This is a genomic window from Kouleothrix sp., assembly GCF_046328425.1.
GTDB lineage: Bacteria > Chloroflexota > Chloroflexia > Chloroflexales > Roseiflexaceae > Kouleothrix.
This window is the reverse complement of record NZ_JAXLWP010000040.1, coordinates 1-56,155: the sequence shown is the minus strand read 5'-3', so window position 1 is coordinate 56,155 and position 56,155 is coordinate 1. Positions and strand designations below refer to the sequence as shown.

General features: G+C 66.5%; 54 protein-coding genes and 1 pseudogene (1 of these 55 cut by a window edge). 18 read left to right on the top strand and 37 right to left on the bottom strand.

Features of this window, described 5'->3' with window-relative positions; genetic code table 11:
• The 4 genes from U0177_RS26755 to U0177_RS26740 form a co-directional block, all read right to left on the bottom strand.
• Window positions 1-722 carry the 5' portion of a DNA topoisomerase IB gene (locus tag U0177_RS26755; RefSeq protein WP_409573738.1) on the bottom strand. The gene continues 367 nt to the left of window position 1, outside the view, so only the first 722 of its 1,089 coding nucleotides appear in the window; it begins with the start codon at window positions 720-722; its stop codon lies off the left edge, out of view.
• A gap of 233 nt (window positions 723-955) precedes the next feature.
• Window positions 956-2,692, bottom strand: coding sequence for an ABC transporter ATP-binding protein (locus U0177_RS26750; protein WP_409573737.1), 1,737 nt, complete (start codon window positions 2,690-2,692; stop codon window positions 956-958).
• A gap of 725 nt (window positions 2,693-3,417) precedes the next feature.
• A complete protein-coding gene (locus U0177_RS26745; protein WP_409573736.1) occupies window positions 3,418-3,828 on the bottom strand; it encodes a thioredoxin family protein in 411 nt (136 codons plus the stop codon).
• 79 nt (window positions 3,829-3,907) lie between these two features.
• On the bottom strand, window positions 3,908-4,360 hold the full coding sequence (locus U0177_RS26740; RefSeq protein ID WP_409573735.1) for a DUF4395 domain-containing protein: 453 nt from the start codon (window positions 4,358-4,360) through the stop codon (window positions 3,908-3,910).
• An 85-nt stretch (window positions 4,361-4,445) separates the two neighbouring features.
• Between U0177_RS26740 and U0177_RS26735 the strand changes: the two genes are divergently transcribed.
• The gene (locus U0177_RS26735) at window positions 4,446-5,417 is read left to right on the top strand and encodes a phosphotransferase family protein (protein ID WP_409573734.1); all 972 of its coding nucleotides are present in this window, start codon (window positions 4,446-4,448) and stop codon (window positions 5,415-5,417) included.
• A gap of 342 nt (window positions 5,418-5,759) precedes the next feature.
• Window positions 5,760-6,845 (top strand): 3-phosphoserine/phosphohydroxythreonine transaminase, encoded by a 1,086-nt coding sequence (serC, locus tag U0177_RS26730; protein WP_409573741.1) that lies wholly within the window; start codon window positions 5,760-5,762, stop codon window positions 6,843-6,845.
• A 5-nt stretch (window positions 6,846-6,850) separates the two neighbouring features.
• On the opposite strand, the pseudogene U0177_RS26725 reads toward serC, so the two are convergent.
• The 3 genes and pseudogenes from U0177_RS26725 to U0177_RS26715 all read right to left on the bottom strand — a co-directional run.
• Window positions 6,851-7,066, bottom strand: a pseudogene (locus U0177_RS26725) (helix-turn-helix domain-containing protein); the annotation flags it as partial.
• 40 nt (window positions 7,067-7,106) lie between these two features.
• Window positions 7,107-9,401 (bottom strand): antitoxin AF2212-like protein, encoded by a 2,295-nt coding sequence (locus U0177_RS26720; RefSeq protein WP_409573733.1) that lies wholly within the window; start codon window positions 9,399-9,401, stop codon window positions 7,107-7,109.
• Between the two features lie 72 nt (window positions 9,402-9,473).
• Entirely contained in the window at window positions 9,474-10,331 is an 858-nt protein-coding gene (locus U0177_RS26715; protein ID WP_409573732.1) for a metallophosphoesterase, read from the bottom strand.
• Between the two features lie 239 nt (window positions 10,332-10,570).
• Here U0177_RS26715 and U0177_RS26710 point away from each other — a divergent pair, with 239 nt between their 5' ends.
• From U0177_RS26710 to U0177_RS26675, 8 genes are all read left to right on the top strand, one after another.
• Complete coding sequence (locus U0177_RS26710; protein ID WP_409573731.1) at window positions 10,571-10,891, top strand: FmdB family zinc ribbon protein; 321 nt, start codon at window positions 10,571-10,573, stop codon at window positions 10,889-10,891.
• 169 nt (window positions 10,892-11,060) lie between these two features.
• Window positions 11,061-11,828, top strand: a complete 768-nt coding sequence (gene epsC / locus U0177_RS26705; RefSeq protein ID WP_409573730.1) for a serine O-acetyltransferase EpsC — start codon at window positions 11,061-11,063, stop codon at window positions 11,826-11,828.
• A gap of 54 nt (window positions 11,829-11,882) precedes the next feature.
• Window positions 11,883-13,307 (top strand): cysteine--tRNA ligase, encoded by a 1,425-nt coding sequence (gene cysS, locus U0177_RS26700; RefSeq protein ID WP_409573729.1) that lies wholly within the window; start codon window positions 11,883-11,885, stop codon window positions 13,305-13,307.
• Window positions 13,308-13,544: 237 nt separating this feature from the next.
• Entirely contained in the window at window positions 13,545-14,522 is a 978-nt protein-coding gene (locus U0177_RS26695) for a 50S ribosomal protein L11 methyltransferase (protein ID WP_409573728.1), read from the top strand.
• Window positions 14,519-15,478: a hypothetical protein gene (locus U0177_RS26690; RefSeq protein WP_409573727.1), complete on the top strand. Its 960-nt coding sequence runs from the start codon at window positions 14,519-14,521 to the stop codon at window positions 15,476-15,478. Before U0177_RS26695 ends, U0177_RS26690 begins: the two co-directional genes overlap by 4 nt.
• 9 nt (window positions 15,479-15,487) lie before the next feature.
• The gene (locus U0177_RS26685) at window positions 15,488-16,339 is read left to right on the top strand and encodes an RsmE family RNA methyltransferase (RefSeq protein WP_409573726.1); all 852 of its coding nucleotides are present in this window, start codon (window positions 15,488-15,490) and stop codon (window positions 16,337-16,339) included.
• Between the two features lie 87 nt (window positions 16,340-16,426).
• Window positions 16,427-17,779 carry a S41 family peptidase gene (locus U0177_RS26680; RefSeq protein ID WP_409573725.1) on the top strand — a complete coding sequence of 451 codons (1,353 nt, stop codon included), beginning with the start codon at window positions 16,427-16,429 and terminating at the stop codon, window positions 17,777-17,779.
• A 33-nt stretch (window positions 17,780-17,812) separates the two neighbouring features.
• Window positions 17,813-19,288, top strand: a complete 1,476-nt coding sequence (locus U0177_RS26675; protein WP_409573724.1) for a phytoene desaturase family protein — start codon at window positions 17,813-17,815, stop codon at window positions 19,286-19,288.
• Window positions 19,289-19,895: 607 nt separating this feature from the next.
• Here the strand turns inward: U0177_RS26675 and U0177_RS26670 are convergent.
• The 11 genes from U0177_RS26670 to U0177_RS26620 form a co-directional block, all read right to left on the bottom strand.
• Window positions 19,896-20,651, bottom strand: a complete 756-nt coding sequence (locus U0177_RS26670; protein ID WP_409573723.1) for an SDR family oxidoreductase — start codon at window positions 20,649-20,651, stop codon at window positions 19,896-19,898.
• A 227-nt stretch (window positions 20,652-20,878) separates the two neighbouring features.
• Window positions 20,879-21,808, bottom strand: a complete 930-nt coding sequence (gene fabD, locus U0177_RS26665; protein ID WP_409573722.1) for an ACP S-malonyltransferase — start codon at window positions 21,806-21,808, stop codon at window positions 20,879-20,881.
• An 84-nt stretch (window positions 21,809-21,892) separates the two neighbouring features.
• Window positions 21,893-22,885: a beta-ketoacyl-ACP synthase III gene (locus tag U0177_RS26660; protein ID WP_409573721.1), complete on the bottom strand. Its 993-nt coding sequence runs from the start codon at window positions 22,883-22,885 to the stop codon at window positions 21,893-21,895.
• A gap of 89 nt (window positions 22,886-22,974) precedes the next feature.
• On the bottom strand, window positions 22,975-23,172 hold the full coding sequence (gene rpmF, locus U0177_RS26655) for a 50S ribosomal protein L32 (protein ID WP_409573720.1): 198 nt from the start codon (window positions 23,170-23,172) through the stop codon (window positions 22,975-22,977).
• 93 nt (window positions 23,173-23,265) lie between these two features.
• Complete coding sequence (locus U0177_RS26650) at window positions 23,266-23,811, bottom strand: YceD family protein (protein ID WP_409573719.1); 546 nt, start codon at window positions 23,809-23,811, stop codon at window positions 23,266-23,268.
• 110 nt (window positions 23,812-23,921) lie between these two features.
• Complete coding sequence (locus tag U0177_RS26645) at window positions 23,922-24,335, bottom strand: hypothetical protein (RefSeq protein WP_409573718.1); 414 nt, start codon at window positions 24,333-24,335, stop codon at window positions 23,922-23,924.
• A gap of 61 nt (window positions 24,336-24,396) precedes the next feature.
• The gene (coaD, locus tag U0177_RS26640) at window positions 24,397-24,882 is read right to left on the bottom strand and encodes a pantetheine-phosphate adenylyltransferase (protein ID WP_409573717.1); all 486 of its coding nucleotides are present in this window, start codon (window positions 24,880-24,882) and stop codon (window positions 24,397-24,399) included.
• Window positions 24,883-24,915: 33 nt separating this feature from the next.
• A complete protein-coding gene (gene rsmD, locus U0177_RS26635) occupies window positions 24,916-25,509 on the bottom strand; it encodes a 16S rRNA (guanine(966)-N(2))-methyltransferase RsmD (protein ID WP_409573716.1) in 594 nt (197 codons plus the stop codon).
• Between the two features lie 2 nt (window positions 25,510-25,511).
• Window positions 25,512-26,360: an arginase family protein gene (locus U0177_RS26630; protein ID WP_409573715.1), complete on the bottom strand. Its 849-nt coding sequence runs from the start codon at window positions 26,358-26,360 to the stop codon at window positions 25,512-25,514.
• Window positions 26,361-26,363: 3 nt separating this feature from the next.
• Window positions 26,364-27,686, bottom strand: a complete 1,323-nt coding sequence (locus U0177_RS26625) for an aspartate aminotransferase family protein (protein WP_409573714.1) — start codon at window positions 27,684-27,686, stop codon at window positions 26,364-26,366.
• Between the two features lie 105 nt (window positions 27,687-27,791).
• Window positions 27,792-28,526: a metallophosphoesterase family protein gene (locus U0177_RS26620; RefSeq protein WP_409573713.1), complete on the bottom strand. Its 735-nt coding sequence runs from the start codon at window positions 28,524-28,526 to the stop codon at window positions 27,792-27,794.
• Between the two features lie 104 nt (window positions 28,527-28,630).
• On the opposite strand from U0177_RS26620, the gene U0177_RS26615 reads away from it, so the two are divergent.
• The gene (locus U0177_RS26615; RefSeq protein WP_409573712.1) at window positions 28,631-30,103 is read left to right on the top strand and encodes a GerMN domain-containing protein; all 1,473 of its coding nucleotides are present in this window, start codon (window positions 28,631-28,633) and stop codon (window positions 30,101-30,103) included.
• 111 nt (window positions 30,104-30,214) lie between these two features.
• On the opposite strand, the gene U0177_RS26610 is transcribed toward U0177_RS26615, so the two are convergent.
• From U0177_RS26610 to U0177_RS26590, 5 genes are read right to left on the bottom strand one after another with little or no spacing between them, the layout of a single operon-like run.
• A complete protein-coding gene (locus U0177_RS26610) occupies window positions 30,215-30,550 on the bottom strand; it encodes a hypothetical protein (RefSeq protein WP_409573711.1) in 336 nt (111 codons plus the stop codon).
• Complete coding sequence (locus U0177_RS26605; RefSeq protein WP_409573710.1) at window positions 30,547-30,825, bottom strand: hypothetical protein; 279 nt, start codon at window positions 30,823-30,825, stop codon at window positions 30,547-30,549. Before U0177_RS26605 ends, U0177_RS26610 begins: the two co-directional genes overlap by 4 nt.
• Window positions 30,826-30,838: 13 nt before the next feature.
• On the bottom strand, window positions 30,839-31,363 hold the full coding sequence (gene cas4 / locus U0177_RS26600; RefSeq protein WP_409573709.1) for a CRISPR-associated protein Cas4: 525 nt from the start codon (window positions 31,361-31,363) through the stop codon (window positions 30,839-30,841).
• Window positions 31,363-31,602 carry a hypothetical protein gene (locus U0177_RS26595; protein WP_409573708.1) on the bottom strand — a complete coding sequence of 80 codons (240 nt, stop codon included), beginning with the start codon at window positions 31,600-31,602 and terminating at the stop codon, window positions 31,363-31,365. The genes cas4 and U0177_RS26595 overlap by 1 nt, the downstream gene beginning before the upstream one ends.
• A 50-nt stretch (window positions 31,603-31,652) precedes the next feature.
• Window positions 31,653-32,714 carry a M50 family metallopeptidase gene (locus tag U0177_RS26590; protein ID WP_409573707.1) on the bottom strand — a complete coding sequence of 354 codons (1,062 nt, stop codon included), beginning with the start codon at window positions 32,712-32,714 and terminating at the stop codon, window positions 31,653-31,655.
• A 442-nt stretch (window positions 32,715-33,156) separates the two neighbouring features.
• Here U0177_RS26590 and U0177_RS26585 point away from each other — a divergent pair, with 442 nt between their 5' ends.
• The gene (locus U0177_RS26585) at window positions 33,157-34,287 is read left to right on the top strand and encodes an FAD-dependent monooxygenase (RefSeq protein ID WP_409573706.1); all 1,131 of its coding nucleotides are present in this window, start codon (window positions 33,157-33,159) and stop codon (window positions 34,285-34,287) included.
• 267 nt (window positions 34,288-34,554) lie between these two features.
• Here the strand turns inward: U0177_RS26585 and U0177_RS26580 are convergent, their stop codons facing one another.
• The 3 genes from U0177_RS26580 to U0177_RS26570 form a co-directional block, all read right to left on the bottom strand.
• Window positions 34,555-36,186 (bottom strand): nickel/cobalt transporter, encoded by a 1,632-nt coding sequence (locus U0177_RS26580; RefSeq protein WP_409573705.1) that lies wholly within the window; start codon window positions 36,184-36,186, stop codon window positions 34,555-34,557.
• 237 nt (window positions 36,187-36,423) lie between these two features.
• Window positions 36,424-37,761: a tetratricopeptide repeat protein gene (locus tag U0177_RS26575; protein WP_409573704.1), complete on the bottom strand. Its 1,338-nt coding sequence runs from the start codon at window positions 37,759-37,761 to the stop codon at window positions 36,424-36,426.
• A gap of 268 nt (window positions 37,762-38,029) precedes the next feature.
• Entirely contained in the window at window positions 38,030-39,529 is a 1,500-nt protein-coding gene (locus U0177_RS26570) for a DUF4331 domain-containing protein (protein ID WP_409573703.1), read from the bottom strand.
• Window positions 39,530-40,140: 611 nt separating this feature from the next.
• Here U0177_RS26570 and U0177_RS26565 point away from each other — a divergent pair.
• On the top strand, window positions 40,141-40,731 hold the full coding sequence (locus tag U0177_RS26565; protein ID WP_409573702.1) for an RNA polymerase sigma factor: 591 nt from the start codon (window positions 40,141-40,143) through the stop codon (window positions 40,729-40,731).
• Between the two features lie 96 nt (window positions 40,732-40,827).
• On the opposite strand, the gene U0177_RS26560 is transcribed toward U0177_RS26565, so the two are convergent.
• From U0177_RS26560 to U0177_RS26535, 6 genes are all read right to left on the bottom strand, one after another.
• The gene (locus tag U0177_RS26560; RefSeq protein ID WP_409573701.1) at window positions 40,828-41,352 is read right to left on the bottom strand and encodes a complex I 24 kDa subunit family protein; all 525 of its coding nucleotides are present in this window, start codon (window positions 41,350-41,352) and stop codon (window positions 40,828-40,830) included.
• A gap of 111 nt (window positions 41,353-41,463) precedes the next feature.
• On the bottom strand, window positions 41,464-42,648 hold the full coding sequence (gene nuoD, locus U0177_RS26555; protein WP_409573740.1) for an NADH dehydrogenase (quinone) subunit D: 1,185 nt from the start codon (window positions 42,646-42,648) through the stop codon (window positions 41,464-41,466).
• Between the two features lie 161 nt (window positions 42,649-42,809).
• Window positions 42,810-43,325 (bottom strand): NADH-quinone oxidoreductase subunit C, encoded by a 516-nt coding sequence (locus U0177_RS26550; protein WP_409573700.1) that lies wholly within the window; start codon window positions 43,323-43,325, stop codon window positions 42,810-42,812.
• Window positions 43,326-43,489: 164 nt separating this feature from the next.
• Complete coding sequence (locus U0177_RS26545) at window positions 43,490-44,005, bottom strand: NADH-quinone oxidoreductase subunit B (protein ID WP_409573699.1); 516 nt, start codon at window positions 44,003-44,005, stop codon at window positions 43,490-43,492.
• Complete coding sequence (locus U0177_RS26540) at window positions 43,996-44,352, bottom strand: NADH-quinone oxidoreductase subunit A (protein WP_409573698.1); 357 nt, start codon at window positions 44,350-44,352, stop codon at window positions 43,996-43,998. The genes U0177_RS26545 and U0177_RS26540 overlap by 10 nt, the downstream gene beginning before the upstream one ends.
• A 262-nt stretch (window positions 44,353-44,614) precedes the next feature.
• Window positions 44,615-45,769, bottom strand: coding sequence for a 30S ribosomal protein S1 (locus tag U0177_RS26535; RefSeq protein ID WP_409573697.1), 1,155 nt, complete (start codon window positions 45,767-45,769; stop codon window positions 44,615-44,617).
• Between the two features lie 413 nt (window positions 45,770-46,182).
• On the opposite strand from U0177_RS26535, the gene U0177_RS26530 reads away from it, so the two are divergent.
• Window positions 46,183-47,151, top strand: a complete 969-nt coding sequence (locus U0177_RS26530; protein WP_409573696.1) for a metalloenzyme — start codon at window positions 46,183-46,185, stop codon at window positions 47,149-47,151.
• 9 nt (window positions 47,152-47,160) lie between these two features.
• Window positions 47,161-47,994: an NAD(+)/NADH kinase gene (locus tag U0177_RS26525; protein ID WP_409573695.1), complete on the top strand. Its 834-nt coding sequence runs from the start codon at window positions 47,161-47,163 to the stop codon at window positions 47,992-47,994.
• Here the strand turns inward: U0177_RS26525 and U0177_RS26520 are convergent, their stop codons facing one another.
• Complete coding sequence (locus U0177_RS26520) at window positions 47,995-48,876, bottom strand: LysR family transcriptional regulator (RefSeq protein ID WP_409573694.1); 882 nt, start codon at window positions 48,874-48,876, stop codon at window positions 47,995-47,997.
• A 174-nt stretch (window positions 48,877-49,050) separates the two neighbouring features.
• Between U0177_RS26520 and U0177_RS26515 the strand changes: the two genes are divergently transcribed.
• Complete coding sequence (locus tag U0177_RS26515) at window positions 49,051-49,833, top strand: class I SAM-dependent methyltransferase (RefSeq protein WP_409573693.1); 783 nt, start codon at window positions 49,051-49,053, stop codon at window positions 49,831-49,833.
• 83 nt (window positions 49,834-49,916) lie between these two features.
• On the opposite strand, the gene U0177_RS26510 is transcribed toward U0177_RS26515, so the two are convergent.
• From U0177_RS26510 to U0177_RS26495, 4 genes are all read right to left on the bottom strand, one after another.
• Window positions 49,917-50,489, bottom strand: a complete 573-nt coding sequence (locus U0177_RS26510) for a hypothetical protein (protein ID WP_409573692.1) — start codon at window positions 50,487-50,489, stop codon at window positions 49,917-49,919.
• A gap of 102 nt (window positions 50,490-50,591) precedes the next feature.
• Window positions 50,592-53,168 carry an endopeptidase La gene (lon, locus tag U0177_RS26505; protein ID WP_409573691.1) on the bottom strand — a complete coding sequence of 859 codons (2,577 nt, stop codon included), beginning with the start codon at window positions 53,166-53,168 and terminating at the stop codon, window positions 50,592-50,594.
• Complete coding sequence (locus U0177_RS26500; protein WP_409573690.1) at window positions 53,165-53,614, bottom strand: Hsp20/alpha crystallin family protein; 450 nt, start codon at window positions 53,612-53,614, stop codon at window positions 53,165-53,167. The genes lon and U0177_RS26500 overlap by 4 nt, the downstream gene beginning before the upstream one ends.
• A 73-nt stretch (window positions 53,615-53,687) precedes the next feature.
• On the bottom strand, window positions 53,688-54,095 hold the full coding sequence (locus U0177_RS26495) for a response regulator (protein ID WP_409573689.1): 408 nt from the start codon (window positions 54,093-54,095) through the stop codon (window positions 53,688-53,690).
• A gap of 132 nt (window positions 54,096-54,227) precedes the next feature.
• Between U0177_RS26495 and U0177_RS26490 the strand changes: the two genes are divergently transcribed.
• Entirely contained in the window at window positions 54,228-55,271 is a 1,044-nt protein-coding gene (locus U0177_RS26490) for a proline racemase family protein (protein WP_409573688.1), read from the top strand.
• Between the two features lie 68 nt (window positions 55,272-55,339).
• On the top strand, window positions 55,340-56,155 hold an 816-nt coding region (locus U0177_RS26485), incomplete at its 3' end, for a carotenoid biosynthesis protein (protein ID WP_409573687.1).

Sequence of the window (56,155 nt, the reverse complement as noted above, 5' to 3'; positions counted from 1 at the left end):
TCGTTCACGTCGGCCGAGTCGATCGTCTGGCGCTGGCCTTCCTCGTCGATGTACTGGAACAGCTCGTAGCCCGGCAGGTCGCGGCAGCGCTTGACGATCCGCGCCAGCCGCCGGTCGGTCAGCGCGACGCTGTGGCTCTTGCCGCTCTTGCCGCGAAACTGAAATCGCACCGTCGCGCCCTCGATACGCACATGCCGGTCGCGCATCGTCGTAAGGCCGAACGACCTGTTGGTTTTGGCGTACTCCTCGTTGCCGACGCGGATGAGCGTGGTTTCGAGCAGGCGCACCACCCCGGCCAGCACTTTGTCGCGCGGCAGCCCCGGCAGCCCCAGGTCGCGCTCGACGTGCGCGCGGATGCCCGGCAGCGCCTGGCCAAACGCGACCATGCGGCCGTACTTTGTGTCGTCGCGCAGGGCGCGCCAGCGCGGGTGGTAGCGGTACTGCTTGCGCCCGCGCGCGTCGCGGCCGGTGGCCTGCAGGTGGCCGCTCGGGTCGGCGCAGATCCACACGTCCTCGTAGGCCGGCGGGATGCCGAGCTTCCTGATGCGCTCGAGCGTGGCCGCGTCGCGGATGGGCTTGCCGTCGAGCCCAATGTAGCTGAAGTGCTTGCCGGCGCGCTTGCGGCGGATGCCCGGCTGCGTGTCGGCGACATAGCGCAGCCCGGCGGCCTTGGCCGAAGCGGCCGGGTCCGGGCGGGTGGCTTCTGGTGCTGGTGTGGTCATGGCTAGTGTTACTCATACCAAATTCGCTTGATTACGTACATTTTGGTGGGGGTTTGGGGCGGCTTCGCCGCCCCTTTCCTTTTGTGTGGCACGACGTGGCAAAGCCACGTCGTGCCACACAATCGATACATGATCAAGCGAACAGCGTATCATATGCTCGCAGGCGACTGTGCGAAGACTCAAGCAAACGCCATACCACCAGAGCACGGCGCGGCTCAGGCCGGCGCGTTACGCTAGATCGTCAGCTGCACGGCGTATAAGCTGGCGTATACGCCATCGGCCTCCAGCAGCTCCGCGTGCGTCCCCTGCTCCTCGATGCCGCTGTCGGTCAGCACCACAATGCGCTGCGCCTTGCGCACCGTCGAGAGCCGGTGGGCGATCACGATCGTCGTGCGGCCGTGCGCCAGCTGCTCCATCGAGCTTTGAACCGCGCGCTCGCTCTCGTTATCCAGCGCGCTGGTGGCCTCGTCGAAAATAATAATCGGCGGGTTCTTCAAAAACGCGCGCGCGATGCTCAAGCGCTGCTTCTGCCCACCCGAAAGCCTGACGCCGCGCTGGCCGATGTCGGTATCGTAGCCATGCGGCAGCGCCGCAATAAACTCGTGGGCATTCGCCTGCTTCGCCGCCGCGATGATCTCGGCGCGGGTCGCGCCGGCTTTGCCATAGCCAATATTGTCGGCGACCGTTCCGGCAAACAGGTACACGTCCTGCTGCACAACCCCGATGCTCGCGCGCAGCGAGCGCAGGCTGATCTGCCTGATATCGATGCCATCGAGCAGTATCGCCCCGCCGCCAACCTCGTAGAAGCGCGGGATCAGCGAGCACAGCGTTGTTTTGCCGGCGCCGGAAGGCCCGACCAGCGCGATATACTCGCCGGCCTGAATATCCAGCGAGATATTCCTGAGCACGTGATCGTACTCTTCGTTGTACCTGAAGCTTACGCCGCGAAACTCAATATGCCCGCGCACATGCGCCAGCTCGATCGCGCCAGGCGACTCACGGATCTCCGGCTCCACCTCCATGATCTCCATGAATCGCGCGAACCCGGTGATACCTTCTTGATACAGGCGCGCGAAGTTCACGAATCGCTGGATCGGCTCGACCAGCGCGCCAATATACAGCAGATACGTTGTCAGGTCGGCCAGGTCGAGTGAAGCGTGCACGATCGCGCGGCTGCCGAAGATGATCACGGCGATCGTGATCAGCTGGGTAAATACCGACATTCCCTGATAAAAGAATGTCTCACTGCGGTAGCCGTCGCGCCGGCTGGCGACAAAGCGCCCATTCGCGCTGGCGAACTTGGCCTGCTCGGCATCCTCGTTGGTAAACGACTGCACCACGCGGATGCCCGCGAGCGTATCTTCTACCTGCGCATTAATATCGCCGACGCGGTTCTTGCTCACCCACAGCGCGCGATTCATTGTTTTGTTGAAATACATGGCATACACGATCATCACCGGGAAAAACAGAAATACGATCAGCGTCAGCCCGGGGTTGATCGTGCTTAGGATCGCGAACACGCCAACAAACTTCAGCACGCCGATCAGCATATCTTCCGGCCCATGGTGGCACAGCTCGCTGATTGCCTCAAGATCATTCGTGACGCGCGTCATGAGCTGGCCGGTCTGCTGCTGATCGTAAAAGCGAAACGATAGCTTCTGAAAGTGCGCGAAGATATCGCGGCGCATGTCGCTCTCCATCAGCGTGCCCATCATATGCCCGCGGTAGTCGACAAACGTGTTGCACACGAGGTAAACGGCCACCAGGGCGAGCATAAGCGCGCCAACCGTATAGATCTGGCCTAGCACATTCGGCGCGTTGCCTTCGAGTATATTTTTCGTGATATAGCGCGCGCACAGCGGCAGAATCAGCGTCACCGCCGAAACAACGCACGCGCACACCAGGTCGGCCACCAGCAGGCCAAGGTAGGGTCGGTAATACGATAGAAAGCGCTTGCTACGAGCACTCATGCATATCTCCCATAAAGCTCGGGGGAACAACAACGCGGCCACGGGGAACTCCCGTGGCCGCGAATCGATCGGTTGGTTATGAATCAGACGGCCACGGTGTGGCGTACACCCGTGGCCGTTGTTGTTTCTTGCGATTAGACAAACAGGGCTGTATCAGGCGGCCAGGCGCGGCACGAGGCCACGCTGCGGCAGCATACTCCTACAGCATCGTTGCCGCCACCGGCGCGCCCCACGCACGGGCGCCGCGCCGATCGGCGGATGTTCTCACGCAGACACTTGGTTAAAGGGCGCGCTCCACAAACAAGCAGGCCACGCCGCGCGAGGCGGCGCCGGCACGCTCGGGCAGGTTGTGGAAAAAGTAAGCCATTGTCGCGCCTCCTGAACAGCTCGGCAAAGAGGCCAAAGCATACCACGCACACCCCGAGGAGTCAAGGCGCTCGGCAGGCCCGAGCAGCGCTCGCGCAACGTCTTTCGACCCCTCACCTGTCAGGGGAGGGGGAAACACATCTGGCTTTGTGGTGCGGCGCCGCCGCGACCGCACCACAAAGCCAACAATATCCCCTCTCCGCGCGCGGGAGAGGGGGTAAGGGGGTGAGGGCCCCCCCCCCCCCCCCCCCCCCCCCCCCCCGACGTTGCACGAGCCCTGGCAGGCCCGAGCAGCGCTCGCGCAGGGCCAAACCCTCGCTCCCTTCCCCTGCTCCCAGGCGCGAGAGGAGCAGAGCGCGCTAGCCCACCGTGGTGACCTGCTCGCGCAGCTTTTGGTCGCTGGCATAGCCCAAGTTGAGGTGCCGCACCACGCCGCGCCGATCGAGCACCACCGTGGCCGGAACCGTCAGGATGCCGATCCGGTCGACTAGCTCGGGGTGTTCGAGCGCCGAGAGCGTGCGGATCGTCACGGCGTCGCCAAGCGCGCCGGCCAGCCGCGCGAGTGCGGGCGACTGGCGCGTGCGGCACTCGGCGCAGCTTGGCGTCGAGAACGAGACAATCGCCGGGCGGCCAAGCGGCGCGAAGCTCGCCAGCGGCGCGTTGTCGCGCAGGCCGCGCAGCTTCCAGGCGCGCCATAGCCGCAGCAACCACCAGCCCGCCGCAACCGCCAGCGCCAGGCCAGCCAGAATGGCAAATCGTTCGATGATCATCACTACTCACCAAACACAAGAACGCAAGGCTAAGCAAACAGGCGAAGCAATAGCTCGCGCCTTTGCCTTCCGGGCTCGGCTAGCCGCGCAGGCGCGCGAGCTGGAAGTAGACAAAGCAGCCGGCGCAGAAGCCGAAGAACAGGTTCACCGCCGCCAGCACGATCACCACAAACGCCAGCGCCCAGCCCAGCGTCGTCGCGCCCGCGAACAGCGCCAGGCTCGCAGCCAGCAGCACCGCCGCGCCCATGCCCTGGGCAAACCGGTGCGGCGCCGGATCCTCGGCGCGCAGATCGGGCCGCAGCAGCCCCGCCGGCCGCAGTATGTCGCGGTAGACCCGCTGGAACAGCGCCGCCTGCGGAATGGCCGTGCCCAGCGCCATCACCGCGCATACAAACGCCACAAGCCACGGCTGGTCGGCGAGAAACGCCAGCGCCAGAAGCGCTATAATAAACGCCTGGTTCGTTCGTAGCGCCGTGTGATCGACCTGCCCGCGCGCCCCCGCCGGGCGGCTGGAAACCGCCTCGCTGTGCATACACCACTCCAATCGTTACATGCGCCTATAAGTGTATAAATATGATATGGTAACTAAACAACCTTGTCAAGCGTGAAGGGCAACCATGCAGAGCATCTCGAAAACGCGGATCGCGCCAGCCACCGCCGCCGCGATCGTCGAGCGGGCATTCGGCGCCGACGCGGCGCTCGCCGAGCTTCAGGAGCTAACCGAAGGGTTTTTCAACGCGGCCTACCTGCTTAGGCTGGCAGGCGGGCGCCGCTGCGTGCTGAAGATCGCACCGCCGGCCAACGTGCCGGTGCTGCGCTACGAGCGCAACATCATCTACGCCGAGGTCGCCACCATCGAGCTGGTGCGGGCGGGCACCAGCGTGCCGGCGCCGGCCGTGCTCCACTTCGACGACACGTGCCAGCTGGTTGGCAGCCCATACTTCCTGATGGAGTACCTACCGGGCGTGCCGCTGCACCACCTGCGCCAGCGGCTCAGCGCCGCCGAGCAGCAGCCAATCGACAGGGCGATTGGCGAGTACCTGCGCGAGATCAACGCGATCGGCGGCGCGGCGTTTGGCTACGCGGCCCCCGGCGCGCCGCGCTATGCCTGCTGGAAGGATGCGTTTCTGGCCATGCTCGACGGCGTGCTGGCCGACGGCCAGGCGCTTGGCATCGCGCTGCCGCGGCCCTACGCCACATTGCGCGAGCAGGTGGCCCGGCAGGCGCACGCCCTCGCGCCGATCGGCACGCCGCAGCTGGTGCACTGGGATCTATGGGACGGGAACATCTTCGTCGACCCCGAAACCCGCCAGATCAGCGGCGTGATCGACTTCGAGCGCGCGCTGTGGGGCGACCCGCTGATCGAAGTGCAGTTTCGCACCGCCGAGCTTCCAGCCGGGTTCGCCGCAGGTTACGGCGCCAGCCCGCTCGAGCAGCCCGGCGCACCAGCGCGGCGCGTGCTCTACAATATCTACCTCTACCTGATCATGATTATCGAGTGCACCTACCGCCAGTTCCCCACCAACGACCAGGAGCTATGGGCGCGCGAGCAGCTCGGCCAGGAGCTGGCCCGGCTCGACGCGCTGTAGGCCAGCCGGCGTTCTGTGATATACTTCTCAATCTCACAGGCCTTACGCGGTGCGCGTTTTGCCTTCGGCAGAGCGGTACTTTTTCATGGATGGTGCTGAGATGTTGGCGCTTTGCGCCAACATCTGAGAGCCTGTTTGAAAAGGTGCGCGAGGGGCTATGCCCCTCGCACTTCCCTTCTGGCGGGTGGCGGCCACGAATGTGGCCGCCACCCGCCAGAACAAGTGGATACTTGGAGGGACTTCGTCCTCCAAACCACCCTTTTCAAACAACTTCTGAGCACAAAAGAAGGGGTAGGGGCGCGACCTATCGCGCCCATATAGTGTCAAGAGGAGGTTATGTCGATGAGCCAGGTGTACAATTTCAACGCCGGCCCAGCCATTCTGCCGCAGCCAGTGCTCGAGCAGGCCCAGCGTGAGCTGCTCGACTACCAGGGCCGCGGCATGTCGATTATGGAGATGAGCCATCGCTCCAAAGAGTACGAGGCGATCAACAGCGCCGCCGAGGCCACCTTCAAGCGCCTGCTCGGCCTGGGCGACGACTACCGCGTGCTGTTTGTGCAGGGCGGCGCCAGCACGCAGTTCGCCATGCTGCCGCTCAACTTTCTGCCGCCCGGCTCCAGCGCCGACTATATCATCACCGGCGCGTGGGGCGAAAAGGCCCACGAAGAAGCCGCCAAGCTCGGCCAGGCCAACATCGCCGCCAGCACCAAAGACAGCAACTACTCGCGCACCGCGCGCGCCGACGAGATCAGCCTGACCGACGGCGCGGCGTATGTGCACATCACCTCGAACGAAACCATCCAGGGCGTGCAGTTCGCCAGCTTCCCCGACACAGGCGACCGCCCGCTGGTAGCCGACATGAGCAGCGACATCCTCTCGCGCCCATTCGACGCCAGCAAGTTCGCGCTGATCTACGCCGGCGCGCAGAAGAACCTCGGCCCCTCGGGCGTGACGGTGGTGCTGGTGCGCCAGAGCTGGCTGAAAGACGCAGCCAGAACCGCGCCGACGATGCTACGCTACGAGACGCACGCCAAAAACAATTCGCTCTATAACACGCCGCCGGTGTTTGGCGTATACGTGCTGAACCTGGTGCTCGACTGGATCGAGGAGCACGGCGGGCTCGCAGGCATGGCCGCGCGCAACGAGCAGAAGGCGCGCCTGATCTACGACGCGATCGACGGCAGCGGCGGCTTCTATCGTGGCCACGCCGCCCCGGCCGACCGCTCGCGCATGAATGTCACCTTCCGCCTCCCCAGCGAAGCGCTCGAAAAGCAGTTCGTCGCCGAATCAGTCGCCGCCGGAATGGTCGGGCTGGCCGGGCACCGCTCGGTTGGCGGCATTCGCGCGTCGATCTACAACGCCATGACGCCCGAGGGATGCCAGGCGCTGGCCGGCTTCATGGAGGAGTTTGCGCGGAAGCATGGGTAGGCGCGCTACTCGCCGCCGTGGCCCAGGCCGGCGCGGCAGGCGCGGGCGCTCGCCTCGGCACGATCGGCAGCCTCGAGCTTGCCGAAAATATTCGACACGTGGTTGCGCACAGTTTTGAGGCTCACCACCAGGCGCGCGGCGATCTCGGCGCTGCTCCAGCCCTGCGCGATCAGGCCCAGGATCTCGCGCTCACGCTCGGTCAGCTCGGGGAAGGGCGGCGCCGGATCGGGCGCTGGAGGGCGAAGAACTGCACCTGGGAATTCACTCAAACGAGATCTCGCGCACGTGGATATGCACATCTTCGGGAGGAGTGGTGTCGGTGAGCTCGAGCCGCAGCTGGTGCACCGTCTGCGGGCCATCGGCGAACGTGTAGTCGATCTGCAGATCCTCGTTCGCGTCACGGTACTCGCTGGTATACACATGCGGCGCGCCGCCGTCGGCCGGGGTAAGCACGATCTTCAGCGCCAGGTTCATGCGCGCCACCAGCAGCTTCACCGCCTTGAGGGTTTTGGGTGTGGGGAAAGTAAATTCGAGCACTAGCGGGTTGGCCTCCTGCCCGCGGATCAGCGTTTCCGGCCGGCTATCGAACAGATCAGCGAGCTGGCCAATATCGAGCTGCGAGTAGCGCACCGCCACCTGCTGGCCGTCGAGCGCGATCGTCGCTTCCTGCAGCTGCTGGCGCGCGGCAGCTTCGGCTGCGAATACCGCCGCCGCATCAGGCACATAGCGCATACGCACAAACTCGAAACCTGGGCGGCCGTCGGGGTAGTTCAGTACGCGCTCGGGCGCGTCGATCGCCAGCTTGCCACTCTCCATGGCTTGCTGCAGGTCGTCGGGCGAAAATACAAACAGCTCGGCCGGATCGATCGAGCGCTGCTTGGCGAGGTAGTAGTTCATGCCCTGCGTTCTCACGCGCGGCAGCTGCGCTGGGGTCAGAAAGAACGCGACCAGCGCATTGGTGTTGTTGGCCCAGTCGGGCGACATCACAACCCGCGTGTTTGGGTCGCTCTCCAGCTCTTCGCCGATCGCGTCGAACAGCTGCTGCCCGCCATACTGCATGCCATACAGCCCATAGTCGCTATACCACGTCGGCCCGCTGGTCAGCGCCGCGCGCAGCATCCCGAAGCTCAGCACGCAGAGCAGCGCGCCGCTGGCTAGGCCCAGCGCCTGGCGCGCTCGCGGCTGGCGCACCCAGGCTAGCAGCTGGTTCAAGCCGAGGCAGATCAGCAGCGTGGCCGGCACAACCATCGCCAGCGCGCGCGTGATTGCAATCGCCGCCAGCGCCGAGGAAAACGGCGCCGCCAGCAGCGCCACCAGCACCGCACGGTGCGCCGCCGATCGCCAGCGCCACAGGCATACCCCTAGCCCTACCAGCACAAACGGCAGCGCCAGCGGCGAGAGGTGGCCCATGCCCTTCATCTGGTGGCGCACCAGGTCGGTATCATTAGGGAAAAACCAGTACACGGGGCTCAGGCCGAACAGGTAGGTCTTCGCAAACAGGGCCAGCTTTTCGCTTACCGGGATCGGCCGTATCAGGTATGAGTCGAGCGTCCGCAAATGGTATGTGAGCGCCTCGGGGTGCAGCACGCGAAAGCGCAGGTACTGCGACGCCAGCAGCGCGGCCAGCAGCGCCGCGCCGAGCAGCACCTTCCGGGGCTGGCGCAGGTGAAAGCGCAGATCCGAGATCAGCAGCAGCACGCCGCTGGCCAGCATCAGGCCCTGGCCATTCGCATAGCTGTAGAAGGTCGCGGCGCCAAAAATCAGCGCCACAAACAGGTAGCGCGGCGAGCGGTAGCGGTACAGCAGGTAGGCGCACAGGAAGCACGCGTAGAACGACACCGCCAGCACTACCTCGAAGGCCGTGCGCGAGTGCAGGAACCAGGCCGGCAGCGCCGCCAGCACCAGCGGGCCGGCCCACCACAGCCGGATCTGAAACACTAGCTTGAGCGTCAGCGCCAGCGCCAGCGCCGCCAGAACACTCACCAGCGCCGAGATACCCCGCGTCACCAGCACCGATTTGCCGAAAAGCGCCACGCCCACAAGGTGAATATATACGCTCAGGCTCAGGTTCCAGCGATCGTCGTTCTGAAAGTATGGCGGCAGAAACACGCCGGTGCTGTCGCGCAGGCCATTGCGTAGCAGCTGCTCGGCCTGCAGGGGATGTATCGCCTCGTCGCTGAAGAAGTAGATCGGGAAGCGCGTCAGCCCGATCGCACGCGTCAGCGCGTACACCAGCACGCCCAGCAGCAGCAGCAGCACGTCGCGCCGCGTGAGCGCGGCCAGCAGCCCTGCGCCTAGCGGGCGATCGAGCGCCTCGCCCAAGCGCGCGCGCCAGCTGGACGGCGAGGCGGGCACGGGCACGGCAATGGCGGGGGCGGGGTGATCAGGCGGGACAATATCGAGCAGCTGTAGGCGTACGCGCGCGCCAGACGGCAGATCAAGCGGCGCGAGAGGGCGCAGCACGCCGCCAGCATACACTGTATCGATGACACGCGCGGCGGTTGTTTCGGCCGCGCTTGGCGGCTCAAGCGGTTCGCTTGCTGCGTTGGATGTCAAGATTGCACACTCTGGGTCGGCGGGCACTGGCTATCGTAGATACCCTCAGTATAGCAAGCGCGTCAAGTCGCTCTAGAGCAGCTCGTCGTCGGCGCTGGTCACAGTGTCTGGGGCAACAACGACACCGTGCAGCACCCAGCCGTCGGCCGGGCGATAGATAAACCCCGGCCCGTCGAGGTACATACCACCATCGACATTCACGCACAGGCCGCCAGCATACACCAGCGGCTCGATCACCTCTTCGGGGAAGCAGTGGCGAACATAGCTGATTGGCGTGTGGCCGTGAACGATCCGGCGCCCGCCGAAATCGGCCAGCATCTGGGCCGCGCGCGCGGTGCCGTCGGGGTCGCTATCGTCAAATGCCTTGCGCTCGCCAAACTGGTCGAGCAGCCGATCCCACGCCGCCGCGTCGTCGGTGTGCAACAGCGCGCGGAAGCCGCGGTTCACCTGCTCGATCGTCGCGCCGTAGCTGCTGTAGAACGTCGCGTCGGCATGAATGAGCAGCATATCGTCCACCAGCGCCATAGCCGGCAGGCTGCTGATCCACTCGACGTGCCTGGCCGTCAGGCGCGCCAGGTCGTCGTCGTTGCCGCCATTACGCCGCCACGACCACAGAAACGTGCCGCTGTGCTCGGTGCGCGTCTCGCCAAAGCGCAGCGCCGAGAGGATCAGCGGCTCGTGGTTGCCAATCAGCGCCTCGACCTGCCCGCCGGCGTCGAAGGCCTCGGCTTGCAGCCGCATCACCAGATCGATCGTCTCGATCGCGGCTGGGCCGCGGTCAAAGAAATCGCCCATGAACCACAGCCGCGCCGCGCCGCCCATCCAGGCAAGCTCGTCGTCTACCAGGCCAGACGCGCGCAACAGCCAGGCGAGCTTGTCGTACTGGCCATGAATATCCCCAACGATATAGAGCGGTCCGGAGCTGATCATAGCGCACGTTCTCCTCGCACGGCGTCGCTGTGCAGCGTCGGCACAACATCACGTACGGGCCAGTCGGCTGGCCGCACCCCTATTGTACACACGAAAGATGATCGCCAGGTAAAGGGAAGTGATCCAATAGCTATCGAGAATCTAACAAAACTCCAACTCGCGCCGGTTTGATCAGGCCGCGCGGATCGTGTAAAATAGCAGCATACTTCAGAACCTACTCTTAGGAGGATAGCGCGGTTATGCCTACCTATGTCTACGCATGTGACTCGTGCGGCTCCCAGTTCGAGCAATTTCAGTCGTTCAAGGACGACCCGCTGCGAACCTGCCCGTCGTGCGCTGGCGCAGTGCGGCGCGTATTTCAGCCGGTGGGCATCGTATTCAAGGGCTCGGGGTGGTATATCACCGATAGCCGCAAATCCAGCAGCGCCACAGTCGGCGCCGAGGAGGCGGCGGCCAAGCCCGAATCCAAGAGCGAGTCGTCGAGCGGCGACACCGCCGCCAAGCCCGCGCCAGCGAGCACAACCAAGAGCAGCAGTGAAACGACGACCGCGAAAGCATAAGCTCGTTACCCGCTCTGGCCTGGCTCAAACCTCCCTGCCACCTCGGCGCAGCGGGGGCAAAAGGTTTGCGTGCATCTGTCGTTAGGGGCGTCGTCATTCCCGATGACGTCCCTGATTGCTGCACGGCCCTTTGCGTTCGCTCTCTCCGGATGTCACGGGAGGTTTTCTCATGGCCCTACGAGCCCAGCTGCTGGCCCTGCGCGACGACGTGCGCGCGATCTTTCGCAACGACCCGGCCGCGCGTAGCCTGGCCGAGGTGCTGCTCTACCCCGGCCTGCACGCGATCACCCTCCACCGCTTCGCCCACGCCCTGTGGCTGCGGCGCGTGCCGTTTCTGCCACGCCTGATCTCGCAGCTCGGCCGGTTTACTACCGGCATCGAGATCCACCCCGGCGCAACGATCGGCCACGGCTTCTTCATCGACCACGGCATGGGCGTGGTGATTGGCGAGACGGCCGAGATCGGCAACTGGGTGACGCTCTACCAGGGCGTGACGCTCGGCGGCACTGGCAAGCAGCGCGGCAAGCGCCACCCTACCCTCGAAGATCACGTCACCGTCGGCGTCGGCGCGATTGTCCTCGGCGCAATCACCCTCGGCGAAGGCGCCAAGATCGGCGGCGGCGCGGTGGTGGTGAAAGATGTGCCGCCGCACTCCACCGCCGTCGGCGTGCCCGCGCGCATTGTGATCACCCGCGACCCGGCCACCGGCGCCGAGCGGCGCGTTGAGTCGCTGCCCGACCCCGAGGGCCAGATGCTGCGCGGCCTGCGCCTCAAGGTGCTCGAGCTCGAAGAGCGCCTCACCGATGTCGAGGTCGCCAATAATCAACATCACATGGAGCATCACCTGAGCTTCGACGCGCTGCCCGACCAGCTGTGGGCCTCGCTCGGCGACAACAGCGCGCGCGATGAAGAGTATATGCTTGGGGCGGGCATTTAGCCGTCGGCCGCTGGCCTGGCTCCCCGATCCCCGATTCCGTACAAGGACACCAGCATGACCATCCAGATCTACAACACGCTCACCCGTAAAAAAGAGCCGCTCGAAACCGTCGAGCCTGGCGTCGTGCGCATGTATGTCTGCGGCGTCACCGTCTACGACCAGGCTCACATCGGCCACGCCATGTCGGCGCTGGTATTTGACGTGATCCGGCGCTACCTCGAGTTCCGCGGCTTCGAGGTGCGCCACGTCGTCAATTTCACCGACGTCGACGACAAGATCATCAACCGCGCCAATACGCTTGGCCGCGACCCGAAGGAGCTGGCCGAGGGCTACGTCACCGAGTTCCTGCGCGAGCTCAAGGCGCTGAATGTGCTGCCGGCCAGCGAGTACCCGCGCGCCACCGCGACGATGGACGAGATCCGCCAGTTCATCGCCCACCTGATCGACAGCGGCCACGCCTACGAGGCCGGCGGCGACGTGTACTTCAGCGTGCCCTCCGACCCCGACTACGGCAAGCTTTCCGGCCGCAACCTGGCCGATATGCTCGCCGGCACGCGCTTCGACGTCGACGAGCGCAAAAAGCACCCTGCCGACTTCGCGCTGTGGAAGGCCGCTAAGCCCGGCGAGCCGTTCTGGCCGAGCCCCTGGAGCGATGGCCGGCCCGGCTGGCATATCGAGTGCTCGGCCATGAACCTCAAGCACCTCGGCAGCCAGATCGACATCCACGGCGGCGGCAACGATCTGGTGTTTCCGCACCACGAAAACGAGATCGCCCAGACCGAAAGCCTCACCGGCGAGCCGTTCGCGCGCTTCTGGGTGCACAACGGCATGCTCCAGATCCACACCCGCGCCGACGACGGCAGCATCAAGATCGAGAAAATGTCGAAGTCGCTCGGCAATGTCGTCACGATCGGCCAGTTCCTTGGCCAGCACGAGGCCGATGTGCTGCGCCTGATCGTGCTTTCGAGCTACTACCGCAGCCCGCTGCTCTACGGCGACGAGATCGCCGCCGACCAGGAGCGCAAGCTGGCGCGCCTGCGCGGCGCGCTGGCGCCGGCCCACGGTGGCGCCGACGCTGGCACGGCCGCCGACCAGCTTGCCGCCGTAGTAGGCGGCACGCGCGCGCACTTCGTCGCGGCCATGGACGACGACTTCAACACCGCCGGGGCGCTGGCCGCGCTGTTCGAGCTGGTGCGCGCGATCAACACCGCCCGCGACGCCGGCGTGGGCGGCGCGCCGTTCGAGGCTGCCCAGGCCGCGCTGCGCGAGCTTGCTGGCGTGCTCGGCCTGACGCTCGCCGCGCCAGAAGCCACCGCCCAGCAGGCCGCGCCATTCATCGAGCTGCTGATCGAGCTGCGCGCCGAGCTGCGCAAAGCCAAGCAGTACGCGCTCGCCGATATGGTGCGCCAGCGCCTGGCTGGCCTCGACATCACGCTTGAAGACGGCCCGCAGGGCACACGCTGGAAAGCGACGAAGTAGCTGTCGGCTGTCATCAGCGAACAGCTTTTTTTACCTGCCAACGGCCGGCTGCTTACTGGCACAAGCTACGCGGTGGGTGTTTTTGCCCTCAGCAGAGCGCTCCTTTTTCGTTTCTCGTGCTCAGAAGATGGTGCTCCGCGCCACCTTCTGAGCACAGAAGATCGGCAGTTCCTTGCTGCCGCAGGCAGAATTGACGAACAACGCGGACCACCGCGTAATTCGCGTTACTGAGGCACTATGACCTGGCTAGAACTATCTGTCGATGTCGAGCCCGAGGCGGTCGAATCGATCAGCGAGCTGCTGGCGCAGTACGGCTACAACGGCGGCGTGGTGATCGACCAGCCAATCATTACCGGCGCCGACGGGCCTGAGTATACCTTCGACACCACGCGCCCGGTAACGATGCGCACCTACATCCCGCTCGACGAGCGCGCCGAAGAAGCGCGCCAGCGCCTCGAGCAGGCGCTGTGGCACTTCGGCCAGATGCGCGCGATCGGGCCGCTGGCGGTACGCCCGCTCGAAGAGGAAGATTGGGCCAACGCCTGGAAGCAGCACTATGCCATCCAGCGCATCGGCCAGCGCACGGTGATCGTGCCGTCGTGGCTCGAGTACCAGCCTGCCGACGACGATATCGTGCTGCGGCTCGACCCGGGCATGGCCTTTGGCACCGGCCTGCACCCAACTACCCAGCTGTGCATTGGCTACCTCGAGCAGTACGCCCGCGCTGGCCAGCGCGCGCTCGATCTGGGCTGCGGCTCGGGCATCCTGGCGATCGCCGCCGCTAAGCTTGGCGCGCACGTTCTGGCGCTCGACACCGACCCGATCGCCGTCGACGCGACGCGCGAAAACGTCGCGCGCAACGACGTGGCCGGGCAGGTAGCGGTGGACGAGGGCAGCCTTGGCGCCGGCAACCGCATGGGCCACTGGCTGGGCTGGGGCCAGGAACCAAGAACCGAAACCCAAGCGCCTGCCGATCCTGATCAGCTCTCAGGGTTCGACCTGATCGTCGCCAATATCATCGCGCGCGTGCTGGCCGCACTGGCCGCCGATCTGGCCGGCGCGCTCGCCCCCGGCGGAATTCTGATCAGCTCCGGCATCATCGCCGAGCGCGAACACGAAGTCGCCGAAGCTTTCGCCGCCGCTGGCCTCCTGCAGCACGAGCGCCGCCAAGAGGGCGACTGGGTCGCGCTTGTTCATCAAAAGGAGCGCTCATGACCGACATTGACGATCTGTCGCACCTGAATGACTACAGCTGGGGCGGCGACGGCAGCGACCTCAACCAGCCCGTGCGCGCCCACGTCGAGGCCGCGCTGCTGACCACCGACGGCAGCTACTCGCCGCCGCTCGACCGGCTGCTCACGCTGGGCAGCGTTCACGACCTGCCCGACCCCGAGGCTGCGCTCGGCGCGCTCGGGCTCGCCGAGGCGCACATCCCCGACCTGATCCGCATGGCCCGCGACCGCGCGCTGAACACGGTCGAAGACGATGTGCCCGAGGGCTGGGCGCCGATCTATGCGCTGCTGGCGCTGAAGCACCTGGATGTAAGCCAGCACGTCGCCGATCTGGTGCCGCTGTTCGACCTCGACAGCGAGTGGTTTGGCGAAGAGCTGCCGACCGTGCTTGGCAGAGCCGGTGCGCCCGCGCTTGGGCCGCTGCGCCAGTACCTCTACGACGCGTCGCGCTGGCACTATGGCCGCTGGAACGCCGCGTCGGCGCTGGCGGAGATCGGCAAGCAGCACCCCGAGCTGCGCGACCAGGCGATTGCGATCCTCGCCGAGACCATGGCCAATCAGGCCAACGATCCCGAAACAAACGGCTTTCTGCTCAGCTCGCTGCTCGCGCTCCATGCCACCGAAGCGCTGCCGGTCATCCGCGCGGTGTTCGAGCGCGACGCCGTCGACGTTTCGATCGCCGGCAGCTGGGGCGAGGTGCTCGAGGCGCTCGGCCAGCCGGTCGACCGCGACGACCCGCTGATCCAGCGCTCGAAGGCCCAGCGCCAGCAGCAGAGAGCGGCAAACCACTCGCAGTTTGGCACCTTCGGCAACCAGCGCGCCCAAACCGGCAGCTTCCCAAAGGCCACCGCCAATAAAGCTGCCAAACCCAGCAAGCGTAAGAGCAAGCGCAAGATCGCCTCTGCGTCGCGCAAAGCCAACAAGAAAAAGCGCCGGTAGGTGCCTGCTATGCCGAAACGCTCGCGCGCGCCCCAGCGCCAGACGACCACAAGCAATACCTACCGTTTCTTCGTCGAGGCCGGCGTGCTGCACGCCGGCACCGTGCGCATCGACGACCCCGATCTGGCGCATCAGGTCGGCACGGTGCTGCGGCTGCGCCCCGGCGAGCGCCTGATACTGCTCGACAACAGCGGCTGGCAGTATACCGTGGCGCTCAGCGCCGTCGAGCGCGGCTGCGTGGCCGGCGAGGTCGAGCGCAAAGAGCTGGCCGGCGGCGAGCCGCGCACGAAAGTCACGCTTTACGCCGCGCTGATGCGCCCCGAGCGCTTTGAGTGGGTGCTGCAGAAAGGCACCGAGCTAGGCGTTTCGGCGTTCGTGCCGCTGATCTGCGAGCGCAGCACCATCGGCGACGCCGACGCGCTGAGCGAGCACAAGCACGAGCGCTGGCGCCGGATCATCCGCGAGGCTGCCGAGCAGTCGCGCCGCGGCAAGCTGCCGCGCCTTGCCCCGGCCGTGATGTTCCCGGCCGCGTGCGATCAGGCCGCCAAGCGCGGCGCCGCCCTGCTGCTCTGGGAGGGCGCGGGCGTTGCTTCGCTGCGGCACGTGCTGCACCAGGGAAACAAAGACGCGAGCAAAGAGGTGCAGGGCGCCCTCGCTCTGCCGATCTCCCACTCTGCCGATCTCCCGTTCTCCGTCGCGCTGTTTAGCGGCCCCGAGGGCGGCTTCAGCCAGCACGAGCTCGAAACCGCCACCCGCTATGGTATCATTCCTGTAACACTTGGCCCGCGCACACTGCGTGCCGAAACCGCGCCGCTCGCCGCGACATCGGCAATTCTCTACGAAATGGGCGACCTTGAGTGAAGGCGCGGTGTCTGGCTTCGGATGCTGCCTCAACGCTGGGCCAACACCACACCCACAGGCCAAAACCAACGCTCACAAAGGCGGCGTATGACGACGACATTGCTGATCCTCAAGCGCGGCATTATCGCCGGGATCCTGCTCTGCTGCGGCTTTCTGGCCGGCTGGTTCAGCGCGATCGTGCTGGGCGGGCGCATCCCCTACGATGGCGATATCGCGGCCCTGCTCGGGCCGGGCCGCGCCGCGAACCAGGCCACCCCCGCTGAGCTGCGCACCCAGTTCGGCGTGTTCTGGGAGGTCTGGAACCTGGTCGAGGGCGAGTTCTACCACCACAGCCCGCTCGACCGCCAGAAGATGATCCAGGGCGCCATCCGCGGCATGCTCGACTCGCTTGGCGACCGCTATACTGTCTACCAGGAGCCCGACCTCGCCACCCAGACGCGCGACGATATGCAGGGCAAGATGGCGGGCATCGGCACCTACCTGCGCATCACCGACGGCCACGCGTTTATCTACAAGCCGATCAAAAATTCGCCGGCGCTGCAGGCCGGCCTCCGCCAGGACGACGAGATCGTCAGCATTGACGGCGACGCGGTGGTGCCCATGATCGCCGGGCTCGACACCACCCAGGCCGCCGTCAAGATCGCCGGGCGGCTGCGTGGCCCCGCCGGCACTATCGTGAAGCTCACGCTGCGCCGCGGCGACACCGGCCCATTCGAGGCGACGATCACCCGCGCCGACATCGTGGTTCCCAGCGTCGACAGCCAGCTGCTCAGCCAGGGGCTGGCCTACATCCGCATCAGCGAGTTCAAGGCCAACACCACCAGCGAGTTCGACACCGCCCTGCGCGGCCTGCTGCCGCGCAAGCCTCGCGGCATTATCCTCGATCTGCGCAACAACCCAGGCGGCTTTCTGCAAAACGCCCAGGACGTGCTCGGCCGCTTCTACAGCGGCGTGGCGCTCTACGAAGATAAAAACGGCCAGTCACTCGAACAGCTCGATACCCGGCCCGGCGGCAGCGACACGCGCGCCTACGAAATTCCGCTGGCAGTGCTGGTGAACAATGGCTCGGCCAGCGCCAGCGAGATCGTGGCCGGCGCGCTGCGCGACGCCCGCGCCAATACCTTCCTGATCGGCGACAAAACCTATGGCAAAGGTTCGGTTCAGAACATCCATACCCTGAGCGACGGCGGCAGCGCGCGCATTACCATCGCCCACTGGCTCACGCCCAACAAAAGCGAAATTCATAAGCTCGGCATCCTGCCTCAGTATTTCGTGCCCTACGCCGAAAGCCCCAGCGATGCCGTACCCTGCGTGGCCGACCGCCAGCCGCCGCCCGGCAGCAGCGCCTGCGCCGACTCGCAGCTCGCCAGCGCGATCCGCCTGCTCGACACCGGCCAGCCGCCGCCCGCGATTACGCCAACGCCCGCGCCGGCGCCGTGAAGCCGCCCGGCCCGCGCCTAGTGCAACCTGAGAATGTCTGTGGAACAACCAACGATCATCGTCGGCGGTGGGCTCGGCGGCCTGGCCGCAGCCATCCACCTTGCCGCCGCCGGCCGCCGCGTGCTGCTGCTCGAAAAGAACGAGCGCGTCGGCGGCAAGCTCAATATCGTCGCCGAGGCCGGCTATACCTTTGATACCGGCCCTTCGCTGCTGACCATGCCGTGGGTGCTGCGCAATCTGTTCGCCGCCGCAGGGGCGCGCCTCGAAGATGAGCTTAGCCTGGCCCAGATCGAGCCGACTTGCCGCTACACCTGGCCCGACGGCACGCGCTTCGATGCATTCCAATCGCTGCCGCTGCTGATCGACCAGATCAGCCGGCTCGAGCCGCGCGACGTCGACCGGTTTTTGCGCTTTCTGGCCCATACCTCGCGCATCTACGACGCGGTGTCGCGGCCGTTCCTGCTACAGCCCTTCGACGGCCTGCGCGACCTGATCACCCCGGCGCTGCTGCGCGATGCCTGGAAGATCGACTCGCTGCGCACCGTCGACCGCGCGGTCTCGTCGTTCTTCCACAGCCCGTACCTGCGCCAGGTGTTCAATCGCTACGCCACCTACAATGGCTCGTCGCCTTACCGCGCGCCGGCGACCTTTAACCTGATCGCTTATGTCGAGCTAGTCGAGGGGGGCTGGTATATCCGTGGCGGCATGTATATGCTGGCGCGCGCGCTCGAGCGCCTGGCCCGCCGCATGGGCGTCGAGGTCCGCACTTCCGCCCCGGTCGAGCAGATCGTCGTGCGCGACGGCGTGGCGCGCGGCGTGCTGGTGGCGGGCACGCCGATTGAGGCCGCCAATGTGATCGTCAACGCCGACCCGCGCTACGCCTACGAGCAGCTGCTGCCCACCGAAACCCGCACCGCCGCGCGGCTGGCGCGCCTCGAGCCATCGTGCAGCGGCTTTATTCTGCTGCTGGGCATCGCGCGCGAGTACCCGCAGCTGGCGCACCACAACATCTTCTTCTCTTCCGATTACCCGCGCGAGTTTGCGGCGATCTTCGATCGCGGCGTCGTCGCGCCCGACCCAACTGTGTATGTCTGTGCTTCGTCGATCACCGACCCGCAGCATGCGCCGCCCGGCCACACCAACATGTTTGTTCTGGTGAATGCGCCAGCGCTTGGCTCGCGCGTCGGCTGGGAGCGCGAGGCCCTCGGCTACCGCGACCTGGTGGTGCGCAAGCTCGAGCGAATGGGCCTGGCCGATCTCGACCGCCACGTCGCCTACGAGCGCATCATTACCCCTGCCGATCTGCAAACGCGCTACAACGCCGTCGGCGGCGCGATCTATGGGCCAGCCTCGAACCACCCGTTCAGCGCGTTTCTGCGCCCGCCGCTCCGTGCCCGCGGGCTGCGGCGGCTGTTTTTCGTTGGCGGCGGCACCCACCCTGGCGGCGGCATTCCGCTGGTGCTGCTTTCCGGCCGCGCCGTGGCCCAGCGCGTCCTGGCTGTGCGCTAAACACTTTTCACTACTGCAGGTAGTAGGCCGGAAATTCATGCCGCTGCGGCGGGCCACAGCACCCCACAGTTGACATATCGGCCTGGTTAATCGTTAATTTTCGATAAAAGAGTGCTTGACGCAGCCGGCCGGCCGGCGTATCATGCCCGCGAAGCCTCAAGAGAACATCGCAGCACAGCCGGAACCTTGAAAGCCGAACGACGGCCCAGGATTAGACCAGCGGCGCACTCCCACAGGTGTCACGATGACGGGGGCCGACCGTGTGTCAGAGGAAATGGCGATAGCTCAAGGGAGCGCGCCAGGGAGGCTGACAAGCAAGCGCCGGGCTGCTGATGAGTAGACGGATGCTGTGTGAGTCGAAACTAGGTTCTTCGCAGCAAGCTCTCACTGTGGAAGCTGTATGCTTGAAGCCACAGAAGCAACGAGGGCATTGCCTGAGCGTAAAAGCTGGCCAGCTGATGCAGCTGAGAGCCGAGCGACGCGCAGACCGCTGAGGAGTAGAACGGCGAACAAGGAGCGGGAAGCGGTGTTCTCTTGGGCATCACCGTACGAAGAAATTGAAACATAGGCAGGCGAGCGGCACGGCTCGCCTGTTTGTGTGTTGGCGTCAGGTCATCCGCCAGCCGCCATCCACCGCCAAAGTCTGCCCGGTGATATACGAGGCGCCAGGCGAAGCCAAAAACACCACCGCCGCCGCCACTTCTCCGGGCCGCCCAGGCCGCCGCAGCGCGATCACCCGCTCGCCCCACGCGCGATCCTCGGCAGGCACGCGCTCAAGCATCGGCGTGTCGATCAGGCCCGGCGTGATCGCGTTGACGGTAATATCCCAGGCGGCAGCCTCGCGCGCGAGTGCGCGCGTCAGCCCTAGCACCCCGCCGGTCGCCGCTGAGTAGTCGGCCTGGTTGGCGCCGCCGCCAATCCCGTGCAGCGCCGACACATTCACAATCCGGCCGTAGCGCTGGCGCATCATCGGGCGCATCACCGCGCGGCAGGTGTGGTACACGCCGTCGAGGTTCGTGGCCAGCGCATCGCGCCACTGTTCGGCGCTTATTGCGCCAAACCCGGCATAGCTCGCCGCGCCGGCGCAGTTCACCAGAATATCGAGCCGGCCCCAGCGGGCGACTGTATCGGCCACCAGCGCGTCGACCTCGTCGCGCGCGCGCACGTCGCAGCGGGCCGTTGCCACCGCGCCAGGCAGCCCGGCGCAGGTATCCGCCAGCGCAGTGGCGGCGGCGGCGTGCTCGAAATAGCCGGCAACCACATTCGCGCCGCGCTCGGCCAGCATGCGCACGACCGCCCGGCCAATACCGCCCGAGCCGCCAGTGACGATCGCAACTTGCTCGGCAAACTCCAAACCGCTCATGGCTGTATCACATCGAATAGTTGCGTGGGCCGGCAAGCCGAACCGTGCCCTTCAAATTGCACTGTTCTTTCAGAATCTGTCTGAAAAGGGTGGTTTGGAGACACGAAGTCCCTCCAAATATCACTCGTTCGGCGGGGGCGGCCACATTCGTGGCCGCCACCCGCCAGAAGGGTGCGAGGGGCATAGCCCCTCGCGCACCGCCTTTTCAAACAGGCTCCAGACAGGCTCTAAACTTCGCTTGCCAGTAGTGCGTGAATATCGGCCAGGTCGCTGATATTCACCAGCTGTACGCCCGGCGCGATCCGCTTAATCAGGCCCGTCAGCACGACGCCAGCGCCAATCTCGACGAACGTGTCGACGCCAGCGGCCACCATGGCGCGCACCGAGGCGATCCAGCGCACCGGCGAAGTCACTTGCGTCACCAGCTCATCGCGGATCTCGGCCGCCGTCGCGATCGGCCGGGCCGTCACATTCGACACCACCGGCACGCTCGCGTCGGCCATTCTGGCCTCGCCAATCGCCACGGCCAGGCCTTCGGCTGCGGCGCGCATCAGCGGCGAATGAAACGCTGCGCTCACCTTGAGCGGCAGCGCACGCTTGGCGCCTTGCGCTTTCGCCAGCGCGCACGCGCGCTCGACAGCCGCACTGGCTCCACTGATCACCAGCTGGCCCGGCGAGTTATAGTTTGCAATCACTACCGGTGCGCCCTCGGCCGACGCCTCGCGGCACAGCGCTTCGAGCGGCTCTTCGTCGAGCCCGATGATCGCGGCCATGGCGCCCTGGTGCGTTGCGGCCATAAGCTCGCCGCGCCGGCGCACCAGCCGCAGCGCAGTGGGCACGCTCAGCGTTCCGGCCGCCACCAGCGCCGAATACTCGCCCAGGCTGTGGCCAGCCACCAGCGCCGGCGTCGGGCTATACCCCGCCTCGTCCATCGCCGCGAGCAGCGCCGCGCTGGTGGCCAGCAGTGCGGGCTGCGCGTTTTCGGTCGCCGTCAGCTCTGCCTCTGGCCCATCAAAACACAGTTTCGACAAAGCAAAGCCGAGCGTTTCGTCGGCCTGATCGAACACCGCGCGCGCCGCCGCCGAGCTCGCGTACAGGTCGCGGCCCATTCCCACCGACTGCGAGCCCTGGCCGGGAAAGACGAATGCCAGCGTCATACGTTACCCTTCACCACAAACAAAGAGATAAGGAGACAAAGAAGCGGCGCTGCCTCCTTGCCTCCTTATCTCTCTGTCGACCCGTCACGGCCGGCCCCAGCGCACCACCGACGACGCCCAGGTGAGCCCGCCGCCGAATGCCGTCACCAGCACATAGTCGCCGGGGTTCAGGCGGCCCTGGTCGGCCGCCTCGGCCAGCGCGATCGGTATGGTCGCGGCCGACGTGTTGCCATAGCGGTCGAGGTTGATAAACACCCGTTCCATCGGCACGCCAAGCCGCTTTGCGGTAGCATCAATGATCCGCAAATTCGCCTGGTGCGGCACCACCAGCGCAATATCGTCCTTCGACACGCCGGCATCTTCGAGCGCCTGCGCCGACGAGTCGCTCATGCCGCGCACCGCCAGCTTGAAGATCTCGCGGCCGTTCATGTACACGTACTGGCGGCCTTGCTCGAGCAGCTCGGGGGTAGCGGGCATGCGCGTGCCGCCCGCGTCCACCGCCATCAAGTCTTCGTCCTTGCCCGAGGCGCCCAGTACGCTCGAAAGCTGGCCGTAGGGTTCGTCGCTAGGCTGCAGTACCACCGCGCCCGCGCCATCGCCAAACAGCACGCAGGTGTTGCGATCGTTCCAGTTAATATAATGGGTAAACACATCGGCCGAGATGAACAGCACGTTGCGCGCCGCGCCGCTGCGGATCATGCTGGTGGCCACGCTCAGGCCATACACAAAGCCGCTGCACGCCGCCGCAATATCGAAGGCCGCCGCGCGCGCGATGCCGAGGTTCGCCTGCACGGTACAGGCGGTGGCAGGGAAAGGCCGGTCGGGCGTGCATGTCGCCAGGACGATCAGGTCGATCGCGTCGGCGGGCAGCCCAGCCTGCGCCAGCGCGCGGCGCCCAGCCTCACTCGCCAGCGTCGAGGTGCTCTCGCCTGGGCCAACTACCCGGCGCTCGCGTATGCCGGTGCGCTCGATGATCCACTCGTCGGAGGTATTGACTATCCGCTCGAGCTCGGCATTCGTCATTACGCGCTCGGGCACAGCGAAGCCCCACCCTGTAATCGCGGCATACCTGGCCATAGCAATCCCTTACAACGACAAAGGATGAAGGATGCGCCGCATAATCACGCTGCATCCTTCATCCTTTGCCCGAGGCGCCCAACCGCATGCTATTCGCTCTCCGCGGCGCTGCTCTGCTCGATCACCTGGCGCCCGCGGTAGCTGCCGCAGTTCTTGCACATGTAGTGCGAGCGCATCAGCTTATTGCACTGCGGGCACGTCACCAGCGACGGCGCGTCGAGCCGCTGATGCTGGCGGCGATTGCCACGGCGGTGGCGCGAAACTTTCGTCTTCGGTACGGCACCCATGTTCTAGCCTTGAATCCTTTCCTACGCTGTGTATCTCACGTATTATCGATGGTATAGCGCCGGCTGGTGCTCGCCGCCCGGCGACCCCAGCACCTAGTCATTTAGCAGCCGCTTCAGCACCGCAAAGCGGTCGTCATTGCCATCGCTGCTGCACCCGCAGTCGCCCAGGTTCCGGTCGGCGCCACAGGTCGGGCACAGGCCCTTGCAGTCGGGCCGGCATAGCGGCTGCATTGGCAGCTCGATCACCGCATACTCGCGCAGCGCTTCGCCCAAGTCTACCAGATGGCTCTCGTCAATGTAGAATGGATCTTCTTCGTCGGGCTTGGGCAGCGGCATGCCGGTGTTGACTTCGATGCGCGAGTGGAATTCATCACGGAAGTGCAGGTCGATCCGCTGCTGCGAGGGGGCCAGGCAGCGGATGCACGGCATCTCGACCACGCCTTGCGCGTCGACATCGGCCAGCACCCCGGTGGCCGTGCGGGTGAACCGCACTTTGCCCTCTAGCTGCCTGAGCGTCGTTTCGTCGTCCAGCGGGAGCGCGTCTTCGGCGAAGGTGTAGTTTCGCCGCCCGCCCACTTCCTCGCGGAGCAACTGCGCAACGTTGAACTTCAGGTCGGTCAATGGTTTGTGTATGTGCATGGTAGGGTACGCTCCTGCGTACTCACAGAAGCTGCATTATAGGCGAGCTGCGCCGCGCTGTCAAGCCACAAACGCCGCTTCTGGCTATTTCGAATTCTGCCGCGCGGGCCTCACCGCGCCTCGGCCTCGCCGGGGCGGCCCAGCTCGCGCAGCCCGTTCTGAACGCTCGCGCTTAGCCGCACAAGCCGCTGCTCGAGCTCTTCGAGCACCTGCCGCGCGTACTCGTCGGCGCCCTTGCGCGTCGCCTCGGCATCGCGCTCGGCCAGATCGAGCAGCCGTTGTCGCTCCGCTTCCACCGCTGCCAGCAGCCCCTGCTCTTCCATGGCCTGGCGCACGTGCGCCTGGGCCTCGCCAATCAGGCGCTCCTGCTCGGCAATCACCCGGCGGGCCTGTTTCAGCTCCTCGGGCACCGCCACGCGCATTCGATCAATAATATCCAGAATGCGCTCCTCGTCGACAAGCAGCCGATTGCCGAAAAACATCCGGCGGCCTTCGGCCAGCGTGTCTTCGAGTTCGTCGATCAACTGATCTAGCTCGATAGCCGATCACCCCCTTCGTAGAGCTCTGCTTGAATATGCCTCGGGCCTACTCCCTGCCGCGGTAGGCCCGCTGCAGCGCCATCACCACATGCGGCGGCACCAGCCACGATACATCGCCACCCAATGAGGCGATCTCGCGCACCGTGCTTGAGCTGAAGAATGTATACTGGTGGCCAGCCATGAACAGCACCACGTCGATCTCGGGCGCCAGCTTGTTGTTGATCTGCGCCATCTGAAACTCGTGGTCGAAATCGCGCGGGTCGCGCAGCCCACGCACAATCACCGATGCGTTCGCCTGCCGCACATACTCGACGGTCAGCTCCGAGTATGTACCGACTTTCACACGTGGCAGGTCGCGGATGGCCTCTTTCACCATCGCGATCCGCTCGCTGGTGCTGAACAACAGGTTCTTATTCGGCCGGTCGAACACCGCCATGATCACGGTGTCGAACAGGCGCGACGCGCGCGTCACTATATCGAGGTGCCCATTGGTGATCGGGTCGAAGCTGCCCGGGTACACGGCGATCGTCACGACTCGCTCCTTGGCCGAGTCGCAAGTGGCGGCCTACGCTTCGCTGGCCGCTTGCTCTTCGCGCTCGGCGGTCTCTGTGGCTATTTCATAGATTGAGAAGCAGGAATCGCCCAGACGGCGGAATTTGCGGCGGCGGATGCGCTCATATCGCTCGGCGAGCGCCACCCGCGGCGAGTGCCCAACGATCAGCAGCCCTTCGTCGGCCATGAGCCCCGAGGCGCTTACAATGCCGATTGTCGCTTCAATTGCGGGGTCGGCGTATGGCGGATCCATCAGAATTATATCAAATTTCTCCATTGGATGAGCCGTGGCCAGGTAGCGCCCCACCTGCATCTGGTGCACACGCGAGCGCTCGAGAAAGCGCGTGTGCGCCAGGTTCTCGCGAATAATCGCGCATACGTGCGCGCGCATCTCCACAAAATCGGCCCACGCCGCCCCGCGCGACAAACACTCAATGCCCAGCGAGCCAGTGCCGGCGTACAGATCCAGCACGCGCCCGCGGATCGGGCCATAGCCCTCTAGCACCGAGAACACCGCTTCTTTGACCCGGTCGAGCATTGGCCGCGTTGTCATGCCTTTGGGGGCTTTTAGCCGGTGCCCTTTGGCCGAGCCGGTAATCACACGCATGGCTAGGCACCCCGCTCGAGCGCGGCTTCGATCACCCGCAGCGCCGCGCCAACAGTGCGGCCCTCGCTGTCTTTCTCGGGGTTCACGGCCGTCAGCGCCAGCGCGGCCATGTTCCCCAGGCCAGCCACCTGCTGCGCCAGGCGCTCGAGCTGCGCCACGCTCAGGCCCGGCGTCGTCGGGAAATCGACGCCGGGCGCAATCGCCGAGTCGAGCACGTCGATGTCGATGTGCAGGTACAGCTGCGGCAGCGAGCCAAGCGCGTGCAGCGCCCGGTCGAGCGCGGTGGTGTCGCCGCCAATCTCGCTGCTGCGCACAAGCATCACCGACGACGCTGCCAGCGCGCGCTCTTCGAGCGGGTCGAGGTCGCGCGCGCCCACCAGCGCCACATTGCGCTCGGCCAGCGGCTCCAGCCCGATCTGCTGGCGTAGCGCGCCCAGCCCACGCCCAACTGCGCACGCCAGTGGCATGCCGCCCAAGTAGCCGCTGATGCTGATCTCGGGGGTGTTAAAATCGCCGTGCGCATCGATCCACACTACTGCCGTATCGGATGGCCGGCCCAACCCCGCCAGCGCGCCAAGCGACACCAGGCAGTCGCCACCGTTAATCAGTGGAAAGCGCCCGGCCGCGCGCGCGCGCGCCACTGCAGCAGCCAGCTGCGCCTGCACCGCGCCAATATGCGCTTCACGCGGCTCGGGCGCCTCGGCCACGCTGATCGTTTCGCTCGCCACGTCGTGGCCCTGGCCGGCGAGCCGCTCGGCCAAGCCGGCACGCGTCAGCGCGGCAGGCGCGCGGCCCATGCCAACCTCAAGCTGGTCGAGGTTATAGGGAACGCCAAGTAGTGCGATGTTCATTGCTTACAGCTCATCAAGCGTGGCCGCGAACGCCGCCACAGTCGCCGCAATATCCGCCTCGGTGTGCGCCGCCGACAGAAACCCGCTCCTGCCGCGCATGAGGTCGACGCCATGGTTGTTCAAGCCCAGCCGCACCTGCCGCAGCAGGCGCGGGTCGCCGCCGCTCTTCAGCTCGGCCACTGGCGTCTCGCGCGGCAGCTCGCCTGGCGCGAACTCAAGGGTGCTGCCGGCCAGCAGGTGAAAGATCGACGCATCGCCATACACCGCCCAGCCAGCCAGCTCGCGCTCGCGCAGGGCCGCGTTCATACGCGCGATCAAGCTTTGGCAAGCCGCGGCTGCGTGTGCGCCTGGCTCGCCGCTAGCCACGCGCTCGAGCATCGCCACCCCCGCCGCCGCCGAGAGCGGGTTGGCATTAAACGTGCCGTTATGGCGGATCTTGTGGTCGCGGTTCCAGCTGGCATCGGCGAACTCCAGGTGGTGCATAATCTCGGCACGGCCGCCAACCGCGCCGCCTGGCAGGCCGCCTGCCAGCACCTTGGCCAGCGTCGTCAGGTCGGCGCGCACGCCAGAGCGCTGCTGCACGCCGCCGGGTAGCACCCGAAAGCCCGTCACCACCTCGTCGAAGATCAGCACCGCATCGCGCGCGCTGGCCAGCGCGCGCAGCTCGCGCAGAAACGCGTCGGGCAGCGGCACCGCGCCATACGACGCGCCGGTTGGCTCGAGGATCAGCGCGGCCACGTCGCCGCGCGCCAGCGCTTGCTCGATCTGGCCAAGATCGGCCGGCAGCACCTGCGTGGCGCCCAGCAGGCTCTCGGGCACGCCAGCCGGGCTCGGATCGGCCGGCGCGTCGCGCGTGAGCAGGTCGTGCCAGCCGTGGTAGTGCCCAGACAAGCGGATCACGGTTGTGCGGCCGGTGTAGGCGCGCGCCAGCCGGAGCGCGAGCAGCGTCGCTTCGGTGCCCGAGGCGGTGAAGCGCAGGCGCTCGATGCTTGGAAACAGGCGCATCACCAGCTCGGCCCAGCGCAGCTCGATATCGTGCTCGGCGCCGTAGTGGGTGCCGCGAGCCATCTGCTCAGCTACAGCCGCCACGATGGCAGGGTGCGCGTGGCCCAGCAGCAGCGCGCCGTGGCCGGTCACATAATCGACCAGCCGGTTGCCGTCGACATCCCACTTATGCGCGCCAGCGCTACGCTCGACATACAGCGGGAATGGGTCGACAAAGCGGCCGTCGTGCGTTACGCCGTTCGGAAACACGCTCATGGCTCGGGCATAGCGCTCGGCCGAGCCGCCGTGCAGGCGCCGGTACTCGGTTTCAATTCCCGTCATTGCTCTCACCTATCAGCCGCGTATCAGCGTGCGCGCCGCGCGCGGCGTGCCAATTCTGGCGCCAGATTCGTTGTATGATTCAGGGTGAAGCTGATATCGGGGCAGCTACATGCCGTATTCCAGCCGGCGCACAAGCGCTGGCGGCAGGCGCGCCTCGCGCATCTGGCGCTGTGTCTGCGCGATATCGTACTCGACGCGCTTGAACATTATCGTGCCGGCTTCAGTATCCAGCAGCGCGTAGGCCGCGCGCGGATCTTGGTTGCGCGGCTGGCCAACGCTGCCGGGGTTGAAAAAGTAGCGATAGCCCGGCTCGAATTCAACAAGCAGCTCGGCGTCGGCCAGCATCGGATCTTCAACCTGGCCGTCGGGCAGCTGCCGCACGAGCAGTGGAATATGCGAGTGGCCAATCAGGCACACCTGCTGGCTAAACAGCTCGAAGTTACTCTCGGCCTGCGGGCGCGAGAGCAGATACTCCCATACTGGCTCGCGCGGGCTGCCGTGCGCCAGCAGAAAGCGCTCGCTCAGATCGATCCGCGGCGACAGCTCATCCAGCAGCGCGCGGTTCTCGTCGGTAAGCTGGTGGCCATTCCAGATATTCGCGGTGCGCGCGTCGGGGTTAAAATCAGTCAGATCAAGCTTGCCCAAGCAGGCCAGATCGTGGTTGCCGCTCAGCATCACGTCGGCATGATCGCGCATCGCCTGCACGCACTCGTTTGGGCGCGGGCCATAGCCGATCGTGTCGCCCAGGTTCCAAAGCTGATCAAACGAGCCCGCCACCGCGAGCACGGTTTCGAGCGCGATAAAGTTCGAATGAATATCTGAAACGATCAAAACGCGCATAGCTGTTAACCTTCAGTAATCGGCGGACTTTGCGATAGCCGAACCGCGCGGCGTATAATTATGCCAGTGCATCGTACCACACTCGATGGAGGCCCAGCACTCCTATGGCCGAACCAACCGGGCACTGCCCATACCTGGGGCTGAAGCAGAACCGCGCGATCCGCTTTGCTTCGCCAACCGCCGAGCATCGCTGCTATATCAGCGGCGAGCCGCGCGAAATCCCAGTGGATCAGGCAGGCTTCTGCCTGTCGCAGGGCCATGTCCAATGCCCATTATACATGGGTTTAACAGTCCCTTCAACGAACGACCCAACGCTGGTGCTGGCCCCCACTCGCACGCCCGGCCTGCGCGGCTGGTTCGCCGCGCTCTCGCCACGCGATCGGCTGATCTACTCGCTGATGCTGGGGATGCTGGCGGTGATCATCGGGATCTACCTGCTGGTTGGCGTGCAGACGCTGCTCCGCCGCAGTGGGCTCCCGCAGATCGGCCAGGCGCCCACCGCCTCGCCGGTCGAGCAGCCCAGCGCAGCGCCCACCGCCGCCGAGGCTACAGCGGCAGCCACCAGCGCCCCGCCCTCGCCAACCGAGGTAGCAACCGCGACCCCGCCACCCGCGCCTACGGCCAAGCCAACCGACGCGCCGCTGATCCTACCGCCAACGCCGCTGCCGACCCAGGCACCCACCAGCACGCCCGGCCCTACCAGTACGCCCGGCGCTGCCAGCGCGCCCATGCCTACTGCAATACCCAGGCCTAAGCCAAGCAGCACGCCCAGGCCCGCGGCGACGCAGCCGCCTACGCCAACCCAGCAGCCAGCCAATGTCAGCGTCAAGCTAGTGACGCTATACTTCGCCGATCCCAGCGGCAAGCTGCTCGTGCCAGCACAGCGCAACACCCGCGTCGAAGACAACCGCATTGCCGAGGCCGCGATCAACGAGCTGATTGCCGGGCCGCGCAATGGCCTAGGCCGGCTGGTAAGCTCCGATGCCAGCCTACTCGATATTCATATAGAAGGCGGGCGCGCAACGGCCAACTTCGATCGCGACCCCGGCGGGATCGACTCGCTTGTCTTCACGCTCACCGAGTTCCCCAGCATCAGCAGCGTGCAGATCCAGGTGAATGGCGCCGACCAGGGCGGGCCGCGCGCCCGGCCCGTGCTCAACCCGATCAACCCGCAGAATCTGGCGGTCGACTACGGCAGCACCGAATTTCTGCCGCTCTACTTCCCATCGGCGGGTAGCAGCTACGACGTTCGCGTCATCCGCATGGTGCCGAAAACCAAGCAGGTTGCCGAGGCGACGGTGCGCGCGCTGCTCGAAGGCCCCGGCCCGTACGAAGGATCGCTGCGCCGCGCTATTCCAGCAAATACCGAGCTACGCGGAATCAAGCTGCAGAATGGCGTCGTACTGGTCGATTTCACACAGCCCTTCGCCGATGCGCCCGAGCTGGACGCGGCAATGCGCACGGTTGTCGAGTCGCTCACAACACTGAAAACCGTCAGCGGCGTACAATTTCTGGTAGAAGGCCGCGCCTTTGCCGACGGCAAGGTTTTCCGCCGCCCATCGATCAACCAAGAGTAGCGCGCCAGCAGCGGCAGAATCGCGCCACTCAGATGCTAGCATCTGAGTGGCCGCGATTACTTTGCCGCCGGCTATTCGCCCAGGCTCGCTGGCGCGCGTATGCTCTCAGCCTCACCACCACAAGCCAAGCTCGTGCACCTCGCTCTCGGGCGGCACGACGCAGCAGCGCTCGCACACCCGTAGCGGAATACCTGTGTGGTTTTGCTCGACAAGCTTCTCGCGCTCGCCGCAGTAGCGGCATACGCTCAGGTTCGCGATCTCGTCGGCGCGCCACAGCTGTGGCGATACCAGCATCTCGACGCGCTGCTTGAAAGTGAGCAGCGCCACTTTGACGCATACAGCCGCCGGAAATACTTCCTCAACCCGCGCAAACAGCTGGTATTTGTACGAATATACTTCGTCGCCGATCGCAATATCGCGCATTCGCGGATGCTGAACAATTTTCATACGCTTCCCAGGCGCGCGAGCAAGCCGCGCAAATCGTCGTCGCCAAGCCGAAAGCCTGGCTCATCGCCAAACATGAGATCGTCCAGCGCGCCGCTGATTGCCGCCTCGAACCCCGCTTCAGCTTGCTCGGCGCCTAGTTCAAGCGCATAGAACCGATCGAGAGCCCACGCGGCCAGCGCCACATCGTCGACGCGGCCAGCCAGCCGGGCTTCGATCTGCTGTGCAACCGCCGTGCGAGTAATAATCGTATCGCCGGGCGCGGGCTGCTGAGCCATTGGCGCTGTACCTTTACTCCTCAGAGGCTTCGAGCGCCTGGTCGCACTGCTCGTAGAAGCCGCATCCCCAGCAACGACGCGCGTCGTCGTGGCTGCGCTCGCAGTCGACATCGGCCAGCGCGTCGCGCATCTCGTCCAGAATGGCAAGAATGTCTTCGCGCAGCTGCTCGCTATAGTTCAGCCGGAATGTATGCTCGGCGTAGCGCAGCAGCCCGTAGGGCGGGGCCACGCCGCTTGTCTCTTCAACCAGCACGCAATACGCGGCCAGCTGCATCAGGTCGGATTCGTAGGGCCGCCCCGCACGGCGCCCAGGCTTTACCTCGACCGGAATCGTGGAGCCGCGCACGCTGAGCAAATAGTCGGGCCGGCCGACCAGCCCAATGCGCTTAGCCATCAGCGGCTTCTCCGGCGCATGGCCGCCAGTATCCCTGTACACCACCGGCGCCCAGGGCAGCCCAGTAGCGCGCCGCAGCCGGGTAGCCCATATGCCAAGCAGCAGCGCCAGCAGCAGCAGCGCCAGCCCGAGCGTCACGCCCATCAGCGCCCTGCCACAATCAGCGCCAGCGCAGCCACAAGCAGCAGCACAGCCACGAGCAGCAGCGCGCGGCTACCCACCACGGCGCGCCCATGGCGGCGGTGCAGCACCGAGCCAAACTCGCGCCGCTCACGGCCCGACGGCTCCCAGCCGAGCGCGCGACGCAGCCACCAGGCCCGCGCGCAATACACATACTCGCCGATCTCGCTGGCACGGATGATCGCGAGCCGCTCTTTAGACAAAAGATTTACTCGTCAGGATACTATCTGCCGCGCAGCGCGGCGGCCCGGCGCTACTGGCCGCCCAGCACCGGCGCGCCGCCGATCCAGTTTGCCACGTCCGAAACGGTGATAATCACCATCAGGCCCATCAGCATCATAAAGCCGACGGCGTGCACCATGGCTTCTTTCTCGGGTGGGATCTTCTTGCCGCGCCGCGCCAGCTCGATCAACGAAAACATGATATGGCTGCCATCGAGCGCCGGGATGGGCAGCAGGTTCACCAGAAACAAGTTCAGGCTAATCAGCGCCGTCCACTGCAAGAAGCCAACCAGGCCATCGCGCTGGATCACCTCGCCGGTGCCACGCGCTATGCCGACAACGCCGGTCACTCCGCCGGGCGGCGCCGGGTTCAGCCCGAACCAGCCGCCGATCATCTGCCCAAGCCCACCAACAAAGCGGCCAAGCACTTCCCATGTGTAGCTGAACCCAGTGGCCATAGCTGTGGGCAGGCTGGCTTGCACAATCTGCGGATTAGCGCCATACGAGAAGCCAAAGCCCACTTCGTAGGCCTTGCCCTGCTCGTCGACCCATGGCCCTGGTGTAACCGAGAGGCGTAGCTGCTGCTCGCCGCGCTGCACCAGCACCGGCAGCGCCACGCCTGGGTTGCGCCGCCCGATCTGGCCGATCAGCGAGAGATTGCGCCCGATCGCGCGGTTGCCCAGCTCGAGCATAATATCGCCAGACTGAAAGCCAGCCGCGGCGGCCGGCGTGTTGGGGTACACCTTGTCGATGCGCGCGCCGTCGGCGGGGATGCCCTTAAAAGCGAACAGTGCGCCAAAGATCAGAAATGCCAGCACGAGGTTCATGAGCGGGCCGGCCACCAGCACCAGGATCTTTTTCCAGGGCGCAGCCTGCGAGAGGCTACCAACGCCATAGAGCGTCTCGCCTTCGCCGCCAAAGCGCACAAAGCCGCCGATCGGCAGCCAGTTCAGGGTATACTTCACGCCATTGCGCTCGAACAGCGTGAGTGCGCGCGGCGGGTAGCCCAGGCCGAATTCGTCGACTTTGATGCCAAGCCACACCGCGGTGAGGAAATGCCCCAGCTCGTGCACTAGCACAAGCAGACCCAGCATTACAAAAAATGCCACCAATGTAACAAAGCCATTCGGGATCGGCAAACTCTCCAACGCTCTATCTCCTCGCAGGCCCGGCTGCGGCACCGCATGCCGTGGTATTGCGCGTCAGTATGCTGAAAAGCCGCCCATGCGCCGCCAGCCGGCGCGGTGCGTCAGCCACCGTTTTTGCCCGAGCTAAGTGTACCTTGTTGAATCGGCGCTGTCAACACAGTCGGGCAGTGTGGCAGGGCGGGTGCCACCTCGGGGGGGCGCCCCCCCCCCCCCCCCACCCCCCCACCAAAGTGACATAATCAAGCGAATGTGCTATCAGCGGGGCAGGTTTGCCAGCGGCAGCCTGAGCGTTGCGTGCGGTGTTTCCACGCGGAGCGCCGAAGGCTGAGCGCGCCAGCTGTATAAGCCCTAACAGCTTTTCAGCCAGGCTCTACCAGAAAGAAACCATATGCGAATTCTGATCATCGGCGGCGGCATTGGCGGCCTGACGGCGGCGATCGCGCTGCGCCAGGCCGGCCTCGATACCACGGTGTTCGAGCGCGCCGCCGAGCTGCGCGAGATCGGCGCGGGCATTACGCTGTGGGCTAACGCGATCAAGGCGCTGGGCCAGCTCGGCCTGGCCGGCGAGATCATGGCGCTGGGGATGCCCGAGCTGCAGGGCAGCATCCGTAGCGCCGGCGGCCAGGTGCTCGCCCGGCTCGACAACGCCGCGCTGCGGGAGCAGTTTGGCGCGCCTAGCGTGGCGCTCCACCGCGCCGATCTGCAATCGACGCTGCTGGGCGCGCTGGGCCGCGAGCATGTCCAGCTGGGCCGGCAGCTCGTCCGCTTCGAGCAGGATGTTGCTGGAGTGACGGCCCACTTCGCCGACGGCAGCAGCGCGCGCGGCGACGCGCTCGTCGGCGCCGACGGACTGCACTCGTCCGTGCGCGCCCAGCTGCACGGCCACCGGCCGCCGATCTACGCCGGCTACACTGCCTGGCGCGCGGTGGTGCCGTTCGACCATGCACGGCTGGCGGCGGGCGAAAGCTGGGGCCGTGGCATGCGCTTCGGCCAGGTTGCCCTGGCGCGCGGCCAGGTCTACTGGTTCGCCGCCAAGAATACCCCGCCGGGCGAGCGCAGCCCCGCCGGCGAGAAGGCCGCGCTGCTGGCGCTGTTTCGCGGCTGGCACGCGCCGATCGAGCAGCTGATCGCCGCGGCCGACGAGGCGCAGATCCTGCGCAACGATATTTTCGACCGGCCGCCGCTCGAGCACTGGGGCGCCGGCCGCGTCACGCTGCTGGGCGACGCCGCCCACCCCATGACGCCGAATCTCGGCCAGGGCGCCTGCCAGGCGATCGAGGATGCGCTGGTGCTGGCGAAGATGCTGCGCGGCCAGCCCAACCCGCTCTACGCGCTGCGCGAGTACGAGTCGCGCCGGATCGGCCGCACCGCCTGGCTGGTGGCCCAGTCGCGGCGCGTTGGCGCCGTGGGCCAGTGGCAGGGCCCGCTGGCGGTGCGCCTGCGCGAGCTTGCGGCGCGCTACCTGCTGCCGGCCGTCCAGTCGCGCCAGCTGCGCGCCATCCTCAGCCACGAGGTGTAGCTCGGGCGGCTGGGGAAATACAACTAGGACGTACGCAGTTGGCGCGCTCAGCCTTCGGCAGAGCGGTACTCTTCTCCGTCTCGTGTGCGGTTTTTCTGCGCGGAGCGCGGAAAATGGACACAGAAGGTGAACAAGTACCATGCTGCCGCAGGCTCAATCTCCCCCCTTCGGGAAACCGAATCACGCAAGTGCATAACTCCTAACAACCATAACAAAGACACCAAGATTCAGCCGAATCTTGGTGTCTTTGCGTTTTGGTGGTAAAAATTAAAGCTTCACGATCCCAGCCTGCGCCAGCGCGCCTAACGCGATCGCCAGCCCCGCCAGCGTCACGAAGCCGGCGCTGGCCACCGGCAGCGCGCGCAGCAGCCGTCCATCGGTTGGGAAGCGCTCGAACAGCCGCCGCGCGTACACCAGCAGCAGCCCAATTCCCGTCAGCACCCCGGCCAGCCCTACGCTGAACGCGACGATCAGCAGCATGCCGAAGGCGACCCGGTGCAGCGCGATTGCGCTCAGCAGCACCACTAGCGCCGAGGGGCACGGCAGCAGCCCGCCCGATATGCCTAGTGCCAGCAGGCCGCGCCACGTCACCGGCTGGCCGTCGGCGCCGGGCGGCATGTGGTTGTGGCCGTGCGGCCCGTGGTCGTGGTCATGCGGCCCGTGGTCGTGGTCGTGGTCGTGCGGCCCGTGGCTGTGGTCGTGGTCGTGCGGCCCGTGGTCGTGCGGCCCGTGGTCGTGGCCGTGGTCGTGCGGCCCGTGGCTGTGGTCGTGGTCGTGCGGCCCGTGGTCGTGGTCGTGGTCGTGAATAAATTGAAGCCGGCTTGTACTCAGCGCCCTACCGCTGTGGCGGCGCCGTAGCAGCCCGCCCAGCCGGCTGCGGAACAGCATCAGCCCAATGCCAACCACCAGCACGCCGCTGATGAATTCGAGCCAAGGGTACAGCTGCTCGGGCAGCACATAGTTCGAGATCCACAGCGTCACAAAGCCCAGCGCGAACACGCCGGCGGTGTGCGTGATCGTGGTGGTGAGCCCCAAAAACACCGCGTGGCGGGCGGTGCCGCGCGCGCCCACCAGGTAGGCCGCCACGATCGTCTTGCCGTGGCCGGGCGTGAGCGCGTGGCCCGCGCCCAGCAGCAGCGCCAGCAGCAGCGCCAGCGCAACCACTGCAGGCGTCAGCTCGCGCGTGGCGATTAGGCTGGCGAACTGGTCGGGCACCCGCGCGCCGGCCGGCTGCGCCGCGCCATCCAGCTGCCGCGCGGCATTGCCGCCCGGCGCGCCAAACGTGGCAGTGGCGCGCGCCTCGCGCACATTCAGCGGGCTGCTGAGCATGTCCTGCGGGTAGCTGCGCAGCTCGTCGCTCTGATCTTGCGCCGGCGCGCTCGCGTCGCTGAGCGCCACGCCATCGCCTGCGCGCAGCACGATCTCGCGCCAGCCGATCCGCTCGGCGAAGTTGCCGTCGCTGTAGGCCAGCGCCAGCGGCTGGGCCGCGCCATCCAGCGCCGCCGTGAGGTCGAGCTGGATGCGCAGCGTCGGCAGCCCGCCCTGGCCTTCGGGGAAGCTCAGCGCCTGCGCGGCCGGCCGCAGCGCCAGCGCCTGGCCGTTCGCGCTCAGGCTCAGGCCGGCCAGCAGCGCCGGCACCTGCCGCGCCAGGTAGGCGTCGCGCTCGGCTGCGTCGACCTGGCCGTCGGCGTTGGCGTCGATCGCCTGGCGCTCCTGAAACGCTGGTATCTCGGCCATGTCTACCAGGTAGCGCAGCTGCACAGCGTCGCGCCCGATCTCCAGCCGGCTGTACTGGTTCACGGTGAAATTGCCGAGCGGGTGGGCCTCGGCGCGCGCGGGCGCCAGCAGCAGCAGCAGCGCGAGCGCCGGCAGCAGCGAGCAGAGCCATCGTCTCATCATATTCCTCGTTTCTACAGTGCCTGGCGCATCGGGCGTGTTCGGCTATTTGAACCTACGCGGTAGACGGTTTTTGCCTGCGGCAGCATGGTACTCGCTCTTTTTCTGTGTTCGGTTTTTCCGTGCTATGTACGGAAAAACCGAACACAATTGGTAGAAAGTACCGCTCTGCCGCCTGTCCTGAGTGGCAACAAAGGGAAGGCGGAAGCTCGCTTGATGCGCGTCGCCGCGTAAGTCCTATTATTTGCTCGCCGCGCGCTCGAGCAGGGCCAGCGCCTGGCGGGCCTGCGGCGCAAACAGCGGCGAGAAATTCGGGTTGAGCGCCAGCGCCTGGTCGAGCCGCTGGCGCGCGGCGGCAGCGTCGCCACTCGCCTGCGCGATCATGCCGGCGTGGAACAGCATCAGCGCGTCCTGCGAGCCAAGCCGCAGCGCCTCGTCGGCGTAGCGCCGCGCCTCGGCCGGCTGCCCGGCCCTGAACAGCACCCAGGCCAGCGTGTCGGCGGCCTTGACGCTTGGGCGCCGCGCGTAGGCCGCGCGCGCCAGGTCGAGCGTCGCGCCGGGGTTGCTGCCGTGGTCGGCGTCGAACAGCGCCAGCTCGAGGTCGGTGTCGACGCCATTGGCCTTGAACAGCTGCTCCATCGCGCGCACCAGCTCGTACTGCTTGGCAGCGTCGGCGGCGCGCCCCTGCGACTCGTACAGCTCGCCCAGGCCGATCACGAACTCGGGCAGTGGCATACGCGCAATCGCCCGCTGGTACAGCGCGGCGGCCTCGGCGGTGTTGCCCTGGGCCGCGCGCACTCGCGCCATGCCGGCCAGCGCGTGCACGTAGTCGGGCAGCAGCGCCAGCGTCGCCTGGTATTGCCGCTCGGCCGCGGCCAGGTCGCCTTTGCCGAACAGCAGGTTGCCGAGCTGCACGCGCACCCAGGCGCTATTCTCGGTGGACGGGCCGCCGGCCTGCACTGCCTCCTGCATCATCTCGATCGCGCCGTCCAGGTCGCCGTGCAGCTCGCGGGCGTACGACACCCGGCTGAACGAGCTGAGATCCGGCCGCATGTCGATCATGGTCTGCAGCGTGGCGATCGCCTGGTCGTACATCCCCAGCTCGGTCTGCGCGTCGGCGATCACGCCATACACGCGCGGCACGGAGGGGTTCAGGTCGCGCGCCCGTGCGCCAAACGCGAGCGCGTCGTGGAACTGGTGGCGCGCGTTGGCCAGCGTGCCGGCCACAATCAGCGCGTCGACATTCTGCGGGTCGCGGGCCAGCGCCGCGTCGGCGACGGCCTGGGCTTTGCCGTAGAACGTCGGGTCGCCGGTGTCGCGCGCTTTCTGCAAGTACGCCGCGCCGAGCACCGCGTAGCTCTGCACGTCGTCGGGGCTGGCCTTCACGCGCTGCTGGTAATCCCAGATCAGCTGGTCGGTCTTGTCGACCGGGCGCTGCTGCGCAGCGGCGGCCAGCTGCCGGGCGGCCAGCGCCGGCGCCTGCGCCGGCCGGGCGCGCCACGCGCCATAGGCCGCGCCGGCGCCTACCAGCGCCACCGCGAGCCCTAGCACGATCAGCTTGATGGATGGGATCCGCATCGTGTTCTCCTTTTCGTGTTGTGGCGCTGCGAGCCTCGCCTTTGCCGCCCCGAGCGCTGCTGCCTGCTCTGGGCGAGCACACGGCTCGCCCTTACGGCCCCGAGCGCTGCTGCCTGCCCTTCCGCGCCACGAGGCATGCGCCACAGGCGCTCCGCACGGGCTGGCCTGCTTTTACAGGGCCTGGGCGAAGCCCCAGCGGGGAGGCAAGGGGCGAGTGACCGCCCCTTGCCGCGGGGCGCGGGGGCGCGAAGCTCCCGCGCGCAAGCACCTACTTGATCGGCGGCGTCGTGCTGCTGCCCACCACGCCGTGCGTATTCTCGTAGCCACGTTGCGGCGTGCCGACATACGGGAACGTTGGCAGGAACGGCTTGTCGTTGGCGTTCACGCCGTCGCCCACCGCGTTGTTCGGGCTATTGTTCGGCAGGCCGAACAGCGAGTTCAGCAGCGTGCCGTAGCCGTCGGCCACCGCGCGCAGCTCGATATCGGTGATGTCGTCCTCGAGGCGGCGGCCGTTCGGGAAGCCGGCCAGGTCGCCATTCAGCACGCCCAGCGGGTCGCCCTTGCCAACCTCGGCGGTTGGCGCGATCGCCACGTTCAGGCGCAGCAGGTCGGCCGGGGTGCTGCCGGTGTAGTTCAGGTTCTTGCCGCCCGGCAGCGGCACGCCGGTCAGCAGGATGAGCGAGAGGTCGGTGCGGCCGGTGGTGCGGGCCGGCTTGCCGCCCAGCGACACGATCGCGCTGCCGTAGAGCGTGTTCACGATCCCGGCCAGCTCGGGGTTCTCGTAGTACTTCACGAACTGCTTGTCCTGCGAGGGGTCGCTGGCGTTCCAGTAGTCCTTCTTGCCCAGCGGGATGATCACCTCGTTGATCAGCGGGTTGCCCAGGCGCGACACCTGCACATACTTGCCCGAGCTGCGCTGCGTGCCGTCGTCGCGCAGCACGCGCCGGCTCATGCGGCTGGCGCTGGCGTAGATGCCGATTACCGCGTTCGGGTCATCGCTGTTCTTGGGCGTCTTGCCATTGCGCGTTAGGTCTTTGCTGGGTACCTGGATGGCGATCGTGTGGGTGTTGTAGCCGCCCACGCCATCAATGCCAGGGCCGGCGTCGAGCGGCACCAGGTGCGCCGGGTTGAACGGCCGCAGACCACCCAGGTCGAAGATCGAGCCCAGGTCGACGAAGAACGGGTCGTCGCGCTGGCCGGCGAACACGGTCACGTTATCCTGGATCTTGCGCACGGCGGCGGAGGCCAGCGCCTCGTAGTTCGGCGTCGAGCGCGGGCCGACATTGACTGGCGGCGTGGGGATGTTGCTGCCGATCTTGTCGGCCTTGCCGTTCTTAACGCGCGTCACGTCGTAGAACTGCGGCGTGTTCCAGTTCTTGTCGTCGAGCGAGGCGATCGGGCCGGTGGCGTACAGGAAGGTGTTCGGGTTGCGCAGGCGCGTGTTGAAGCGGAACTGGTAGGCGATGTCTTCCTTGCCGTCGCCGGTGTTGTCGATCTTGATCTCGTACAGCACGTCGTCGTCGAATGCGGCGAAGTTCGGGCCGCCGGCCGGCTCTTCCAGCGGGATGTAGTTGGCGATGATCGTGACCGTATCGGGCTTGTCGGGGCTGACGAACGCGTACAGGTCGGTGTTGTCGGCCGCCGGGTCCTTGCTGATCAGCGGCGCCTCGCGGTGACTCGACGCCATGGTTCCGGCCGGCGCCAGCGCCAGCAGCATCGCGGCGATACCCATAAGCGCGGCGATCGAGAGAATAACCTTACGTTTCACGTTCCAGTACTCCTTGCTGCGATTCGTAGTTATCGGGCCAGTTTGAGTAGAAGTATTGCCTCGATCCTCCTCCTTCTTCCGATCACCCCCTTTCGCGCTGAACGACACATGTTTCCGATTTTATGGCAAAGCGGTGGCCTGACTGCACAATGGCAGCCTTTTATGCGCACGGCAAAGCTCTGGTGCAACCACCAGCGTAGTACGCTTTCCGCGCCAGCTATATCGCCGTTATCTGTGAGATTGTGTCGCTCTGATATGAAATACGAAGAAACTATACGTTTGGATGTATAGACATGTAATTTTTACGGAAAATATACAAATACTGGGTTCGACATCGCATGATTCGGGGGCATTATCGAGCGGGCGCAAGATCGCCGCGAAATTCAGCCGCTGTAGGGGCCGATTAGGACTCGCGCAAGAGTGCGCTACGAAGCAGGCGCTACACTAGCGCCATCGAACGAGCCCAAGAATGCTGCCTACCCATAGTAACCGCCGTTTTTGCCAGGATGTCGGCATCGCCGCGCGGGCGCGACACGCAGAAAGGCAGGAATTCCATGCAGAATGCGGTAGCAATTGCCCCAACAATCAGCCGCAGAGAAGGGAAACAACGCGTGGAACCAACCCGTACTTCGAGTACGCCTCGGGCGCCGCTGGCTGGCGCGCCATCCGATGAGGAGCTGATCGCGCGGGTGTGCTGGCGCGAGGAGCCGGCGCTGGGCGCGATCTACGACCGCTATCACCGCTTGATCTTTACGATCGCGCTGCGGATCGTCGGCGACCGCGACCTGGCCGAAGAGGTGGTGCAGGATGTCTTTCAGGCGGTGTGGCTGTCGGCGGGTAGCTTCCAGCCTAACGGTAGCCTTTCGGCCTGGCTGGTGGGCATTACGCGCCACCGCGCGATCGATGCTACCCGCTCGCGGCGCTTCCGCGCCCGCGCCCGCGAAGACATGCTCGACGACGACCGCCTGGTGGGTGTGGCCGCTGCCGACGCGTCGGCCGATGGGCTGCTGCTGCGCGCGGTGGTGCGCGCGGCGCTGGCCGAGCTGCCGGCCTCGCAGCGCCAGGCGATCGAGCTGGGCTACTATGGCGGGCTGACGCACGCCGAGATCGCTACGCGCCTGGGCGAGCCGGTCGGCACGATTAAATCGCGCATGCGCATGGGCCTGATGAAGCTGCGCGAGCTGCTGAAGGCTGAAGAGTAGCGGGGCAGGGCCTTGTGTTGCCTGAGCTGAGATAGCCGCACGGGCGCGATATATCGCGCCCGTGCCATCGGCCGGAGTGTGCCGGTAGCGCGTGGCCTAGCGCTCGGCGAAGCGCCCCGATACGCTCAGCACCTCGCCGCTCGCGGCGCGCCCGCGCAGCTCGCTGATCAGCGCATCGACTTTCTCGGGGGTATCGAGGTTGCGGTAGTATTCGAGGTTGGCCTGCAGCATCGGCGCGCGGTCGCAGTCGGCCAGGCACTTCACGCGCTGTAGCGTAAACGTGCCGTCGCCGGTGGTCTGGTTCACGCCAATCCCCAGCTTCGACTCAAGCGTGGCCACCAGCTGCTCGGCGCCCAGGAAGCAGCACGGCACGTCGTCGCATACCTGCAGCACCCACTTGCCCACCGGCTTATCGTAGAACAGCGTGTAGAAGCCGACCACCTCGAACACGTCGGTGGGCGGCAGCTCGAGGATGCCCGCCACCTCGCGGATGGCCGCGTCGTCGAGGTGCCCGTAGGCATCCTGGGCGACATACAGCAGCGGCAGCACCGCGCTGCGGCGGTTGGCATAGCGCGCCAGAATGGCGTCGATCTCGGGGCCGTGGTTGTCACGCAAAGCCATACTTTTATCCTAGCATTGAAGACAATATGCGTTACGGATTGGCAAGTTGCAGCTTCCAGGCTAGCAGGTTGATAACCTTCGAACTTGCGAACCTTCAAACCTGCGAACTCGCTACCGGTCGACCTCGCCGAGAACCGGGTCCATCGAGGCGATCAGCGCCACCAGGTCGGCTACCAGGCGGCCCTTGGCGGTGTGCGGCAGCGCCTGCAGGTTGATAAACGAGGGCGCGCGGAAGTGCACGCGGTACGGCTTCGGGCTGCCGTCGCTGACGATATAGGTACCCAGCTCGCCGCGCGGCGACTCAATGCCCACGTACGCGTCGCCGACCGGCGGCTTGAAGCCTTCGGTCCACAGCTTGAAGTGGTGGATCAGCGACTCCATGCTGTGGGTGATCTCGCTCTTCGGCGGCGGCGAGATCTTGCGGTCGGTGGTGGTGAACGGGCCGGGGCCAAGCTCTTGCAGCCGCCGCAGCCCCTGGCGGCAGATCTTCACGCTCTCGCGCATCTCGGCCATGCGCACCAGGTAGCGGTCGTAGATATCGCCGTTTTTGGCGATCGGGATGTCGAAGTCGTACAGCTCATAGCTGCTGTAGGGCATGTCGCGGCGCAGATCCCACGGGATGCCGGCGGCGCGCAGCATTGGCCCGCTGATGCCGTACGCGATCGCCGCGTCGGCGTCGATCACGCCCACGCCCACGGTTCGCTCGAGCCACACCGGGTTGCCGGTCAGCAGGTTCTCGTACTCATCGACCGCGCCGGGCATGATGTTCAGGAACGCCTCGACCGTCGCCACGAAGTCGTCGGGCAGGTCGTAGGCGAGGCCGCCCACGCGGAAGTAGCTGGTCATCAGGCGCGCGCCCGACACCAGCTCGAAGATATCGAGGATCTGCTCGCGCTCGCGGAAGGCGTACAGGAACACGCTCATGGCCGAAAGGTCGAGCGCGTGGGTGCCGAGCCACACCAGGTGGCTGGCGATGCGCTGCAGCTCGGTCAGGATCACCCGCGCCGTCTGGGCGCGCGCCGGGATCTCGCAGTTCAGCAGCTTCTCGACGGCCAGCACATAGCTCAGGTTGTTCGAGAGCGGCGCCAGGTAGTCCATGCGGTCGGTCAGCACCACCGCCTTCTGGTACGTCTTGCTCTCCATGGTCTTCTCGATGCCGGTGTGCAGGAAGCCGACATCGGGCGCCACGTTGACCACCGTTTCGCCGTCGAGCTCGACCACCAGGCGCAGCACGCCGTGGGTGCTGGGATGGTGCGGCCCCATATTCAGCACCATCGTATCTTGCTGGCCCTCCATCGCCGGCTTGGTGATCTCGAGCGGCGAGGGCACGTGATATGGGTACTGCGCCAGCGTTGGCGGCTCGGCAATTGCTGTCATATGGCTTCCTCCGACAAACGACGAACGACGAACAACAAACGACTGAAGGCAATCGTTGGTCGTTGGTCATTGGTCGTTGGTCATTCTTTGGCGAACGGCTTGTGGGCGTAGATCTGATCCTGGTTGAAGCTGAACGCGACTTCCTCGCCGCCCAGCGGCACGTCTTTGCGCTGCGGGTGGCCCTGCCAGTCGTCGGGCATCAGGATGCGCTGCAGGCCTGGGTGGCCGCTGAACGGGATCCCCAGCAGGTCGTACGTCTCGCGCTCCTGCCAGTTCGCGGTTGCCCACAGGCCGATGAGCGTCGGCACTGCCTCGCCGTCGTTCGCGCCAACCTTCAGGCATACGCGGTGGCGGTTGCTGTACGAGAGCAGGTGGTACACCACCTCGAAGCGTGGCGTGCGGCCCAGGTAGTCGACGCCGCAGAGGTTCTCGAGGAAGTTGTAGCGCAGCACCGAGTCGTCGCGCAGCGCGCGCGCTACGTCGACGATCGCGTCGCGCCGGACATAGATGCTCAGGTCACCGCGGTACTCAGCGGTGCGCTCGATCGCGTTGGGCAGCGCGGCGCGCAGCCGCTCGATCACCGTTGCGTTGTCCATAGTTCCTCAATAGTTTGCATGCGCCAGCATGGTACTTTTGCTGTGTTCGGTGTTTGTGCTCTGCAAGCGCAACCACCGAGAACAAAAATGATCAAGTAGTGCTCTGCCGGAGGCAGAAATTGCCCAAAAGCGCGGGTGAGCGCGTAGCGCGCCAGTGAACAGGCCTAGGCGTACACCTTTTCGCTCTTCTCGAGCGGGCGCACCTCGCCGGTGATACGCATGCGCTTGACCTTCTCGTGCAGCTGGATGATGCCGTCGATCAGCGCTTCCGGCCGCGGCGGGCAGCCGGCGACGTACACATCCACCGGGATGATCTCGTCGACGCCCTGAACGATCGCGTAGTTGTTGAACACGCCCGCACACGAGGCGCAGTCGCCCATCGCGATCACCCACTTCGGGTCGCTCATCTGATCGTAGAGCCGCCGCACCACCGGCGCCATCTTGCGCGACACGCGGCCCGCCACAATGATCAGGTCGGCCTGGCGCGGCGAGGCGCGGTTGATCTCCATGCCGAAGCGCGAAAGGTCGTAGTTCGCGGCCTGCGAGCCCATCATCTCGATCGCGCAGCAGGCCAGGCCGAACAGCAGCGGCCACATCGCGTTTGTACGCCCCCAGTTCACCACCGTCTCGAGCGAGGTGGTGACAATGCCCATGTCGCCGGCTTTCTCCTCTAATCCCATTCGAGTGCCCCTTTTTTCCAGATGTAGATAAAGCCGACCAGCAGGATAAGCATAAACAGGCCGATCTCGATCAGCCCAAACACGCCCAGCCGCTTGTACACCAGCGCGTAGGGGAAGAAGAAGATGACTTCGATATCGAACAAGATGAAGATCATCGCGACAAGGTTGAACTTGATCGGGAAGCGGCGCTGCGCCGAGCCGATCGGCTCCATGCCCGATTCGTACGGCATCAGCTTGCGCTTGGTCGGCCGCTGCGGGCCCAGCAGGCCCGAGGCTACGATCACAAACACGGCGATGAAGAGAGCTACCAGGAAGATGACTAGAATTGGTAAGTAGTCTGAGAGCATGGCTCGCGCTCCTTATGGCCGGGGAGCCGGCGCGGCAGGCGCTGTTCCTGGCCGGGCCGCGTTCGATCGAATAGCCCCGCTGCACTGGGATAGCATTCGCGCCCTGCATTATACCTTGTTTGGGGCTTGTGTCAAGAAGAACAATGTTTGAGATTCGGCGTCCCGATCGGCGGCGCGCCTGTGGCGGCATGCAAAACCGGCGCGGGCCTTGCCCGCGCCGGTCTGTCGGTGTGGTTGCCCGCCAGCGTGTGCTGGCGCGGGCTTACGCCCCGCCGTTCTTCTCGCTCTCGCCGCGCTCACCTTCGCCCACGCGGCGCAGGCTCAGGCCCATGCGCTGGCGCTGCTTGTCGAGGCTGATGATCTTGGCGGTGACCGTCTGGCCGGGCTGCAGCAGGTCGCGCGGTTGGGCCTGCGGGTCGACATCCAGCTCGCTGGCGTGGATCAGACCCTCGACCGCCTCTTCGATCTGCACGAACGCGCCGAACGGCGCCACGTTCGTCACCGGGCCGCTGACGATCTGGCCAAGGCTGTAGCGCTGGTCGATCGACTCCCACGGGTTCGACTGCAGCCGCCGCAGCGACAGGCCGATGCGCTCGCGGTCGGCGTCGATCTCGACCACCATCACCTTGACTTCCTGGCCCGGGCTCAGCACCTCGCGCGGGTGGTTCACGCGCTGCCACGACAGCTCGGAGATGTGCGCCAGTCCGTCGGCGCCGCCCAAGTCGATGAACGCGCCGAAGTTGGTGAGCTGGTTGACGCGGCCGGTCAGGATGTCGCCGGGCTGCAGCTCGGTGAGCAGCCGGTGCTTCTGGGCCTTGCGCCACTCCTGCGTCGCGCTGCGCTCCGAGAGCACCAGGCGGTTGCGCTCGCGATCGACCTCGATCACCTTCAGCGGGATCGTCTGGCCGACCATGCGCTGCAGCGCCTGCTGCCGCTCTTCCGAGGCGGTGCGGCCGTGCAGCTGGGCCACCTGCGAGGCCGGCACAAAGCCGCGGATGCGGTTGAACTGCACCAGCAGGCCACCCTTGTTGTAGCCGATCACCTGGCCCTGGATAATGCCGCCCTCGCCCTGCAGGCGCCCGGCCTCTTCCCAATCTTTCGCGACCTGCACCATCGTGAGCGAGAGCACCAGGTCGCCTTCTTTGTTCTCGGGATCCTGTACATACACCTGGATCGGCGCGCCGACCCGCAGCGTGCTCAGGTATTCGTCGCCCATCGCGCGCAGATCCTGCTGCGGGATCACGCCCTCGCGCTTGGTGCCGATCGATACCAGCACGCCATTATCTTCGATCTGCATTACTACGCCGTCGCGCAGCTCGCCGCGCTGCGGCCGGGCATAATCGTACTCGTCGAGTAGCTGGGTCCAGTCAAGATCTTCAACATCAAACTTGTCGCTGTTGCTGGTAGACAAGGTCATGGAACAATACCTCCGGGAATTTGAATTGATAGTACCTGCCGCCCGCCTCTGCGCGCAGATCCGATAGCATCCCTTCGCAATGCGGTAGGGCAACGGTGGAAGGCACAATGCGATGAAACGCCGAACCATGAGGGATCGGACATGATGCTGCTGCGCCCGGTGCCGGTGCCTGCGAAGGCTCCGCGCTGGCCGGCTGGCTCCTGGAGGCTCGGCGTTCTTGCGTTCGAGTGCGGGAGGTAAGCCGCTAGCGGAGTGGTTTAACTTTTTACACCGCGCGCATTATACTCCGGAGGCTTTGGGCTGTCAAATAGTTGCGCTTGGGCAGCGCATACCCTATACTGCCCGCGAAGTGTTGAGGGTTGCGCAGCCGTATGCGGCCCACCTTCGGCAGCTGTCCGAGCAGCAGAGCAGCCATGAGCATTATCTTTGTCTTTATCGACGGCGTGGGCCTTGCGCCGGCCGGCCCCGATAACCCGCTCGCCAGCGCCGATACGCCGGCGCTGCACGCGCTGCTGGGCGGCCCGCTGGCGCTCGAGGCGGCCAGCGGCCTGCGCGCGGGCACTGCTGGCCCTTCGCCTTTGCCCGCCCGCGCGCTTCTCTTCAAGCCGATCGACGCGACGCTGGGCTTGCCGGGCCTGCCGCAAAGCGGCACTGGCCATGTGGCGCTGCTGGCCGGCGTCAACGCCCCTGCGCTCCACGGCCGCCACCAGCCGCACTTTCCGCCAGTGGCGCTGCGCCCGCTGCTGGCCGATCAAAGTATCTTCCGGCGCACCGTGGCGCGCGGCCGCCGCGCGACGTTCGCCAACCCGTTCGGCCCCGGCTACTGGCAGGCGCTCGCCGCCCGGCGCATCCGCAAGTCGGCCAGCGTGATCGCCGCCGAGGGCGCCGGCCTGCGCTTTCGCGATGGCGACGACTTGCGCGCCGGCAGGGCGGTGTCGTGGGATGTGACCAACGCGGCCATGCGTGAGCGCGAGCCGGGCAGCGGCATCCCGCTGGTGTCGCCTGGGCAGGCCGGCGCCAACCTGGCCGGGCTTGCGCGCGACCATGAGCTGGTGTTCTACGAGAGCTTTCTGCCGGACCTGGCCGGGCACGGCAGGTTGGCTGCCGGCGACCTGCCGCCGGTGGCTGGCGGCTCGCCGGTTGAGCGGCAGATCCGCGCGGTCATGGCGCTGCTCGACGGGCTGATCGGCGGCGTGCTGGCGGCGCTGCGGCCCGCCGACAGCTTGCTGATCACCAGCGACCATGGCAATGTCGAGAGCGTAGCGGCGCCGGCGCATACCCGCAACCCCGTGCCGCTGCTGGTGGCCGGGCCGGCGGCCGCAGCCTTCGCCGGGGTGGAAGATATTGCGGGTGTGGCCGGGGCGATCATGGCCGCGCTGTGAGGAAGGGTTATGCGACAGGTCGGCGTGCTCTACAATCCGTTTTCCGAGGCCTCGACGCGCGTCTCGGTTGAGGTGGCCGGCTGGCTGAACAGCCGCGGCATCCGTGTGTGGCGCGGCGTCTCGCACGAGGGCCGCGAGGAGCCGCGTGTGCTCGAAGGGCTCGATCTGCTGATCGCCCTGGGCGGCGACGGCACGGTGCTGCGCGCGGCGCGGCTGGCCATCCCACACCGCGTCCCCGTGCTGCCGGTGGCGCTCGGCCGGCTCAGCTTCATGGCCGAGCTGCAGCCCGAGGAGCTGATGGGCGGCTTGGAGCTGCTGCTCGGCGGCGGCGGCTGGCACGACGATCGCACTCTGATCGAGGCGACCATTCGGCACGATGGCCACGGCGAGCCCGAGCAGATCCTGGCGCTGAACGAGATCCTGGTGGCGCGCGGCGAGATCAACCGCGTGGTGGCGATCGACGTTGAGATCTACGACGCGCCGCTCACCACCTACCATGCCGACGGGATCATCGCCGCAACTGCCACTGGCTCGACGGCCTACGCGCTGGCGGCGGGCGGCCCGATTGTCGACCCGCGATCGCACGCGCTGGTGCTGGTGCCAATTGCCGCGCACCTTACGAATATTCCCTCGCTGGTGCTGCACGAAGACGCGCTCGTTCGCCTGCGGCTGCGCAGCCGCCACGCCGCAGCGTTCTCGGCCGATGGCCGCGAGAGCGTGCCGCTGCACGAGGGCGACGTGGTCGAGATCCGCCGGGCGCCGCTCACCTGCGTGTTTGCGCGGGTGCATCCGCCCAGCACCTTCTATGCGCGGCTGACGCAGCGGCTGCGGCGCGATACCTAGCTACCCGTGCGCGGTCAGCAGCGCCACCAGCCCGACGGCCGCCGCCGATAGCTCGCGGCCGGCGCGCCGCGCGTAGTTGTAGGTGCGGGCGTCGTCGGCGTTGCGCAGCGCCAGCGCCCGCAGGGTGCCCATCGCAACCTCGCGCTCGACCGCGATCTCCTGCACCAGCGCTACGCCCAGGCCGGCCTCGACGCTGCGCTTGATCGCTTCGGTTTCACCCAGCAGAATCACGTCGTCGCCGGCGAGCGTGGGCGCGCCCAGCAGCCGCTCGACGCTGGCATGCAGCGCCGAGCCCGGCTCGCGCGTCAGCAGCACCCGGCCGCGCAGCTCGTCGAGCGCCACCTCGCTGCGCGCGGCCCACGGGTCGTCGGCCGCTACGATCAGCACCAGCCGATCGTGCATGAATGGCGTGATGATCAGCTTGGGGTGCTCGGCCGGCGAGCCGACCAGCGCCAGCTCGACTGCGTCGTTGGCCACCTGCTCGAGCAGCTCGGCGGTGTTGCCAACGCTGATGCGCACCAGCCGGCTGGGGTAGCGTACGCGGTAGTTGCCAAGCAAGCCGGGCAGCAGGTAGGTGGCCAGCGTGTGCCCCGCGCCCAGTCGCAGCGTGCGGTCGGCCAGCCCGGCGGCGGCGCGCGCGGCCTCGCCGCCGGCGTCGGCCAGCGCCAGGATCTGCTCGGCATACGGCAGCAGCGCCTCGCCGGCCGGCGTGAGCTTCAGCCTGCGCGGCAGCCGCTCGATCAGCGGCGCGCCGACCTGGGCTTCGAGCGTGGCCAGCTGCTGCGATACCGTCGGCTGCGCCAGGTAAAGCAGCTCGGCTGCGCGCGTGAAGTTGCCGACGCGCGCCACGGTCGCGAAGATCCGCAGCTTTGAGATGTCCATCGGCCCTGCCTGTGCTATTGATTCTATCTATCGAAAAGATTAGAAATATCAGTTTGAATTATAGTACCGGGTCTTCTATACTTTGTCCAGCACAGGGAAATAATCTGCGGTTTGGCCGTTTCGGTTTCGCCGAAATCGCTAAACCGCGCCACATAGCAGACAGGAGCAAGCACTATGGAATCCGATGTGGTCAAGCAGCGCGTGCAGGCGCAGTTCGGCGCGGCGGCCGAGCGCTACGTGACGAGCGCGAGCCACGCGCACGGCGACGACCTGGCGCGCATGGTCGAGCTGGCCCGGCCACGCGGCGACGAGCGTCTGCTCGATATTGCGACTGGCGGCGGGCATACCGCGCTGGCGTTCGCGCCGTACGTGCGCGAGGTGCTGGCCAGCGATCTGACGCCGGCGATGCTGGCGGCGGCCGAGCAGTTTGTGCGCGGGCGCGGCGCGGCGAATGTGCGTTTCGAGCTGGCCGACGCCGAGGCGCTGCCGTTCGACGACGCGAGCTTCGAGATCGTCACTACGCGTATCGCGCCGCACCACTTCCCCAACCCCGAGCGCTATGTGCGCGAGGTGGCGCGCGTGCTGCGGCCCGGCGGCAGCTTTGTGCTGAACGACAACATGGCCCCCGAAGATCCGGCGCTCGACGCGTTCATGAACCGCTTCGAGCAGTGGCGCGACCCGAGCCACGTGCGCGCGTACAGGATGAGCGAGTGGCTTGGCTGGCTTGCGGCGGCGGGCCTGCGCGCCGAGCCTGCCGACCCGCTGGCCGCCAAGTCGTTCGCGTTCGCGCCGTGGGCCGAGCGCATGGCTATGCCCGCCGCCGAGCGCGCCGCGCTCGAGGCCTGGCTGATCGCCGCGCCGGAGGCTTGCCGCGCGGCCTTCGAGGTGCGCGCGGCCGAGGGGCGCGTCGTGTCGATCGCGACGATGTATGCGATCGTGCTGGCGCGCAAGCCGTAGCGCGCCGCTAAGCCGGCCGGAAGCACGCACGCGCCGCTGTACACTCGGTACAGCGGCGCGTGTGGTTGGTGCGATGCCTGGGGCTACTTCCCGGTGTTTTCGCGGCCCCACGCTGCTTGCGTGTTGCGCACCGCCGCCGGGCCGGCGCTCTCGTCGAGCGACACCTCTTCGCCAGCCAGGTCCTTCACCACCAGCATCGGCAGCAGCTTGCTGATGTCGACGACAAGCGGCGTGAGCTCTTTCAGGCTTGCCACCGCCATGTTCGCGATGCCGGTGTGCTTCAGCGCCAGGCCGGTGGTGTGCAGCATGGTGTAGCCGACCGAGGCCAGGCTCAGCGCGGTGTAGTCGTCGCGCAGCATCTTCGATACCGGGTCGTGCCGCACTTTGTCGTACAGCCCGGCCGCCACGCCGGCGACAGCGCTTAGCGTCTCTTTCACCGGGCCGCTGGCCTCGCCGCCGACGCTGGCAAGCTGCTGCTGCAGGCCATCGACTTGCGCCGTCAGCGTGCGCTTGATCGTGCCGACCAGCTGGCGCGCGCCGGGGTAGGTGTCGAGTCGCTCGTCGTTCAGCTGGCGCTCGACCGCCTCGACAATATGCTTGTCGAGCGCGATCATGTCGCTCACATATTGCTGGAGAATGTCCTTGTTATCGCGCATTGCTTGGCTCCCTTTCTTCTCGCGGCTGTGCCGCAGCTTTGCGGTTACGCCAAGAAACATAGCAAGCGCTATGCCAAGCATTTGCACGGATTTTGAACAGGATCAGTGCTCGGCCATATGTGCGCTATCGGCCAGCGCGGTCGTGTCAGTGGCGAGGGAGTCGGCCTCAGGCGGCTCGGTGGTCTGGGCCGAAAGCGCGGCGGCCAGCACTTCTTCTACCCGGTCGGCGAGCACAAACGTCAGCTCGCGGCGCACCTCGCCGGGGATCTCGTCGAGGTCGGTCTCGTTGCGCTTGGGCAGAATGATCGTGCGCAGGCCGGCGCGGTGGCCGGCAAGCACTTTTTCCTTGACGCCGCCGATTGGCAGCACCTTGCCGCGCAGGGTGATCTCGCCGGTCATGGCCACGCTGTCGCGCACCGGCCGGCCGCTGAGCAGCGACACCAGCGCGGTGGCCATGGCGACCCCGGCCGAAGGCCCGTCTTTGGGGATAGCGCCGGCCGGCACGTGCACGTGCAGGTCGCTGCGCTCGAAGAACTGCGGGTCGACGCCCAGGCGCGCGGCTTCGGCGCGCACATACGAGAGCGCGGCGCGCGCCGATTCGCGCATGACGTCGCCGAGCTGGCCGGTGAGTGTAAAGCCTTTCCCGCCGGGCATGCGCGTGGCTTCGATGAAGATAATATCGCCGCCCACCGGCGTCCACACCAGGCCAGTCACAATGCCGGGGCGGTCGATGCGCTCGGGCACCTCGGCGAAGAAGCGGCGGCGGCCAAGGTACTCGCGCGCCTTGTCGGCGTCGACGACGACGGGAAACAAAGGGCGCGGGACAAAGGACGAGGGCGACTGGTCGGCAGATGGAGCATGAACCAGTAGATCCGAGCTCCTTTCGTCGTTCGTCGGCGGTCTTTCGTTTTTCTTGGCGATCTGCACGGCGACCTTGCGGCAGATATTGGCGATCTCGCGCTCGAGGTTGCGCACGCCGGCCTCGCGGGTATACTCCTCGATCGCCACCGTCAGGGCCGCGTCGGTCACCTCGGCGTCGGCGTCGCCGAGCGCGTGCTCGGCGAGCTGCTCGGGCACGAGGTAGCGCCGGGCGATCTCGAGCTTCTGGCGCGCGGTGTAGCCCGAAAGCTGGATCACCTCCATGCGGTCGAGCAGCGGCGGCGGGATCGTCTGCAGTGTGTTGGCGGTGGCGATGAACAGCACCGGCGAGAGATCCCAGGCCACGTCGAGGTAGTGGTCGCGGAAGCTGGTGTTCTGCTCGGGGTCGAGCACCTCGAGCAGCGCCGACGACGGGTCGCCGCGAAAATCGGCCCCGAGCTTGTCGATCTCGTCGAGCATGAACACCGGGTTATTGACGGCGGCGCGGCGGATCGTCTGGATGATCGAGCCGGGCATTGCGCCGATGTAGGTGCGGCGGTGGCCGCGCACCTCGGCCTCGTCGCGCACGCCGCCGAGCGACAGGCGGATGAACTGGCGGCCCATGGCGCGCGCAATCGAGCGGCCGAGGCTGGTCTTGCCCACGCCGGGCGGCCCAACGAAGCACAGGATCGCGCCTTTGGGGTTGATCGCGTCTTCGCCCAGGCGCTCGCGGCGCAGCGCGCGCACGGCCAGGTACTCGAGAATGCGCCGCTTGATCTCCTCCAGGTCGTAGTGGTCCTCGTCGAGCACCTGCTGCGCGTGCGCGATGTCGAGCTGGTCGGCGCTGCGCGCTTGCCACGGCAGGGCCAGCAGGGTTTCGAGGTAGGTGCGGATGACGCCATACTCGGCGGCGGCGGGCGGCATCAGGGCCAGGCGCGCCACCTCGCGCTCGGCCTGGGCCTGGGCCTCGGCGCTCATGCCGGCGGCGGCGATCGCGTCGCGCAGGCGCGCCACCTCGGCCGCATTCTCGTCGCCCTCGCCAAGCTCTTCGCGAATGGCGCGCAGCTGCTCGCGCAGCAGGTACTCGCGCTGCGACTTATCGATGCCGCTCTGCACCTGCGACTGCAGGCGCTGGCCGAGCTGCAGCACCGACAGCTCGCGGGTGAGGATCTCTTGCAGGCGCGCGAGCTTGGCGCGCACACTGGGCAGCGCCAGCACCTCCTGGCGCTCGGCCACGCTGCTGCGGAACAGCAGCGACACTGCCAGCAGGTATGCCAGCCGGCGCGGGTCGTCTTCGTTGAAGATCTGCGTCTGCAGCTCTTCGCTGGTGTTAGGCAGAAGCTGGAGGATCTGCTGGGCCAGGCCCACCAGGTTGCGCATGAGCGCCTGTGTCTCGATATCGTCGCTGGTTTCGTCGGCCAGCACGCGCACGCGCGCGCGGATGTACGGCTCGGTCTGGAGGATCTCGACGATCTCGATCCGCTCGAGGCCCTGCACCGCCACGCGCAGGGTGTCGTCGGGCAGGCGCAGCAGGCGGTGCACCATGGCCGCCGTGCCGACCGGGAAGAAATCGTCGGCGCCGATGGCTTCGGGGCGCTCTTGCTCGCTGCGCAGCGCCACCAGGCCGATCATGCGCTCGCCCAGCACCGCGTCGTCGATCAGCCGGATCGACTGCGCCTGCCCCACCGCCAGTGGAATGACGGTCATGGGGTAGATCACCATGTTGAACAGCGGCAGGATCGCCAGCTCGTCGGGGATCGCGGGCGCGTGCGCCTCGTCGGGCTGCGGCTCGGGCGCGCCTGAATGATCGGCCTCGCTCATAGCGTGCTCCTTCTATCAGGAGCAGGCTTTGGCAGCTCGACGAACAGAAAGCCGTCGTCGTAGCGCGCCGACACGCGCTCGTGGTCGAACGGGCGGCCGAGAAACACCTCGACGGCGAAGGCGCCGTAGTTGATGCCGACCTGGTGGTAGCTCAGCGGGCGCTCGTCGTGGTGCTCGGGGCGGCGGCCCTCGATTCGCACGCCGCCGACGTCGAGCGTGATCGCGATCTCGGCCTCGCGCATGCCCGCCAGCTCGATGCGCACCACAAAGGCGTGGGCCGTCTCGTAGACATCGGCGGGCGGCTGCCAGATCTCCTTGTGGCGCGCCACCGCCAGCAGCGCGCCCGGCTGGGCCCACTGGCGTTGAAACGCGCGCTCGAGCTGCTGCTGAAGCCCGCGCTGATCGCGCCGGCTCAGCGGGCGGCGCAGGTATATCACGCGCTGCATCGCGGATTCCTCCTGGTCGGATGGTTCAGGCTCGGCATTATAGCATTGCGGATGAGCGCGTGGCAAGCGGGGGCTAGCCGCTCTGGCCGCCAAGCTCGCTGAAGCGCGCCGGCAGCAGGTCGCGGGTGATCTGGATGATCTCGTCGATCATGAACGGCTTGGCGAGGAAGTGCGAGACGCCGACCTGGCGCGCGGCGCGGCGCACCGGCGCGTCGTCGTAGGCGGTGAACAGGATGGTGGGCAGGTCGGCGACCTGGCTTTTCAGCAGGGCGATCATGGCAATGCCATTCATGCCGCGCAAATTGTAGTCGCTCAGCACCATGTCGTAGCGCTGGCGATCCCACAGCTCGACGCCCTCTTCGGCCGAGTACGCCTGGTCGAGCACGTGCGGCACGCCAAGCTGCTGCATGGCGATCGCGATCACGCGGGCGATGCTTCCATCGTCCTCGACCAGCAGGATGCGCAGCGGTGAGTTCGCCATATCGCTCGGGCCTTGCGCCGCAGTGGGCGTGTTTGTGTGATTGGATGAACATGGTACCATGGGCCAGGCGAAAATCAAGCGCACGGCGCTAGTTTCTTTCCGCCGCACGCAACAGCGAAGGAGGAACCGGGCATGCAGCTCGACTGGCAGGCGCGCGACTGGGCCAATGGCGCGCTGGCGATCACCACGCTCGACGCGCACGCGGCCGGCGAGCCGCTGCGGATCATCACCGGCGGGCTGCCCGAGCTGCCCGGCGCCAGCATCCTCGAGCGGCGGCGCTACATGCGCGAGCAGCTCGACCACGTGCGGCGCGCGCTGATGTGGGAGCCGCGCGGCCACTACGACATGTACGGCGCCGTGCTGACGCCGCCGGTGACGCCCGAGGCGCAGCTGGGCGTGCTGTTTTTGCACAACGAAGGCTACAGCACGATGTGCGGCCACGGCGTGATCGCGCTCGTCACCGCGCTGATCGAGAGCGGCGCCTGGCCGGCCAGCGGCGCGCGCACGCCGATCAACCTCGACACGCCGGCCGGCCTGGTGCGCGCCGCCGCGCACCTCGACGAGCGCGGGCATGTCGAGCAGGTGACGTTTCTGAACGTGCCGTCGTTTGTATACGCCCGCGACCTCGCGCTCGATGTGCCGGGCTATGGCGCGGTGACAGCCGACGTGGTGTTTGGCGGAGCGTTCTACGCGGTGCTGCCGGCCGAGCGGGTGGGCCTGCGCGTGGCGCCCGAGCACACGCGCGCGCTCGTGGCGGCCGGCGAAGCGGTGAAGCGCGCGGTCAACGCGGCGCTGGCCATCCGCCACCCGCACGAGCCCGACCTGGGCTTTCTGTACGGCACGATCTTCACCGACGCGCCCGAAGACCCGGCGCACCACAGCCGCAATATTTGCGTGTTCGCCAACGCCGAGGTCGATCGATCGCCCACCGGCACCGGCGTGTCGGCGCGGCTGGCGCTGCACCACGCGCGCGGCGAGATCGAAACTGGCCAGCTGATCGTAGTGGAAAGTATCCTGGGCCGGCGCAGCGTCTTCAGCGGCCGGGTCGCCGGCGTGGCTCGGGTAGGCGAATACCCCGCGGTGGTGCCCGAGATCGGCGGGCGCGGCGCGATCACTGGCCGGCACGAGTTTGTGATCAGCCCAAGCGATCCGCTGGGGCAGGGGTTTTTGGTATGAACGTTGCTGCTCTGGCCGCGTATGATCGACCTGTCGCTGGCACAAGGGCTTGAACACGAAGGTAACGCATGCGCCTGTTTCGCTCTCTCGCGCTCGGTATATTTCTGCTGTACCTAGCGCTGCTGCCCGGCTCGATGCTGGTGGTCGCGCTCGACCGCGTGCCCGCCTGGGGCGACTGGATGGGCGGCCTGCTGCTGCTGCTGCAGGGCGCGGCCGTGCTGAGCTGGCTGATCGGCCGCTATGGGCGGCGCGGCGCTCTGGCGGCCGTGCCGGTATTCCTGGTTGCCTGGGGCGTCGAGCACTTGGGCGTCACAACCGGCTTCCCGTTTGGCCGCTACGAGTACACCGCCACGCTGCAGCCGCAGTTCTTTGGCGTTGTGCCGCTGCCGATCGCCTGCGCGTGGCTGATGGTCGGCTTTGGCGCCTGGCAGCTGGCCGGCGGCGAGCGGGGTGCGCGCGCGCCCGGCCGCACCGCGCTGGTGGCGGCCACGCTGGTGCTGGCGCTCGATCTGCAGATCGAGACGGTGGCCACCCGCGTGAACTCGTACTGGGTGTGGTTCGACAGCGGGCCGTACTATGGCGTGCCGACGGCCAATTTCATTGCGTGGTGGCTGGTGGGCCTGGCGATAGCGCTGGCGATCCAGCGGTCGCTGCCGGGGCGGCAGGTGCCGGCGCTGGCCCGGCGCGGCTGGGCCGGCGAGCTGACGCGGATCATTCCGGCCGCGCTATACCTGCTGAACACGCTGATGTTCGCGGTGGTGAACCTGGCGCGCGGCTACCCGCTGGCTGGCATGCTCGGAGTGGTGACGCTGCTGGTGCTGGCGCTGTGGCGCGCCCAGCTGCGGCTGTACCTGCCGCCGCTGGTGGTGCACCCCGACGCATCC

Excerpts from the sequence above, each read along its gene's own strand:
- U0177_RS26750 (WP_409573737.1), bottom strand. The coding sequence starts at position 2,692 with ATGAGTGCTCGTAGCAAGCGCTTTCTATCGTATTACCGACCCTACCTT.
- U0177_RS26745 (WP_409573736.1), bottom strand. The coding sequence starts at position 3,828 with ATGATCATCGAACGATTTGCCATTCTGGCTGGCCTGGCGCTGGCGGTT.
- U0177_RS26740 (WP_409573735.1), bottom strand. The coding sequence starts at position 4,360 with ATGCACAGCGAGGCGGTTTCCAGCCGCCCGGCGGGGGCGCGCGGGCAG.
- U0177_RS26735 (WP_409573734.1), top strand. The coding sequence starts at position 4,446 with ATGCAGAGCATCTCGAAAACGCGGATCGCGCCAGCCACCGCCGCCGCG.
- serC (WP_409573741.1), top strand. The coding sequence starts at position 5,760 with ATGAGCCAGGTGTACAATTTCAACGCCGGCCCAGCCATTCTGCCGCAG.
- U0177_RS26715 (WP_409573732.1), bottom strand. The coding sequence starts at position 10,331 with ATGATCAGCTCCGGACCGCTCTATATCGTTGGGGATATTCATGGCCAG.
- U0177_RS26710 (WP_409573731.1), top strand. The coding sequence starts at position 10,571 with ATGCCTACCTATGTCTACGCATGTGACTCGTGCGGCTCCCAGTTCGAG.
- epsC (WP_409573730.1), top strand. The coding sequence starts at position 11,061 with ATGGCCCTACGAGCCCAGCTGCTGGCCCTGCGCGACGACGTGCGCGCG.
- cysS (WP_409573729.1), top strand. The coding sequence starts at position 11,883 with ATGACCATCCAGATCTACAACACGCTCACCCGTAAAAAAGAGCCGCTC.
- U0177_RS26695 (WP_409573728.1), top strand. The coding sequence starts at position 13,545 with ATGACCTGGCTAGAACTATCTGTCGATGTCGAGCCCGAGGCGGTCGAA.
- U0177_RS26690 (WP_409573727.1), top strand. The coding sequence starts at position 14,519 with ATGACCGACATTGACGATCTGTCGCACCTGAATGACTACAGCTGGGGC.
- U0177_RS26685 (WP_409573726.1), top strand. The coding sequence starts at position 15,488 with ATGCCGAAACGCTCGCGCGCGCCCCAGCGCCAGACGACCACAAGCAAT.
- U0177_RS26680 (WP_409573725.1), top strand. The coding sequence starts at position 16,427 with ATGACGACGACATTGCTGATCCTCAAGCGCGGCATTATCGCCGGGATC.
- U0177_RS26675 (WP_409573724.1), top strand. The coding sequence starts at position 17,813 with ATGTCTGTGGAACAACCAACGATCATCGTCGGCGGTGGGCTCGGCGGC.
- U0177_RS26670 (WP_409573723.1), bottom strand. The coding sequence starts at position 20,651 with ATGAGCGGTTTGGAGTTTGCCGAGCAAGTTGCGATCGTCACTGGCGGC.
- fabD (WP_409573722.1), bottom strand. The coding sequence starts at position 21,808 with ATGACGCTGGCATTCGTCTTTCCCGGCCAGGGCTCGCAGTCGGTGGGA.
- U0177_RS26660 (WP_409573721.1), bottom strand. The coding sequence starts at position 22,885 with ATGGCCAGGTATGCCGCGATTACAGGGTGGGGCTTCGCTGTGCCCGAG.
- rpmF (WP_409573720.1), bottom strand. The coding sequence starts at position 23,172 with ATGGGTGCCGTACCGAAGACGAAAGTTTCGCGCCACCGCCGTGGCAAT.
- U0177_RS26650 (WP_409573719.1), bottom strand. The coding sequence starts at position 23,811 with ATGCACATACACAAACCATTGACCGACCTGAAGTTCAACGTTGCGCAG.
- rsmD (WP_409573716.1), bottom strand. The coding sequence starts at position 25,509 with ATGCGTGTGATTACCGGCTCGGCCAAAGGGCACCGGCTAAAAGCCCCC.
- U0177_RS26630 (WP_409573715.1), bottom strand. The coding sequence starts at position 26,360 with ATGAACATCGCACTACTTGGCGTTCCCTATAACCTCGACCAGCTTGAG.
- U0177_RS26625 (WP_409573714.1), bottom strand. The coding sequence starts at position 27,686 with ATGACGGGAATTGAAACCGAGTACCGGCGCCTGCACGGCGGCTCGGCC.
- U0177_RS26620 (WP_409573713.1), bottom strand. The coding sequence starts at position 28,526 with ATGCGCGTTTTGATCGTTTCAGATATTCATTCGAACTTTATCGCGCTC.
- U0177_RS26615 (WP_409573712.1), top strand. The coding sequence starts at position 28,631 with ATGGCCGAACCAACCGGGCACTGCCCATACCTGGGGCTGAAGCAGAAC.
- U0177_RS26610 (WP_409573711.1), bottom strand. The coding sequence starts at position 30,550 with ATGAAAATTGTTCAGCATCCGCGAATGCGCGATATTGCGATCGGCGAC.
- U0177_RS26605 (WP_409573710.1), bottom strand. The coding sequence starts at position 30,825 with ATGGCTCAGCAGCCCGCGCCCGGCGATACGATTATTACTCGCACGGCG.
- cas4 (WP_409573709.1), bottom strand. The coding sequence starts at position 31,363 with ATGGGCGTGACGCTCGGGCTGGCGCTGCTGCTGCTGGCGCTGCTGCTT.
- U0177_RS26590 (WP_409573707.1), bottom strand. The coding sequence starts at position 32,714 with ATGCTGGGTCTGCTTGTGCTAGTGCACGAGCTGGGGCATTTCCTCACC.
- U0177_RS26585 (WP_409573706.1), top strand. The coding sequence starts at position 33,157 with ATGCGAATTCTGATCATCGGCGGCGGCATTGGCGGCCTGACGGCGGCG.
- U0177_RS26580 (WP_409573705.1), bottom strand. The coding sequence starts at position 36,186 with ATGATGAGACGATGGCTCTGCTCGCTGCTGCCGGCGCTCGCGCTGCTG.
- U0177_RS26575 (WP_409573704.1), bottom strand. The coding sequence starts at position 37,761 with ATGCGGATCCCATCCATCAAGCTGATCGTGCTAGGGCTCGCGGTGGCG.
- U0177_RS26560 (WP_409573701.1), bottom strand. The coding sequence starts at position 41,352 with ATGGCTTTGCGTGACAACCACGGCCCCGAGATCGACGCCATTCTGGCG.
- nuoD (WP_409573740.1), bottom strand. The coding sequence starts at position 42,648 with ATGGAGGGCCAGCAAGATACGATGGTGCTGAATATGGGGCCGCACCAT.
- U0177_RS26550 (WP_409573700.1), bottom strand. The coding sequence starts at position 43,325 with ATGGACAACGCAACGGTGATCGAGCGGCTGCGCGCCGCGCTGCCCAAC.
- U0177_RS26545 (WP_409573699.1), bottom strand. The coding sequence starts at position 44,005 with ATGGGATTAGAGGAGAAAGCCGGCGACATGGGCATTGTCACCACCTCG.
- U0177_RS26540 (WP_409573698.1), bottom strand. The coding sequence starts at position 44,352 with ATGCTCTCAGACTACTTACCAATTCTAGTCATCTTCCTGGTAGCTCTC.
- U0177_RS26535 (WP_409573697.1), bottom strand. The coding sequence starts at position 45,769 with ATGACCTTGTCTACCAGCAACAGCGACAAGTTTGATGTTGAAGATCTT.
- U0177_RS26530 (WP_409573696.1), top strand. The coding sequence starts at position 46,183 with ATGAGCATTATCTTTGTCTTTATCGACGGCGTGGGCCTTGCGCCGGCC.
- U0177_RS26525 (WP_409573695.1), top strand. The coding sequence starts at position 47,161 with ATGCGACAGGTCGGCGTGCTCTACAATCCGTTTTCCGAGGCCTCGACG.
- U0177_RS26520 (WP_409573694.1), bottom strand. The coding sequence starts at position 48,876 with ATGGACATCTCAAAGCTGCGGATCTTCGCGACCGTGGCGCGCGTCGGC.
- U0177_RS26515 (WP_409573693.1), top strand. The coding sequence starts at position 49,051 with ATGGAATCCGATGTGGTCAAGCAGCGCGTGCAGGCGCAGTTCGGCGCG.
- U0177_RS26510 (WP_409573692.1), bottom strand. The coding sequence starts at position 50,489 with ATGCGCGATAACAAGGACATTCTCCAGCAATATGTGAGCGACATGATC.
- lon (WP_409573691.1), bottom strand. The coding sequence starts at position 53,168 with ATGAGCGAGGCCGATCATTCAGGCGCGCCCGAGCCGCAGCCCGACGAG.
- U0177_RS26500 (WP_409573690.1), bottom strand. The coding sequence starts at position 53,614 with ATGCAGCGCGTGATATACCTGCGCCGCCCGCTGAGCCGGCGCGATCAG.
- U0177_RS26495 (WP_409573689.1), bottom strand. The coding sequence starts at position 54,095 with ATGGCGAACTCACCGCTGCGCATCCTGCTGGTCGAGGACGATGGAAGC.
- U0177_RS26490 (WP_409573688.1), top strand. The coding sequence starts at position 54,228 with ATGCAGCTCGACTGGCAGGCGCGCGACTGGGCCAATGGCGCGCTGGCG.